General features: G+C 38.2%; 56 protein-coding genes, 3 pseudogenes and 1 other annotated feature (1 of these 60 running past the window's edge). Of the genes and pseudogenes, 21 read left to right on the forward strand and 38 right to left on the reverse strand.

The window, feature by feature from the left end; all coding sequences use genetic code 11:
• The first annotated feature begins 378 nt into the window (after positions 1-378).
• The gene (locus tag NSS70_RS16750; protein WP_063386249.1) at positions 379-741 is read left to right on the forward strand and encodes a YgzB family protein; all 363 of its coding nucleotides are present in this window, start codon (positions 379-381) and stop codon (positions 739-741) included.
• Between the two features lie 24 nt (positions 742-765).
• Here the strand turns inward: NSS70_RS16750 and perR are convergent, their stop codons facing one another.
• From perR to NSS70_RS16780, 6 genes are all read right to left on the reverse strand, one after another.
• Positions 766-1209 carry a peroxide-responsive transcriptional repressor PerR gene (gene perR, locus NSS70_RS16755; protein ID WP_186439264.1) on the reverse strand — a complete coding sequence of 148 codons (444 nt, stop codon included), beginning with the start codon at positions 1207-1209 and terminating at the stop codon, positions 766-768.
• A gap of 245 nt (positions 1210-1454) precedes the next feature.
• Positions 1455-1925 (reverse strand): thioredoxin-dependent thiol peroxidase, encoded by a 471-nt coding sequence (gene bcp, locus NSS70_RS16760; RefSeq protein WP_063386251.1) that lies wholly within the window; start codon positions 1923-1925, stop codon positions 1455-1457.
• 61 nt (positions 1926-1986) lie between these two features.
• Positions 1987-2391 carry an ion channel gene (locus tag NSS70_RS16765; protein ID WP_063386252.1) on the reverse strand — a complete coding sequence of 135 codons (405 nt, stop codon included), beginning with the start codon at positions 2389-2391 and terminating at the stop codon, positions 1987-1989.
• 140 nt (positions 2392-2531) lie between these two features.
• Positions 2532-3317 carry an ABC transporter permease gene (locus tag NSS70_RS16770; protein ID WP_063386253.1) on the reverse strand — a complete coding sequence of 262 codons (786 nt, stop codon included), beginning with the start codon at positions 3315-3317 and terminating at the stop codon, positions 2532-2534.
• A gap of 4 nt (positions 3318-3321) precedes the next feature.
• Positions 3322-4113 (reverse strand): ABC transporter permease, encoded by a 792-nt coding sequence (locus NSS70_RS16775; protein ID WP_063386254.1) that lies wholly within the window; start codon positions 4111-4113, stop codon positions 3322-3324.
• Positions 4106-5140 (reverse strand): ABC transporter ATP-binding protein, encoded by a 1035-nt coding sequence (locus tag NSS70_RS16780; RefSeq protein ID WP_340881994.1) that lies wholly within the window; start codon positions 5138-5140, stop codon positions 4106-4108. Before NSS70_RS16780 ends, NSS70_RS16775 begins: the two co-directional genes overlap by 8 nt.
• Positions 5141-5302: 162 nt before the next feature.
• Between NSS70_RS16780 and NSS70_RS16785 the strand changes: the two genes are divergently transcribed.
• The gene (locus NSS70_RS16785) at positions 5303-6604 is read left to right on the forward strand and encodes a glutamate-1-semialdehyde 2,1-aminomutase (protein ID WP_339212024.1); all 1302 of its coding nucleotides are present in this window, start codon (positions 5303-5305) and stop codon (positions 6602-6604) included.
• Positions 6605-6946: 342 nt separating this feature from the next.
• A complete protein-coding gene (locus NSS70_RS16790; RefSeq protein WP_066247279.1) occupies positions 6947-8020 on the forward strand; it encodes an FUSC family protein in 1074 nt (357 codons plus the stop codon).
• Positions 8021-8710: 690 nt separating this feature from the next.
• On the opposite strand, the gene NSS70_RS16795 is transcribed toward NSS70_RS16790, so the two are convergent.
• The 4 genes from NSS70_RS16795 to NSS70_RS16810 form a co-directional block, all read right to left on the reverse strand.
• Complete coding sequence (locus NSS70_RS16795; RefSeq protein ID WP_340881996.1) at positions 8711-11431, reverse strand: tetratricopeptide repeat protein; 2721 nt, start codon at positions 11429-11431, stop codon at positions 8711-8713.
• Between the two features lie 179 nt (positions 11432-11610).
• On the reverse strand, positions 11611-13359 hold the full coding sequence (locus NSS70_RS16800) for an ABC transporter ATP-binding protein (RefSeq protein ID WP_340734167.1): 1749 nt from the start codon (positions 13357-13359) through the stop codon (positions 11611-11613).
• Between the two features lie 65 nt (positions 13360-13424).
• The gene (ntdP, locus tag NSS70_RS16805) at positions 13425-13952 is read right to left on the reverse strand and encodes a nucleoside tri-diphosphate phosphatase (protein WP_340881998.1); all 528 of its coding nucleotides are present in this window, start codon (positions 13950-13952) and stop codon (positions 13425-13427) included.
• Positions 13953-14056: 104 nt separating this feature from the next.
• Positions 14057-14329 carry a YgaB family protein gene (locus NSS70_RS16810; protein ID WP_232515610.1) on the reverse strand — a complete coding sequence of 91 codons (273 nt, stop codon included), beginning with the start codon at positions 14327-14329 and terminating at the stop codon, positions 14057-14059.
• A gap of 214 nt (positions 14330-14543) precedes the next feature.
• On the opposite strand from NSS70_RS16810, the gene NSS70_RS16815 reads away from it, so the two are divergent.
• Positions 14544-15359, forward strand: coding sequence for an undecaprenyl-diphosphate phosphatase (locus NSS70_RS16815; RefSeq protein ID WP_340882000.1), 816 nt, complete (start codon positions 14544-14546; stop codon positions 15357-15359).
• 75 nt (positions 15360-15434) lie between these two features.
• Here the strand turns inward: NSS70_RS16815 and NSS70_RS16820 are convergent.
• Both NSS70_RS16820 and fabL read right to left on the reverse strand, forming a co-directional pair.
• Positions 15435-15578: pseudogene (locus tag NSS70_RS16820) on the reverse strand (gamma-type small acid-soluble spore protein); the annotation flags it as partial.
• Positions 15579-15662: 84 nt separating this feature from the next.
• Complete coding sequence (gene fabL, locus NSS70_RS16825; RefSeq protein ID WP_063386261.1) at positions 15663-16412, reverse strand: enoyl-[acyl-carrier-protein] reductase FabL; 750 nt, start codon at positions 16410-16412, stop codon at positions 15663-15665.
• Positions 16413-16515: 103 nt separating this feature from the next.
• On the opposite strand from fabL, the gene NSS70_RS16830 reads away from it, so the two are divergent.
• Positions 16516-16683, forward strand: coding sequence for a cytosolic protein (locus NSS70_RS16830; protein WP_340734438.1), 168 nt, complete (start codon positions 16516-16518; stop codon positions 16681-16683).
• A gap of 75 nt (positions 16684-16758) precedes the next feature.
• Here NSS70_RS16830 and mutY read toward each other — a convergent pair whose 3' ends face one another.
• The gene (gene mutY / locus NSS70_RS16835) at positions 16759-17865 is read right to left on the reverse strand and encodes an A/G-specific adenine glycosylase (RefSeq protein WP_339197288.1); all 1107 of its coding nucleotides are present in this window, start codon (positions 17863-17865) and stop codon (positions 16759-16761) included.
• A 179-nt stretch (positions 17866-18044) separates the two neighbouring features.
• On the opposite strand from mutY, the gene NSS70_RS16840 reads away from it, so the two are divergent.
• The 3 genes from NSS70_RS16840 (at position 18045) to NSS70_RS16850 (ending at position 19470) form a co-directional block, all read left to right on the forward strand.
• Positions 18045-19025: a metal-dependent hydrolase gene (locus tag NSS70_RS16840; RefSeq protein WP_327848068.1), complete on the forward strand. Its 981-nt coding sequence runs from the start codon at positions 18045-18047 to the stop codon at positions 19023-19025.
• A 102-nt stretch (positions 19026-19127) separates the two neighbouring features.
• Positions 19128-19286, forward strand: a complete 159-nt coding sequence (locus NSS70_RS16845; RefSeq protein ID WP_063386264.1) for a small, acid-soluble spore protein K — start codon at positions 19128-19130, stop codon at positions 19284-19286.
• A 28-nt stretch (positions 19287-19314) separates the two neighbouring features.
• Positions 19315-19470, forward strand: coding sequence for a YpzG family protein (locus NSS70_RS16850; protein ID WP_082829369.1), 156 nt, complete (start codon positions 19315-19317; stop codon positions 19468-19470).
• Between the two features lie 386 nt (positions 19471-19856).
• Here the strand turns inward: NSS70_RS16850 and NSS70_RS16855 are convergent, their stop codons facing one another.
• The gene (locus tag NSS70_RS16855; protein ID WP_063386265.1) at positions 19857-20189 is read right to left on the reverse strand and encodes a YfhH family protein; all 333 of its coding nucleotides are present in this window, start codon (positions 20187-20189) and stop codon (positions 19857-19859) included.
• A 3-nt stretch (positions 20190-20192) separates the two neighbouring features.
• On the reverse strand, positions 20193-21008 hold the full coding sequence (recX, locus tag NSS70_RS16860) for a recombination regulator RecX (RefSeq protein WP_063386266.1): 816 nt from the start codon (positions 21006-21008) through the stop codon (positions 20193-20195).
• A gap of 594 nt (positions 21009-21602) precedes the next feature.
• On the opposite strand from recX, the gene NSS70_RS16865 reads away from it, so the two are divergent.
• A complete protein-coding gene (locus NSS70_RS16865) occupies positions 21603-22154 on the forward strand; it encodes a GNAT family N-acetyltransferase (RefSeq protein ID WP_063386267.1) in 552 nt (183 codons plus the stop codon).
• 60 nt (positions 22155-22214) lie between these two features.
• Here the strand turns inward: NSS70_RS16865 and NSS70_RS16870 are convergent, their stop codons facing one another.
• The 5 genes from NSS70_RS16870 to NSS70_RS16890 all read right to left on the reverse strand — a co-directional run bounded on the left by NSS70_RS16870 (position 22215) and on the right by NSS70_RS16890 (position 27590).
• Positions 22215-23462 carry a glutamate-5-semialdehyde dehydrogenase gene (locus NSS70_RS16870; protein ID WP_063386268.1) on the reverse strand — a complete coding sequence of 416 codons (1248 nt, stop codon included), beginning with the start codon at positions 23460-23462 and terminating at the stop codon, positions 22215-22217.
• On the reverse strand, positions 23459-24586 hold the full coding sequence (proB, locus tag NSS70_RS16875) for a glutamate 5-kinase (protein ID WP_063386269.1): 1128 nt from the start codon (positions 24584-24586) through the stop codon (positions 23459-23461). Before proB ends, NSS70_RS16870 begins: the two co-directional genes overlap by 4 nt.
• Before the next feature lie 57 nt (positions 24587-24643).
• Positions 24644-24859 (reverse strand) — a binding site (T-box leader).
• A 58-nt stretch (positions 24860-24917) separates the two neighbouring features.
• Positions 24918-25409 (reverse strand): DoxX family protein, encoded by a 492-nt coding sequence (locus tag NSS70_RS16880; protein WP_066247308.1) that lies wholly within the window; start codon positions 25407-25409, stop codon positions 24918-24920.
• A gap of 497 nt (positions 25410-25906) precedes the next feature.
• Complete coding sequence (locus NSS70_RS16885; RefSeq protein WP_412674482.1) at positions 25907-26599, reverse strand: TerC family protein; 693 nt, start codon at positions 26597-26599, stop codon at positions 25907-25909.
• A 124-nt stretch (positions 26600-26723) separates the two neighbouring features.
• Complete coding sequence (locus tag NSS70_RS16890; RefSeq protein ID WP_340882003.1) at positions 26724-27590, reverse strand: LysR family transcriptional regulator; 867 nt, start codon at positions 27588-27590, stop codon at positions 26724-26726.
• Positions 27591-27736: 146 nt separating this feature from the next.
• Between NSS70_RS16890 and NSS70_RS16895 the strand changes: the two genes are divergently transcribed.
• Positions 27737-29500: a thiamine pyrophosphate-requiring protein gene (locus tag NSS70_RS16895; protein ID WP_063386272.1), complete on the forward strand. Its 1764-nt coding sequence runs from the start codon at positions 27737-27739 to the stop codon at positions 29498-29500.
• A gap of 285 nt (positions 29501-29785) precedes the next feature.
• Positions 29786-31258: an MFS transporter gene (locus tag NSS70_RS16900; RefSeq protein ID WP_232515608.1), complete on the forward strand. Its 1473-nt coding sequence runs from the start codon at positions 29786-29788 to the stop codon at positions 31256-31258.
• A 188-nt stretch (positions 31259-31446) separates the two neighbouring features.
• Here NSS70_RS16900 and NSS70_RS16905 read toward each other — a convergent pair whose 3' ends face one another.
• The 5 genes from NSS70_RS16905 to NSS70_RS16925 form a co-directional block, all read right to left on the reverse strand.
• Entirely contained in the window at positions 31447-32688 is a 1242-nt protein-coding gene (locus NSS70_RS16905; RefSeq protein ID WP_082829371.1) for a S1C family serine protease, read from the reverse strand.
• 357 nt (positions 32689-33045) lie between these two features.
• Positions 33046-33450, reverse strand: a complete 405-nt coding sequence (locus NSS70_RS16910) for a cytosolic protein (protein WP_311066459.1) — start codon at positions 33448-33450, stop codon at positions 33046-33048.
• Between the two features lie 187 nt (positions 33451-33637).
• Positions 33638-34753, reverse strand: coding sequence for an IS4 family transposase (locus NSS70_RS16915; RefSeq protein ID WP_003352762.1), 1116 nt, complete (start codon positions 34751-34753; stop codon positions 33638-33640).
• Between the two features lie 123 nt (positions 34754-34876).
• Positions 34877-35806 carry a glutaminase A gene (glsA, locus tag NSS70_RS16920; protein ID WP_340882010.1) on the reverse strand — a complete coding sequence of 310 codons (930 nt, stop codon included), beginning with the start codon at positions 35804-35806 and terminating at the stop codon, positions 34877-34879.
• A 105-nt stretch (positions 35807-35911) separates the two neighbouring features.
• Positions 35912-37084 (reverse strand): MFS transporter, encoded by a 1173-nt coding sequence (locus NSS70_RS16925; RefSeq protein WP_339197300.1) that lies wholly within the window; start codon positions 37082-37084, stop codon positions 35912-35914.
• Between the two features lie 142 nt (positions 37085-37226).
• Between NSS70_RS16925 and NSS70_RS16930 the strand changes: the two genes are divergently transcribed.
• Positions 37227-38135: a LysR family transcriptional regulator gene (locus tag NSS70_RS16930; protein ID WP_144598212.1), complete on the forward strand. Its 909-nt coding sequence runs from the start codon at positions 37227-37229 to the stop codon at positions 38133-38135.
• 299 nt (positions 38136-38434) lie between these two features.
• On the opposite strand, the gene NSS70_RS16935 is transcribed toward NSS70_RS16930, so the two are convergent.
• The 6 genes and pseudogenes from NSS70_RS16935 to NSS70_RS16960 form a co-directional block, all read right to left on the reverse strand.
• Positions 38435-39514 carry a Gfo/Idh/MocA family protein gene (locus NSS70_RS16935; protein ID WP_094244544.1) on the reverse strand — a complete coding sequence of 360 codons (1080 nt, stop codon included), beginning with the start codon at positions 39512-39514 and terminating at the stop codon, positions 38435-38437.
• A 20-nt stretch (positions 39515-39534) separates the two neighbouring features.
• A complete protein-coding gene (locus tag NSS70_RS16940; RefSeq protein ID WP_094244543.1) occupies positions 39535-40032 on the reverse strand; it encodes a GNAT family N-acetyltransferase in 498 nt (165 codons plus the stop codon).
• Between the two features lie 98 nt (positions 40033-40130).
• Positions 40131-41360: a 5-aminolevulinate synthase gene (gene hemA, locus NSS70_RS16945; RefSeq protein WP_144598213.1), complete on the reverse strand. Its 1230-nt coding sequence runs from the start codon at positions 41358-41360 to the stop codon at positions 40131-40133.
• A gap of 103 nt (positions 41361-41463) precedes the next feature.
• Positions 41464-42417 (reverse strand): annotated as a pseudogene (serA, locus tag NSS70_RS16950) (phosphoglycerate dehydrogenase); the annotation flags it as partial.
• 340 nt (positions 42418-42757) lie between these two features.
• Entirely contained in the window at positions 42758-43732 is a 975-nt protein-coding gene (locus tag NSS70_RS16955; RefSeq protein ID WP_311066461.1) for a bile acid:sodium symporter family protein, read from the reverse strand.
• A gap of 215 nt (positions 43733-43947) precedes the next feature.
• Positions 43948-44271, reverse strand: a complete 324-nt coding sequence (locus tag NSS70_RS16960; RefSeq protein WP_063386279.1) for an antibiotic biosynthesis monooxygenase family protein — start codon at positions 44269-44271, stop codon at positions 43948-43950.
• 150 nt (positions 44272-44421) lie between these two features.
• Here NSS70_RS16960 and NSS70_RS16965 point away from each other — a divergent pair, with 150 nt between their 5' ends.
• From NSS70_RS16965 to NSS70_RS16990, 6 genes are all read left to right on the forward strand, one after another.
• On the forward strand, positions 44422-45624 hold the full coding sequence (locus NSS70_RS16965; protein WP_445290588.1) for a trans-sulfuration enzyme family protein: 1203 nt from the start codon (positions 44422-44424) through the stop codon (positions 45622-45624).
• 716 nt (positions 45625-46340) lie between these two features.
• Complete coding sequence (locus NSS70_RS16970) at positions 46341-46556, forward strand: hypothetical protein (RefSeq protein ID WP_063386281.1); 216 nt, start codon at positions 46341-46343, stop codon at positions 46554-46556.
• A 5-nt stretch (positions 46557-46561) separates the two neighbouring features.
• Positions 46562-46765, forward strand: coding sequence for a hypothetical protein (locus NSS70_RS16975; protein ID WP_063386282.1), 204 nt, complete (start codon positions 46562-46564; stop codon positions 46763-46765).
• Between the two features lie 405 nt (positions 46766-47170).
• Complete coding sequence (locus tag NSS70_RS16980) at positions 47171-47806, forward strand: FMN-dependent NADH-azoreductase (protein ID WP_063386284.1); 636 nt, start codon at positions 47171-47173, stop codon at positions 47804-47806.
• A 146-nt stretch (positions 47807-47952) separates the two neighbouring features.
• The gene (locus NSS70_RS16985; protein ID WP_339197304.1) at positions 47953-48147 is read left to right on the forward strand and encodes a helix-turn-helix domain-containing protein; all 195 of its coding nucleotides are present in this window, start codon (positions 47953-47955) and stop codon (positions 48145-48147) included.
• A gap of 102 nt (positions 48148-48249) precedes the next feature.
• Positions 48250-48651 carry a helix-turn-helix domain-containing protein gene (locus tag NSS70_RS16990; RefSeq protein WP_340734174.1) on the forward strand — a complete coding sequence of 134 codons (402 nt, stop codon included), beginning with the start codon at positions 48250-48252 and terminating at the stop codon, positions 48649-48651.
• Between the two features lie 660 nt (positions 48652-49311).
• On the opposite strand, the gene NSS70_RS17000 is transcribed toward NSS70_RS16990, so the two are convergent.
• A complete protein-coding gene (locus NSS70_RS17000; protein WP_339193293.1) occupies positions 49312-50070 on the reverse strand; it encodes a MerR family transcriptional regulator in 759 nt (252 codons plus the stop codon).
• 254 nt (positions 50071-50324) lie between these two features.
• On the opposite strand from NSS70_RS17000, the gene NSS70_RS17005 reads away from it, so the two are divergent.
• The 3 genes from NSS70_RS17005 to NSS70_RS17015 all read left to right on the forward strand — a co-directional run bounded on the left by NSS70_RS17005 (position 50325) and on the right by NSS70_RS17015 (position 51528).
• Positions 50325-50762, forward strand: coding sequence for a hypothetical protein (locus tag NSS70_RS17005; RefSeq protein WP_340882013.1), 438 nt, complete (start codon positions 50325-50327; stop codon positions 50760-50762).
• A 40-nt stretch (positions 50763-50802) separates the two neighbouring features.
• Positions 50803-50952 (forward strand): hypothetical protein, encoded by a 150-nt coding sequence (locus NSS70_RS17010; RefSeq protein WP_339197316.1) that lies wholly within the window; start codon positions 50803-50805, stop codon positions 50950-50952.
• A gap of 87 nt (positions 50953-51039) precedes the next feature.
• Complete coding sequence (locus NSS70_RS17015) at positions 51040-51528, forward strand: DUF1648 domain-containing protein (RefSeq protein ID WP_063388359.1); 489 nt, start codon at positions 51040-51042, stop codon at positions 51526-51528.
• Between the two features lie 40 nt (positions 51529-51568).
• On the opposite strand, the gene NSS70_RS20910 is transcribed toward NSS70_RS17015, so the two are convergent.
• The 6 genes and pseudogenes from NSS70_RS20910 to NSS70_RS17040 all read right to left on the reverse strand — a co-directional run.
• Entirely contained in the window at positions 51569-51655 is an 87-nt protein-coding gene (locus NSS70_RS20910; RefSeq protein WP_445290602.1) for a DinB family protein, read from the reverse strand.
• Between the two features lie 289 nt (positions 51656-51944).
• Positions 51945-52334 carry a DUF3237 family protein gene (locus NSS70_RS17020; protein WP_340882016.1) on the reverse strand — a complete coding sequence of 130 codons (390 nt, stop codon included), beginning with the start codon at positions 52332-52334 and terminating at the stop codon, positions 51945-51947.
• Between the two features lie 108 nt (positions 52335-52442).
• Entirely contained in the window at positions 52443-53798 is a 1356-nt protein-coding gene (locus NSS70_RS17025) for an MFS transporter (protein WP_063388360.1), read from the reverse strand.
• 458 nt (positions 53799-54256) lie between these two features.
• Complete coding sequence (locus NSS70_RS17030; RefSeq protein ID WP_340882018.1) at positions 54257-55972, reverse strand: M48 family metallopeptidase; 1716 nt, start codon at positions 55970-55972, stop codon at positions 54257-54259.
• Between the two features lie 535 nt (positions 55973-56507).
• Positions 56508-56833, reverse strand: a pseudogene (locus tag NSS70_RS17035) (YnfA family protein).
• Between the two features lie 14 nt (positions 56834-56847).
• On the reverse strand, positions 56848-57671 hold the 3' portion of the coding sequence (locus tag NSS70_RS17040) for a DUF1835 domain-containing protein (protein WP_340882021.1). The gene runs 7 nt beyond the window's last position; only the last 824 of its 831 coding nucleotides appear in the window; its start codon lies beyond the right edge, outside the window — the gene reads right to left on this strand; its stop codon occupies positions 56848-56850.

Here is a 57671-nt window from a genome sequence, read left to right on the forward strand (position 1 = left end):
AATTCTCCGGCTACTGCCTAAAAAATTTGTTGCTATATTGAGTGCTGCCTTTTCATTAAGTAATCCATAATATTTTATAATCAAAGGTTTATCGGAGGTTTGTATAAACAACAGCAGCAAAGCAAAGGCCAAATAATCGGATTGCAGAGAAGCAGCATTCTTTTTCTATTAAATAATACAGCTAATGTATCTGGATGGCGAGTCCTTTCTTTAAGTGTATATAGATTCGCTGCAAATCATTTATTCATCCGCTGTCTGAATAAAACACATTAAACAAAAGCTTCTATAAATAAAAAAAGAAATACTGTTAGCAATTGGCCGTTCTGTGACGAAAAAAAAGTGAAAATATGCTATAGTAGTGTTCAGGAGGTTTGTACAATGGCTAAAAAATATACAAGCAAAATAAATAAAATCCGCACTTTTGCCTTAAGTTTAGTATTTGTTGGTTTTATCATTATGTACATAGGCATCTTTTTCAGAGAACATGTATGGGTCATGACCATTTTCATGCTGCTTGGTTTATTATCCATCATCGGAAGTACTGTCGTCTATTTCTGGATCGGGATGCTATCGACGAGAGCTGTTCAAGTTGTATGTCCTTCATGCGGGAAAGTGACAAAAATGCTCGGTCGTGTGGATATGTGCATGTATTGCAGAGAGCCTTTGACTCTTGATAAAGAGCTTGAAGGCAAAGAATTCGACGAAAAGTACAATCGTAAATCAAGGAAAAGAGAAAGCTGATAGTTTGTTTTCCTACCAGCTTTCTCAGTGCATATTTTTTTCTTTTTGCTGACATGCAGGGCATTTCCCGTATATTTCCATTCGGTGGTGGCTAACTTTAAAGTTCGTTACATGCTCTGCAAGATCCTCCACCTCGTCTAAACCTGGATAATGGAAATCAACGATTTTTCCGCATTCCTCGCAAATGACATGATAATGCTCCGTTGTCACAAAATCGAATCGACTAGATGCATCGCCATACGTTAATTCTTTTACCAGTCCAACTTCACGAAATACCCGAAGGTTGTTATAAACAGTTGCAACACTCATGTTTGGAAACTTACCTTCTAACGCTTTATATATATCATCAGCAGTTGGATGATTCATTGAATTAACTAAATACTCCAAAATCGCATGACGCTGCGGAGTGATGCGGACTCCCGTTTGTTTTAAAATTTCAAGAGCTTCCTTTAACGTATTGTCTGACATCGCCATGCACCTCATTTCTTGAAAACATTCTTATTTTGTATCATTATTACTTTATAATATTTATAATTAGTGTACATTGATTATAAGACTTTTGTCAATGGGAGCGTTTAATTTAGTAGAACATTTTATCTATCCATTGAAAAAATGCACCAATTTAAGAAAAAGATTTTCGCTTTTGCACGGGAAAAAGCGGGCACAAATGCCCGCCTTGACAACATAGGGTGAACAGAGCAAATCATTTGCTGTCATTCTTCTCTATTTTGAATAAATGTGAGAGCTTCTTCAACATGTCCTTTCACTTTTACTTTTCGCCATTCTTTCACTAATATTCCTTGTTTGTCTATAATAAAAGTAGATCGTTCGATTCCCATGTATTCTTTTCCAAAGTTTTTCTTTAATTTCCATACTCCGTATTGTTCCGCAACTTTATGATCTTCATCAACGAGAAGCAAAAAAGGGAGCCCGTGCTTCTCTTTAAATTTTTGATGTCGTTCCTGCGGATCAGGGCTTACTCCTAAAATGACGGCATCAAGCTCTTGAAAGCTTTCATATTTATCGCGAAAATCGCACGCTTCCGTTGTGCATCCCGGAGTCATATCTTTCGGGTAAAAATACAGCACTACATATTTTCCTTTAAAATCAGAAAGTTTTACTTTTTCTCCAGTGTCAGCAGTCAGCTCAAAATCTGGTGCAGGCTTTCCCACTTCAGCTGCCATATCTAATCCCTCCAGTTGTTCATTTTATCTTCAGCGTACCGAATTTCGCTTCATGTTACAACTATTGTTTCTTCTCAATATCAATCATTGTTTTGGCAACAACAACCGTAGGCAATATGTAGCCAATCATCGCCTGTACAATTGCAATCCACCTTCCAATGCCGAAAGGAGTGATATCCCCATAGCCTACAGAAAACAGCGTAACTGCACTAAAGTATAAGCAGGTGGTTAAATTTTCTAAATACGTCCCATAAAGAGGCCGCCCAGATTCAGCTAAAATCGGAAAGCCGTATTGAGTTAAAATTAAATAAATCACACCAAATCCTAACAAAAAAGAGGCATATACTAAAGCAATTAAATATACAGTTTCAAACGTAAGGAACGTACCTCTTTTCACAGCAGAAAACATCGTTCGAATGCTCATAACCAAACAGAACATTATCCCTGTTCCTACGACAATCGCCATAATTTCCCCCGAAAATTATTGTTTGTACATGTTATTCAGCCTTATTGAATTTTATCACTAGCTAAAGGAAACTTGTTCGTCAACCAAACTGATGTCAACAGCCTCTTTGAATTTTATCGCTTAACGAAAGGAAACTATGATCAGCTTCCTGCCCCTCGATATCGCTTCACTCCAATATTCCAAATAATAACCGACAAAATAAAAAACAGAAGGCCTATCACAGGAGTTAAAAAAGCGTAAATATACCAATCCGTTTTTCGTAAAAAATAGGAAGCCGGATAAACTCCCACAAAGGCAAACGGCAAAATCCACGTTAAAATAAAACGTATCACATCGTTGTAAATATTTACTGGATAGCGGCCGTAGTTTCCAATGTTATACATCATTGGCATAATCGATGTTTTTGCATCCGACCAAAACCCAATCGATGCAAGCGCAACAAAAATACTGCCGCAGACAAGGGTGCCGCCAAATACAAATAGAATAAAAATAAAAATGTCATACCAATGAAAAGTAAGATTCAGCCGGGCTGCTGCATACCCCATGACAACAAGCCCTGTAATAACGCCAAAAAGCGATTCAAGCTCCATTCTCTCCAATATCACCTGAAACAAACTGTGGATCGGTCTCGTTAAAATGCGATCCATTTCACCGTTTACAATATATCGTTCATTAAAATCCCAAATGTTAAAAAAGGTGCTGAATAAAGCATAAGGAACTAAGAAAAAGCCATAAATGAAAATAATTTCATCTCTTTGCCAGCCGCCAAGCGATTCTGTATGTCCAAATACGACGAGAATGAAAACTAAATTTACTGCCTGAAACAATAGATCAGACAATATCTCTACAATCATATCCGCTCTGTATTCCATCCTTGTTTTTAAATATTGAGCGATATATTGAAAAAACATTGACACATAAAACATCTTTTCACCCCCCTTGAATAATCATTTTTCTTTTCGCAACCGCCCACATAGCACAAATTGGAATGATCAATAAAATGGACCAAAACAATTGAAAAAGAATAGCGTCTGTAATTTCAGCTTCTTGGAATCCTTTTGTAAAGATCATGCTTGGAATATAACTGATTGCTTGAAAAGGCAAATATTCCATTATTTCTTGAGCCCAAACTGGGTAGAAGCTAATGGGGAGCAGCAGTCCGGAAAACAAGTCAATGATGACGCGTTTCGCTCTCATTAGTCCGTCGTTGTTAAATAAGAAAAAAGCTGAGATTCCTGTCAATAAATTAATTTCTGTATTAATAACAAAACTAAAAAATATGGAAATGGCAAAAAAAGACCACGCCTGCCAATCAAGCGGCAATTCGAGCGGAAAAATAAAGCTTACAATCACCATTCCAGGCATGGAAAAAAAGAAAAGGCGAAAAACGCCTTCTCCAAACGCCTGCATCGTTTTCATGCCAAGATAATTGTAGGGACGAATCAGCTCCACTGCCACTTTTCCTTCTCTAATTTCCATTGCGATTTCCCTGTCGATGTTGTTAAAATAAAATGCTCTTGCCATCCATGAAATTGCCACGTATGTCACCATTTGCGCTGCATCTAAACCTTGAATGCTTTCTTTTCCCCCATAAATGGCTGTCCATAAAAAGTAGTAAGCACCGATATTAATGCTGTATATGAGAATTCCAGAATAATAGTTTGTCCTGTAAGCGAGCATCATTAAAAAACGGATGCGGATCATTTCCAAATATTTAGACATTCATGATCACCTTTTCTAAGTTACTGTTCGCATCACCTTTTTCATAAATGTTGCGTATAATCTCCTCCGTTGATATTTCTTTAATGCTTAGATCCACGATAGTTTGAGCCTTCATGACGCGGCTAATGATTTCCGGCATTTCCTCATGATTCGCAATTTGCGCGATCCAAACATTGCTTTTATCTCCCTTCATCCATTGCACGTGAAAACCACTCGTTAATTGCAATAAAAGGGATTCATCAACAGAAGAGGCAAATTGAAATTCAATTTGCTTCCCTTTTCCCCAATTCCCGCGCAAATGGTCCAAAGAGCCGTCATATATAATCTTTCCTTCATCAAGCATTATGACGCGTTCACACAATGCTTCTATATCCGCAATATCATGTGTCGTCAGCAAAATCGTTGTTTTGTATTTTGCATTTATCTCTTTCAAAAATTCACGAATTTTCAGCTTGACTAAAACGTCCAAGCCGATCGTCGGCTCATCCAAAAATAAAAGAGGAGGATTATGAATTAATGCTGCGGCAAGCTCGCATCTCATCCGCTGCCCTAATGACAGCTTTCGCACCGGCTTATCTAACAAAGGGCCGATATCCAGCGTTTTAATGACATGATCCATATGTTCGTTATAATCTTGATCGGTCACTTTATATACCTTTTTTAAAAGCCTGAATGACTCTTGAACAGCAATATCCCACCAAAGCTGTGAACGCTGTCCGAATACAACACCGATTGTCCGGACAAACTTTTCCCGTTCCTTATGAGGATTCATATTGTTCACCAGGACCTTCCCTGATGTCGGTGTTAAAATCCCTGTTAGCATTTTGATCGTTGTCGATTTTCCTGCGCCGTTTTCACCTATATAACCCACCATTTCTCCCTGTTTCACTGTAAAGGAAATATCATTAACAGCTCTGTTAATTTTATAGTTTCTAGTGAATAAATCACGAAAAGCCCCCTTTAATCCAGAGCGGCTTGAATAGCTCTTAAATTCTTTGCGCAAATTCTCTACTTCAATGACATTCATAGCTGTAACCTCCATCGATCAATCACAAACATTAGTTTACTCGAATTATTTGAAATTAACAATTTGCATGCACCTTTTTTCTTTTTTATGAAAAGTGCTAGAATAAACGAGGATGCTTGAATATTTTTGGCTGTACAGTTAAGTAAAAAAGAAGGTGAAACAATGAATTTTACAAAATCAGAACAGCTGCATAAAGAAGCGCTCGAACATATTGTAGGAGGGGTAAATAGCCCGTCCCGTTCTTATAAAGCTGTCGGCGGAGGAGCGCCTGTTGTAATGGAGCGGGCGCAGGGCGCCTATTTTTGGGATGTTGATGGCAACAAATATATCGATTACTTAGCAGCATATGGCCCGATCATCACCGGCCATGCACACCCTCATATTACAAAAGCAATCAAGCACGCTGCCGAGACAGGCGTCCTATATGGAACACCGACGCCTCATGAAATCAAATTTGCAAAAATGTTAAAAGAAGCTATCCCTTCTCTAGAAAAGGTCCGCTTCGTCAATTCTGGAACAGAAGCAGTAATGACAACAATTCGAGTTGCCCGTGCATACACAGGAAGGGATAAAATCATTAAATTTGCCGGGTGCTACCATGGACATTCCGATTTGGTGCTTGTCGCAGCAGGATCAGGTCCATCTACCCTTGGAACGCCTGATTCCGCAGGGGTACCAAAAAGCATTGCTCAAGAAGTTATCACTGTACCTTTTAATGATGTGGAGTCGTTTGAACAAGCTATTCATAGATGGGGAAATGAAGTTGCAGCCGTTTTAGTTGAACCAATTGTCGGAAACTTTGGTATTGTGGAACCTAAGGAAGGATTTTTAGAAACAGTCAAACAGCTTACTCACAAAGCAGGCGCGCTGCTTATTTTTGACGAAGTTATTACAGCGTTTCGATTTATGTACGGCGGTGCCCAAAATCTGCTTCATGTAGAGCCTGATTTAACCGCACTTGGAAAAATTATCGGCGGAGGCCTTCCGATTGGAGCTTACGGCGGCCGTAAAGAAATTATGGAGCAGGTGGCGCCATTAGGACCGGCTTATCAGGCAGGGACGATGGCAGGAAACCCTGCATCGATCTTAGCAGGAATTGCTTGTTTGGAAGTGCTGAGCGAAGAAGGAGTTTATGACTATCTTGATAAGCTCGGCATGATGCTTGAAGAAGGCATTTTAAACGCTGGAAGATCATATAATATACCGATCACCATCAACCGTTTAAAAGGTGCATTAACAGTATATTTTACACGCGAAAAGGTGACGAATTATGAGCAAGCCGAAAAAACAGACGGAGAAATGTTTGCTAAATTTTTCAAACTGATGCTTCATCAAGGCATTAATTTGGCGCCGTCTAAATATGAGGCCTGGTTTATTACAATCGCTCATACAGAAGAGGACATTAAAAAAACCATTTCGGCAGTCGAACAATCGTTTAAACAGCTTTCACATGACAAAAAATGAGTCTTACTAAAGCGCCTACTACTGCACAAGCAGGCAAAATGAAAAAGTAAATCTTTAAGCAGCCTGAGCCCGATATTTATGGACTCAGGTTGTTTATTTCTTTTGGAAACGATGGAGGTGATGTAAAACTGCCGCCTCTTCAGTTGTACGAAAAAAGTGCAAAAGTTCGCTCGATCACAACGTAACTATTTGGTCTGTCTATATTAAAGGATCATATCATATTACAAGAGTGTTAATTTTTTCCTTTCTCTTAAAATAACCTTGAATATTCGTGTTAAACAATGTATAGTCTGAATAGCTTACAACCTTTTTGATGAAAGGAAGGAAAAATTTTTATTCAACATGAAACTTGGAGCCCGTATCTTAAAAACAGGTATTGCAATTACACTGGCATTAATGCTGGCAGAGATGCTTCATTTTCCATCTCCAGCATTTGCAGGGATTGCAGCTATCTTTGCGATACAGCCGTCAATATATAGATCATATTTAACCGTCATTGAACAAGTTCAGGCAAATATAATCGGCGCTGTTGTCGCAGTTTTATTCGGGATTTCTTTCGGAACAAACCCGTTTATTATTGGTCTTACAGCAGTGATTACCATTGCTATTTGTTTAAAATTAAAGATTGAAAACACAATCGCAATTGCTTTAGTAACGGTTATTGCGATACTTGAAACAACAGGTGACGATTTTGTACAGTTTGCTACCATACGGTTTTTAACGATTTTACTTGGGGTTTTATCAGCTTTTTTTGTTAATTTGATATTTATGCCGCCAAAATACGAAACAAAGCTTTACCATAAAATCACCGAAATTTCCCATGAGATTATGAAATGGATTCGGATCAATATTCGAAATAAATCTGAGTTTGCCCCTCTTAAAGAGGAAATAGACAAAATCAAAGATCAGCTGATAAAACTTGATCATTTATTTTTGCTTTACAAAGAAGAGCGAACTTATTCTAAAGCGAAGGTATTGCCAAAATCAAGAAAACTTGTCCTGTATAGACAGATGATTATCACAACGAACAGGGCATTTTACACATTGCGCCAAATTCATTGCTTGGAAAACGAACTTCGGCAAATACCTAGAAAGCTCCATGAAATGCTTATATCAGAGCTTGACTTTTTATTAATTTTGCATGAGCAGGCGCTGTTAAAAATAACAAAAAAAATTAAAAACAATCACGATGAAGACCTGCTTCCTTATGACAAATTTAATCGAAAAGAATTCATTCAAGCGTTTTTGAAATTTGAAAAAGAAGCGGAAGATTCCGATTCGTTTTACCAAATACTATCTTTAGTCTCCGCCATCGTTGATTATCACGATCAATTGGAGCATTTAGATACATTGATTAACAGCTTTCAACATTTCCATAAAAAAGAAAATAAAATTCATGTGGAGGATGAAGAGTAAACAAGTTCATCTCCGTATATTACAGCCTTCAGAAGGCGATGAAAAAAGCAAAAAATTGTAAAAGACTACAGAATTTCATTCATGAATTCTGTAGTCTTTCATCTTTTTTAAGACAATCATTTCATTTATTTGAGAAGCTGAAAGACCTCTCTTCTCTCAGAAAAGTATCGGGAGCTTTTCTGCCTTGGAAATAAATCTTATTTCATTTTTATCCGCTGCAAATGATAACTGGAATTTCATGGACGCAGCTTTGCAGATAAAGGCTGCGTTTTAATTTGTCTTCAAGATCATCCAACTGCTCCCCGCCGAAATGCTGTTTCCAAACCGCTTCATCTTGTTAAATTGAAATCGTCTTATATCATCCAAGCGCAGGCAAGTTTTATATCATTTGGAACAGCTGTATTTTCTCAGCTTTCCAACTCAAAGCTTTGTTGGATGTTATCACAAGGAGGCTCCTTTAGAATCACGGTCAGCTTTTTGAGCTCAAAGCTCTCAGACAGTCTCGACCTGCGTTTCACTTCTACTAATAAAATAAATAGGAGCTGTCTAATAAGTCGTTTTTTCGGCTTATTGACGCCCCCTTTAATGTTTTAGAAACGTTGATATATCGATGTTTATGATTTTTTTGTTTTTCAATGGGGATTTGACTTTATGGACAGCCCCTAATCTAAAAATGTGCTAAGCATTGCTTTAATCTCCGCTAGAAAACTTATTTATATTCGTTTCGACCACTTTATTGTTTAAGGAATGGTATTCATTCAATATTTCACATTGTCTTAAGTTTAATTCAAAAACTGTCAGCGGATCATAATAAATCTCTGGGTTTGTTTTCAAGCTGTCCAATTGTTGTTGATCTGTCCGAATTTGCTGCTCTCCTTCTTGCACAATTTGTTCAAGGTTGTGAACAGGTTCACGGAAAAACATTTTCACATCTCGTTCAATTCCTTTTTCAAATAAGTCGAATTGAGCAAAAAATTTTCGGATCATCGATTGAATCGCATCATCGAATGTTTCAGTTTCAATGTATTTTTTGTATTGCTGTGCGATAAACAGCTTGTTTTTCCCAATGGACGAAAACAGCTTTCCTGCTCCTTTTAATATAACTTGTGCAGGCTTAAAGCGGTTCATAATATTTTCTTCTTCGATGTTCACCACTGTTGTCAGACGATCAATATCCCGCCGCCAATCATCCACTACTTTGAAATCAGACATAAGCTTCACACGGTCATGACCGTACAATGAATTAAACGATTCACACATTTCATCTAAATAGACTTGGCATTGTTTTAGCTCGCTTTCAGCAAATGAAACCCATTCTCCCATTTTTTGCGACATTTTTGGAAGCAGCGTTTCAGCAAAATGCGCCTTCACCTGATCGTTCATTTTTTTGTTCAATTCTATGTGTAAATGGCTGAAATCGCTGTTTTCCGTTATGAATTTCGATGCAGATCGCAAAATAGTCCTTAACTCATCATGAAGATCCTTTTTTATTTCTTCCAAAGTGGAGCGGAGTGACTGCCTCAATTCCTTAGCTTTTTCATTTTCCATATCGCCAAGGCTATGTATTAATCCTTTTAATCGAGACACGATTTCTTTATTTTTTTCGATGTTTTCTTCTAAATGCTGCTCTAATTCCATCCGTTTGCTATAAGCATATTTAATAGCTTTTTTCAAGAAAAACAACAGCTTCTCCGTTTTGTTATCTTGATGAAACGGAAAACGTGAATGAATAAATTCAGCGAAGGACTGTTTCCGCTTCTCTCCTTCATTTCTTGAAGGGAATGGGAAAAATTCAGCTTCCGGGAAAAAGTCAAGTATTTGTTCTTTAAAATGATTATGAAGCATGCCGCTATCTTCAAGCAAAAAGTAAATTGGAAGCTCCTTTTTTAAAGCAATCGATGCCAGGCTTTCTACCATTTTCTCAACTGAAGCAGGTTGATGCTCTGGATGGACATATACCAACCCATCAGCCAGTTGTATATATTCCTTTAGCTCCTCTTGATCAACATGCTCTATGTCAGGTACTTCTATTAAACTTAGCTTATGATCGTTTAACAAATCATTAGGCGCACATACCGCAACAATTGTTCCATCTTCACGAACTGCCGCATCTTCTTCAGCGAATACATCTGTTATGCTTTCATTATTTATTTGCTTTATGTCTGTCCGGTCTTCATGGCAGTAAATAGTAATTTTTGATGAAGGAATGCTTGGAAGAGAATGGCCAAGCAGCGATCGGGCAAAACCGCTTTCTCCAACAATGAGCAAATAATGTTCGTTCTGTTCAAAAATCTTTTTTAATATCCAATGATATTTCTGCCCAAGATTTACTTGATTTATTTCCGCCCAATCGACCAGCTTCGCAAATAGCCGTTTTTTGGCTTCATGACCATCAGCACGATCATGACTACCTGATGCCAAAACGTTCTCCGCTTCTTCAATCACTTTCTCATCTAAGCTTGAACGGTAAATTTCACTCCATGCAACGACAGCTGCTGCAGCGGTCGATAGTTGTTTTCCTGTCGATAGTTTCAGCCAATTGGCTAAAATGTCCGGCATAATATCTTGAAGCTCTTTTAGTAAATATGATCCGCCAAGAAGCTTATTATAGGATTCTTCATAAAAGCGCGATATTTCATCCCAATGCTGAAATTCGTCCACTTTCACATTGAAAATTAGATTGTTTATCGTCTTTAACCATGGAATAAAATATTTTTGATCGTGTTTATAGCATCGCCACAGCGAAACAGCAAGCTTCTCGAATTGCTCTACGTCGGTTCTGTATAAAACCGTTAATGCTTTAAAGAAATAATCCGGCTCTTTTTCTTTGACAAAACCTTGTTCAACATAATTGATCAAACGCTGAAACCATTCCGCTTTTTCAGTCCGAATTAATTCTTCAACCGTAAGATGGACAGCTTTGTCCCAATCTTCCTGTTCTTCATAAAATTGAATAGCGATGGTGGATGCTTGACCATGGTCAGGGTTGATCGATACCGCATCACGAATCGCCTCATACGCCTTTTCTTTTTCTCCTTGAAGTCGGTGAAGCGAAAACAGCTTTAGCGATGCTTCTGCTTTAAGAACTTTTGAATCCGTTTCAATGGAACGGTACATTTCTTCCGCAGATGAAAATAATCCTAATTCAAAATATGCATCTCCGATATTTTTTCTCGCCCATGGCGCCAGCTCATTCTCTATATTTTCCCATTTAAAAATTGCCGCTTCATAATCTTTGTGGTGGAAATACACTTCTCCTTGAGCATAGCGTACATAAGACAGATCATATGCGACCTTTTTTTGTTCTTCTTGAAAAAGCTCCCCAAGCAGTTGGATCGGATGTTTCGTTTCATTTTCTTTTAATAATGTTTGATAAAAGTTTTTTTCAATTAACTGCTTTTCCGCCGCCATGACAACCTCCGTTCTTATACGAATTTAGTCTTTTCTTTTATTCTACCAAAATCGTTTTTTTCAAAAGGGATTGAATCAAAAATTTATGAAAAACTTGACTGGCAAAAGTCTTGCTAAAATTAAAGTATATTATGGATTTCAAAGCAAATGACTAATTACCCATTTTGCTGCGGTATTTTTTACCATTCACCCAATTGCTGAATTTGAAATAGTTTATAGTAATGTCCGCGCTTTTTCATCAGTTCTTCATGAGTTCCGGTTTCAACAATTTTCCCGTTTTCAATTAGTACAATTTTATCTGCATGAGTAATTGTAGACAGACGATGGGCAACAATTAAGGTCGTACGGTTTTTTGCCAGTTTATCAAGGGCTTCTTGGATAAATTGTTCACTTTCTAAATCCAAAGCAGACGTAGCTTCATCCAAAATGAAAATCGGCGGATTTTTTAAAAATACTCGGGCAATTGCAATTCGCTGTTTTTGACCGCCGGATAACTTCACGCCTCTTTCGCCCACTTTCGTATCATAGCCATCAGGCAAACTCATAATAAACTCGTGAGCGTTAGCTGCTTTGGCCGCTTTTATGACCTCTTCATCCGTTGCATTTGGTTTGCCAATTAAAATATTCGTTTTTATCGATTCACTGAATAAAAAAGGATCCTGCAAAACTATGCCGATCTGGTCCCTGACGCTTTGCACTTTATAATCTCTAACGTCAATGCCGTCCAACAAAATTTTTCCTTCCGTTACATCCCAAAACCTCGGAACAAGACTCACAAGGGTGGATTTTCCCCCTCCGCTCATCCCGACAAAAGCGACCGTCTCCCCTTTTTGAATCGTTAAATGAATATCCTTTAGTACAAATTCTTCGTTGTCATGATAGCGAAAGGATACTTTGTCAAAAATAATTTCCCCCGAAAGTTTGTCTGCTGCTATTGCATCCTGTTTATCAACAATATCGTAAGGTTCGTCAAGAAACTCAAATACTCTGTCCATTGAAGCGAAAGCCTGTGTTAAAGTAGTTGATGAATTGATCAAACGGCGAAGAGGATTGTACAACCGATCAATATAGGCTGTAAAGGCAACCATCGTCCCGATCGTTAAATTCCCTTGTATCACTTCATAAGCCCCGTAAAAAATGACGAAAAGAGGCGCTAGGTCAGTAACGGTGTTAACAACAGCAAACGTTTTTGCGTTCCATTTTGTATGATCAATCGCCCTTTCAAGAAAATTGCGATTTTCACGATCAAATTCTTTTTGTTCATGCTCTTCATTCGCAAAGCTTTGAATGACAGCCATTCCGCTGACCCTCTCATGCAAATGCCCCTGCACCTCTGCCAGCGCCTGCGACCTAACTCTTGTCAAATGACGAAGCCTGCCGTAAAAATATTTAACTGACAATCCGTATATAGGAAGCAACATAATCGATACAATGGTCAACGTGACATCCATCGTAAACATAATCCCAATGGCAAATATAATAGTAAAAAGGTCAAGCCATAGATTCATAAGGCCCGTAATAACAAACGTCTTTGTTTGTTCAACATCATTAATCACCCGCGAAATAATTTCTCCCGCACGATTGTTTGAATAATATCTTAAGCTCAGCCGCTGAAGATGAGTAAACAGTTGATCGCGAATATCATATAAAATTTTGCTTCCCGTCCATTGCGCAAAATATTGCCGATAATACTCGATCGGCGGCCGTATGACGAGGAATATAAACAACATGATGCCCATTAAAAAAAGAAGCATCTCTATCTTTACGTCATTTGATAATGATCCGTTTAAAATATTGTCGACGATATATTTCAATACGAGCGGAATTAACAAAGGAATGCCAAACTTTATAATCCCGATGAAAATCGTTAAAAAAATTTGTTTTTTATATGGTTTTACAAATTGAAAATAGCGTTTAATCGAACCCAACCATTTCTCTCCTTTCAGATCAATGCAAAGCGAAAAGTCTGTTGATATTCCAACAGACTTTTCCATCATAAATATGTTAAATATCTTTCATACCACTGATCGATAAATTCAGGGGAAAACGGACCTTTTCTACCGCGTATCCAATAAATTAATTTGTTCACATTATTCTTTAATATACGGTCAATGACATGCGGATATTTCATTGATTTCTTATGCCGTTCATATTCATCTTCATCTAACAGTGTATATGTCATATCCGGGAACACTTTAATATCCAAATCATAATCAATATACTTTAATGCCTCATTATCCCAAACAAAAGGAGAACTGATGTTGCAATAATAATAAATGCCGTCACCACGAATCATTCCAATTACATTAAACCAATGACGTGCATGAAAATAACAAATCGCCGGCTCCCTTGTAATCCAAGTTCTTCCGTCAGCTTCGGTAACCGTTGTTCGATCGTTGCCGCCAATAATACAGTTTTGCGATCCTTTTAAAACGGTCGTTTCCTCCCAAACACGATGAATGCATCCATTATGTTTATAACTGTGTATTTGAATGATATCTCCTTCCTTTGGCAGCGCCATTTTGTTCCCTACTTTCTAATGAACAGTTCACTTCAAATCCGAAAAAATCATTTTTCTTTATTATAACGTTTGATATTCAAAAAGAAAATAAAAGAGCCATGCCGCTAAAATGGCTGACTCGAGTCATACATTTCGATTTGGTACATTTTAATAACTTCTTCCGTTTGCTTTTCAAACGTTTTTTGAATGTCTATCAACTCATTTTTCATTTTTTCAATTTCTTTTTGCACAGAACGCAATTTCTTATCATCATTTTGTCTCAAAAATTCCAATTCCATTTGTTGATAATGCTCTATTTTAGATTGAAGCGATACAAGCTTATCCATCGTTTCAAGCTGTTCGCCAACTAGCAGATCAAAGCGGTTATATGTATTCAAATGAATCCCTCCCTAATAAAATATTTATGGATACATATTCTAACTATTTCACTTGATTCCTTTGACAAGTTATGTAGACAATTAAGAAGTTTTGTCGTATGAACGCTTAGGTCAAAATTATTATTGACTCTCCATTCATTCATTATGTACAATCTGACAAGATTGAATCATTACAAACTTTGATTTTTTAAGAGAGAAAGGAAGTTACTATATCGTGTGGGAAATCATCACAGCTGTCATTTTAGGCATTGTTGAAGGGTTAACGGAATTTGCCCCTGTTTCTTCTACTGGACATATGATTCTTGTTGATGACATTCTTCTAAAATCTAAAGAAATATATTCAGAGCCTGTCGCCAACTCTTTTAAAGTCGTCATTCAGCTTGGATCAATACTAGCAGCGGTGATCGTATTTAAAGATCGCTTTTTCGATTTATTACAGATTAAGAAAATGCAGCATCAAAACGGTCAAAGATTAACGCTTGGCCTTGTCATCACAGGACTTCTTCCTGCTGCCGTCTTAGGTTTTTTATTTGAAGACTATATTGATACGTACTTGTTTTCCGCTCATAGAGTATTAGTCGGCCTTGTGTTAGGGGCATTATTAATGATTGCAGCAGACCTATTTGGTCCAAGAAAACCGAAAGCAGAAACGGTTGATCAAATTACATACAAACAAGCGCTAACCATCGGCCTCATCCAATGCATTTCCCTTTGGCCTGGTTTTTCGCGTTCCGGTTCAACGATTTCCGGCGGGGTTTTAGCCGGTTTAAGCCATCGTGCAGCTTCCGATTTTACGTTTATTATGGCTGTGCCGATAATGGCGGGGGCGAGCGGTCTTTCTCTTATTAAAAACTGGGAGCATTTCACAATCGACGTCCTGCCGTTTTTTATCGCCGGATTCATCAGTGCGTTTATTTTCGCGCTTTTGGCCATAAGATTCTTTTTGCAGCTGATCAACCGCATTAAACTTACACCATTTGCTATTTATCGGATCATTTTGGCGATCATCATCTATGTTTTTTTCCTTTAATAAAAGAAAGCGGAGAGCTGAAACGTTCTCCGCTTTTTGCCTGGCTCTTTTAAAAGAAACATTCAAAATTAATAGTTAAGAATTTTGTTGTTTATTTTGTTCAGATTGTTGATTTTGTTGTCTTACTTGTTGTGCATCTGTTTCAGCAGCAAATTCTGTTCCAAATCCTTGAGCTGATTGTTGGTTTTGCTTTCTCACTTGTTGAGCATTTGTTTTGTTTTGCTGTTGTTTTGCCATCATTTTTCACCTCCACGTCATATATCATGTCCAGGAGGGAAAAAACTTATCCAAAAAAATTTGCAGTTACAGCAATAAGGAAATGCCTCCATCTACGATCAAAGTTTGTCCTCTTATCATGAAAGCTTTTTCAGAGAGCAAAAATTCAACTGCATTTACGATATCCTCTTTTTCAATCATTCTTCCAGCCGGAGTCTTTTCTTTTGCTTCGTTTAAAATTTCCTCCCTGTTCGGAAAATGTGTCAATGCATCCGTATCGACAGCTGCGCCGGAAACCGCATTTACTACAATATTTTTCGGTGCTAATTCAACTGCTAAATATCTAGTTAAAGCTTCAAGAGCTGCTTTAGAAACCCCTACTGTCGTGTAATTTTTTAAATAGCGAATAGACCCTAAAGAGCTGATGCTCACGATGTGTCCGCCGCCGTGTTTTTCCATCAATTTTGCTGCTTCCTGCGCACAAAAAAGAAGTGCTTTTGCATTAATATCCATCGTCCAATCCCAATGGGATTCTTCAATTTCCATTAGAGGGCGTAAAACTCCAGATGCTGCATTGTTTACTAAAATATCAAGCCGTCCAAACGTTTTGTCAATTTCTGCAAACATTTCCTTTATTTTTTCAGGTTTTCCGACATTTGCCTTCACCACAAGCGTTTTCACACCAAGACGTTCAATTTCTTCCGCGGTTTCGATCGCCTTCGATTTGCTGCGAGCATAATTAATGACGATGTGATACCCTTTTTCAGCAAGCCTCAAGGCAATAGCTTTGCCGATTCCTCTTGAAGATCCTGTGACAAGCGCTACTTTTTCATTCATATTTTACATCTCCTTATGTATTGAATAGTTATTTCTATCGTAACAAAGAATAGATATAGAAAAACATATAAAAAGGAGTTTTTGTAAATTGCCTATACGTGATATGACAGAGCTCTCCATGATCTCGAAGCAAGCTTGGAGCAGTGAAGAGCTTCAGCATTATCACCGCGCCTTTCAACAAATTATGCCTTACCTGAATATAGAAGGTCATACTATTCACCGTGAAATTATAGAAGAAATTGAAGCGCGCGGCGGTATTAACAAATACTGATTAAACCAATTTTTAGAGGCATAATGGATGCAATCGGTACATGCCGATTGCATTTTCATTCACTTCCCAATGGAATTACGGCTCCACTTGTATGCCAGCTTTTTCCTTATAAAGAGCAAATATTTTTTGATGAGGTACAGGAAAAGCATATCGATCAATATCCTTGATGAAAACTTTTTCAAGCTCTTTCATTGATTCATCGCTACAAACTTTGCCGAAATAAACATTAATATTCCATGTCAAATGGGAAAAAACATGCTGAATCGTTCCTTTTAGCTCGCTTAATTCCGCTTCAACACCGTATTCTTCCCGCAAAAAATTTTCTAGATATATCCTTTTAGGAATTCTGTTTGTGCGAACTTCGCAATTTGGAAATTCCCACAAATTCGCAAGCAGTCCTGTGTCAGGTCTTTTATGAATATATAAATCGTTGTTTTGCACTAAAACCGCGCAAGCAATCGAAACTTGCTTTGTTGATTTGCTTCGTGTTTTTACTGGCAGCTTTTCCTGTAATCCTTCTGAAAAGGCAAGACAATGCTCCTGTACAGGACAAAGCAAACAGGACGGAGAAGTCGGCGTACAAACCATTGCTCCCAATTCCATTAATGCTTGATTAAAATCGGAAGGACGTTTTTTTGAAATAAGATTTGCAGCCGCTTCTTCAAATATTCTTCTTGTTTTTGGCTTTGCTATATCTTCTTCAATCAGTAAAATTCTTGACAGCACTCTCATCACATTGCCGTCAACAGCAGGCTCAGGCTTGTTATAAGCAATGCTTAATATTGCTCCTTTTGTATAAGGCCCAATTCCTTTTAATTTTCCAAGCTGCTTCGGGTCATCCGGAAGTTTTCCTCCGTATTTTGCTGCCACCTCTTTCACTGCACTGTGCAAATTTCGGGCGCGCGAATAATAGCCTAGGCCTTCCCATGCCTTTAAAACCTCTTCTTCATCCGCATTTGCCAGCGCCTCAACATTCGGGAATTTTTTAATAAAATTGTTAAAGTACGGTATAACCGTTTCCACCCGTGTTTGCTGAAGCATTATTTCAGATACCCATACTTTGTATGGATCTTGGTCCTTTCTCCAGGGCAAATCTCTTTTTTCCCGTATATACCAGCCGATCAGGTCCTCCTGAAATGTTTTAATATCGAAATTCTCAATTTTTTGCAGTGATTGACCCATTTTTCAATATTTCCTCCATTATGCACTTCAAAATATGTTACACTAAAAAGAACTTATGAATTTATCGTACATTATTTTTTTTTGGCATGAAAGAAAAAATGAATTTATGTTTTTTGCGTTCAATGGAAAAAATTCAAATATCATCATAACGATTGTTTTTTCAGCTAAGGAGGATGGCTTTGGATACAGGTACACATTTCGTCATGGGAATCGCATTGGGAGGCTTAGCAACTTTGGATCCGGCTGTCGGCGGTTCCTTTCTGACAAGCGAGGCAGTTCTTGTTGGCACGATTATCGGTTCACAAGCACCAGATCTTGATACGGTTCTTAAATTTAAAAATAATGCAGCTTATTTAAAAAATCATCGCGGAATAACTCATTCAATTCCCGCAGTTTTATTATGGTCGCTGTTAATCACTGGAGCAATTCATTTTCTAATGCCAAGCAGCAGCCTCATCCATGTATGGATTTGGACGTTATTAGCTGTTGTTCTTCATGTTGTTGTCGACATTTTCAACGGCTACGGCACTCAAGCTCTCAGACCTTTTTCTGAAAAGTGGATTGCGCTGGGCACAATTAATACGTTTGATTCGTTTATCTTCATCGCTCATATTGTCGGCATTGGCATTTGGCTTTCCGGCGCCCATGGGGGCTATACCTTTTTAATTATTTATTGCATAATCGCTTTATATTATGTCGTTAGACTTCTAATGCAAAGATCGATTAAGAAAAAAATCTTAAACAGATGGAAAAATGTTGAAAACGTCATATTTAACCCAACAATGAAATTCCGCAAGTGGCAGCTCGTCATTGTGACAAAAGAACATTATTACGTTGCATATTCAAATTTTACCGAAATTCAAATCGTCGACCAGTTTGAGCGCAAAGAGCTGCCGAATCACCCTGCAATGGAAGCCGCAAAAAAAGACCGGAATATTTCAGCATTTTTGCATTTTTCCCCTGTTTTCCATTGGCAAATAAAAGAGCAGCTTGATTATACCGAAATCCGTTTGATTGACTTGCGTTATTTCAGCAAAGGTCATTATCCCTTTGTAGCAGTTGCACAGCTCGATAAAGACCTCAACATTGTTCGTTCGTACACAGGTTGGATTTTCAGTAAAAAAAGAATGAAGAAAAAACTTAAACCGCTAATTGATTGATTATGACATTTCCTTAATTTTCTTTTATATTGGCTTCTAATAAGCAAATACTATTTATGCGCGTCCAATAGCGCAAATTTTTTTCTCCTTGGAGGATCTGCGATGCGCAATAAAGCAAAAGGATTTCCGAAGCATGAAAAATTTGACGGTGAGCCACGTGCTAAAGCGGAATTCGCGTCACGTCGTGCGAACGGAACCATTAACACACACCCTCAAGAGAGGATGAAAGCTTCAGGAGAACGGGATAAAAATTTTTCATAACCATTGACCTTTCAAGAGGTGTTTACTAATGGACACTAACCGATCATCCTTATCAAAAAAGCAGAAAAACGAATTTTTAGGAGCTTGGGGAAAACCGAAACATTCATTCCGTCAAGTAAACGGGGAAACCCAGCAAACCCAAAGCTTAATCATTTTGGAAAACGAAATGCGAAAACGTTCATAAATAAATAATACGAGATCATGCCATTATTTGGCATGATCTTGTTTATACAGACCTTTTTTAATTTTTAAAAATAATCGCCTAGATTCAAAACTCAACTATGATTTCCTCGATTAAATTTAATAAAGAAAATATTTAGCTTCAACATTGCTTGAGTAAACAAATTTCCATTATTCGCCTTATTTTTTGATACTATTTGTTAACAAAAGATTTCAAGCTAAAAACGAAATCCGTATCCTTTCAAGGTCAATTGAGAGAGTATTCAGTTTGATAACCATAATGCAAAGTTAGGCGCGAGGAAGCATAGCCACGAACAGGAAGAAAAAAAACGATTGAAAGAAATCAGCGGCCACTCTTTTCCCCAACTTCCTTCATTTTTCGTTCTCAACTTATTTCTCATTTATATTACTTTTTTTAATCAACATCGATATCGGCAGTGCTTCCTCCTTTAAAGGCGATGATAACCGATACCCCCAAGCGAAGACTCCTTTTAAATATTCAACTTTGAAATATTCACCAGGAGCTCCATCGATTTCATACGTCTCACCTGGCGGAAAATCGTCAGGATTCAGCATATATGCTTTTGCCATAGCAATTTTCCTTTCCAGGACAGCATATTCGTTGATCATTCCGTGCTGTTCCGCTTTGCGCGCTTTTTCTTTTAATCGGGCAATTTCATTTTTTAGCTCGTATTCCGTCATTTCACTGTACCGTTTTTCCATTTCCTATTCCTCGCTTTTCTCTAAGTGTTTTTGCAAATATTGCTGAATAAGTTCTTGCGAAAAACCTTTTCGATATAAAAATTGCGCAAGCTTTTGACGATATGTGTACATATCTAGATGGGAATACTTTTTTTTCCCTTTTTCGCCTTGTATTAATAATGCTTCCCATTCTTGGTCATGACGTTCATGTAAAGGCAGCATCTCTAAAACAGCTTGAATCACTTCGGATGAAAAACCTTTCCTAAACATTGCCTGCTCTATTTTTTGCTTTAGCTGCGACATAGATATGTTCGCTTTTTTTCCCAATTGCTTTTCAGCTAATTTATACGCTGCTTCTATTTGTCTTTCTTTCGTGAAAAGATCAAGAGCTGCTTCTATCAAATCGCTCTCAATCCCTTTTTGTCCCAGTTCTGCTTTTATTATGCCGGGCCCTTTCAAAGTGGTTTTCATTTGCGTTCTTACAAAGGCTTCCGCAAACTCCTTGTCATTTACATAATTTTTTAATTGAAGCTCAACCATTACACGTTCAATAACACTCTCATCTATACCTTGACTTACAAGATAGTCACGGACCTCTTTTTCCGATCTCATTCGATAGCCAAGAAAAGTTAAAGCTTTGTTGAATGCTGCTTTTATTTGATCCTCGTGCAAAATCGCATCTATATCCAGCTCATCAAGCTCCATCCCTTTTCTTAGCCCGTGCTTAATTAAAACATCTTCCCCGACGCTAAAAGCAAATATTTCACCGTTTCCTCTATCGACGTAAATATTAAAACGATTTTTCTTTTTAGGTTGAACTTCTATTTTTACAATAAACATGTACAGACACCTCATATTTATAGTACCATAGAAAAAATAAATAAATGGAAGTTTTAAGCATGAAAGTGTATGAATACTGTAACAATAGATTTTTCAGCTTGTAAGGAACATTTTGCTGACTTTTCTAGCCGTTGATGCTATAAAACTATGAAGTAAAATTCAACCGTTCTTATTATGATTTCTAAATATTTTGCTGGCAGCAGGCAAATCTGCTTCAGTCAGGAAATGCGGTCCTCACTGTTATTGCATCAAAGCAATAGGAAAAAAATATCGTCAAAGAAAATAATGTAATTTTGCCCTATTCACTGCTTATAGAAACTCTTAAAGTAGTAAGAAAAAAGTAAAATTTTCTTAATAATCTTTTTACAAAATTTTTGTTTTCTTTTCCATAGAAATCAAGTATGATACTAGAAGAAATGCTGACAATTAAATTTACTTGTTTTTAAGGGAAGGCAAATGGTGCGCCACCGGTCTTTGACCGGTTCTAGTGGGTTCGATTCCCACCCCGAAATTTTTACTTGATAAATAAAAATTTCGAGGGTGGGATCCGTTAGATTTCGTGGTAACCGCCCTCGTTGATAGAGGAGGATGAGCATGTTAAAAAAACGTGATCTAGCGGATTGTCAAGAGTTGTTCGAACTTATGGTTCATCCAGAGGTCTTCCCTTATGTTCGTCATAAAGCAACGTCGATTGAAGAATACATGTTTATAACAAAACAGTTGATTGAAGCAGAGGAACGAGGGGAATTAATTTCCCGCACCATTTTGGATGAATGGGGCTCTCCTATTGGAACAATCAGCTTGTATGATATTTTTGATCAAACTGGATTTCTCGGAACTTGGCTCGGCAAGCCATACCATGGTAAAGGATATAATCAGCTTGCTAAGGACGCTTTTTTTCAAGAGATTTTTTATGAATTTGGAATTCAAACTATCTTTATGAAAATACGGAAAGACAATGAACGTTCCATGAAAGCCGCGCAGAAGCTTCCATATGTCTCCCTTGCCGATGAATCTCGTCAGCTTCCCCATATTGAAAACAAAAACTTATACAACATCTTTGAAATTTCAAAGGATATGTACACACTGTATACAAAACGAAACGGTTTCATGACAGACGAAGAAAGCAGATTGAAGGAAGCATAAAAAATTGGAAGAAGACATCCGAACGAATCAAGATGTCTGCTTCCATTTTTTTATCATTTCTTATTCTCTAATCTGTCCGCTTCCTTTAATAATATATTTTGTAGAAGTCAGTGCAGGGAGTCCCATCGGTCCTCTGGCATGGAGCTTTTGCGTGCTGATCCCGATTTCTGCGCCAAACCCAAATTCAAATCCGTCTGTAAAGCGCGTCGATGCGTTGTGGTAAAGAGCTGCGGAATCAACTAATTTGAAAAACTTTTCTACATTTGCGGCATTTTCTGTGATAATTGCCTCAGAATGGTTTGTTCCGTAACGATTAATATGCTCGATTGCTTCATCTACATTCGAAACAAGTTTCACTGCCATTGTATAATCTAAATATTCCGTTTCCCAATCTTCTTCTGTCGCTAATTTCAAATGCGGGAATTCATTGTACAATGCTTGATCGACTCGCAACTCCACATTTTTCTCCTCGAGCTTTTCAATGAGCTCGCGAATATACTCCTTATTCCAATTTTCATGGATGAGAAGAGTTTCGGCTGCATTGCAGACGGAAGGTCTTTGTGTTTTTGCGTTTACAGTTATATCAATCGCCATCTTTTTGTCTGCTGATTCATCAATAAACACATGACAATTGCCTGCGCCCGTTTCTAACACAGGGACAGATGAATTTTCAACAACTGTTTTAATCAGATTTTTCCCTCCGCGAGGAATTAGCACATCTAAATAATCATTTAATTTGAACATTTCCGCTGCCGTTTCCCTGCTGGTATCTTCCAGAAGCTGTACACTGTCGGCAGGAAAATTCGCTTTTTCTAACGCCTCTCGTATCACCTTTACGATCGCCATATTTGAATGCAATGCGGATGAGCTGCCGCGAAGAAGAACAGCGTTCCCTGTTTTTAAGCAAAGGCTTGAGGCATCAATTGTCACATTTGGTCTGGCTTCGTAAATCATCCCAACAACTCCGAGCGGCACCCGAACTTTTTCGATTTGTAAACCGTTCGGACGAGTCCAGCTTTCCAGCACTTCCCCAACTGGATCTTGCAAATAAATCAATTGTCTTAACGATTCAATCATTCCGTTAATTCGTTCTTCGTTTAAAAGAAGACGGTCAATTAGAGCGTCGGATAAACCATTCGCTTTCCCGTTTTCAATGTCTTTTTCATTTTCTTTTAAAATATAAGGCGTTTCTTTTTGCAATTGTTCAGCGATGATTGATAATGCGTTGTTTTTTTCTTCAGTAGTCTTTGCAACCAGTTTGGCAGCAGCTTCTTTTGCCAGCTTCCCTTTTGTCAACACTTCACTCATATCATCATCTCCTTACTCGTTATCGCTACAAATTGATCACGGTGAACCACTTCAGGATGTATGCGCTTTGTCATTTCCATCGCTTTTTGACTCGGCATGCCCATAATTTCTTTTAATTCTTCAGATGAATAATTGACTATGCCTTTTCCGATCAGCTTTTGTTCCTTGTTTAAAATTTGCACCACGTCTCCGGATTGAAAGTTGCCGCTGACACGCTTAACGCCAGCAGGAAGGAGCGATTTCCCTTCCTTCAAAATAGCCGCTACTGCTCCATCATCGACTTCCACATCACCAGATATGATCGAATGAAGAGCAATCCATGCTTTTGAATTACGAACAGCACTTAAATCGTTTTTGCCAATATATGTTCCGTCACCGTTCCCATTTAAAATTTCTATTAATTTCTCTTTTCCTTGACCTTTCCCGATAAATACGGATACACCGAGGGCAAGTGCCGTTTTTGCCGCCATGAGCTTTGATTTCATGCCGCCTGTTCCAACTTTCGAACCGGATGTTGCCTCTGTTTGTTCAATTAATTCATCTGTTACTTCCGGCAAAAAATCAAATCGTTTCGCATTCGGATTTTTGGTAGGATCTTCTTCATATAAACCGTTAATATCCGTCAAAATAATAAGAAAATCGGCATGCAATAATCCGCTCACAAGAGCTGACAGCATATCGTTGTCTCCAAACGTCAATTCCTCAATCGAAACCGAATCATTTTCATTGATGATCGGGAGCACTTGCCGCTTTAGAAGCTCCGATAAGGTGGCGTATGCGTTTTGATATTGCTCTTTATGCTGAAAATTGCTCCTTGTCATCAAAAGCTGGGCACATACAATGCCGTATTTTTTAAATGCTTCTGTATAAGCCTGGATAAGCAGCCCTTGGCCCACTGCCGCAGCCGCCTGTTTTCCTCTAATTGTCACAGGCCTGGAAGGATATCCAAGATCTCCATACCCTGCAGATACCGCTCCTGACGAAATTAAAATTACTTCATACCCTGCTTCCTTCAATTTAGCAATCGCTTCAACATGCTCGTGCAGCTTTTCTTTGCTGAGTCCCCCGTTGTCATCTGTTAAAGAACTGCTTCCTATTTTTACGACCACTCGCTTTTTCCTCACTAAAAAACACCTCTTCATTGCTTGACAGTCATAAAAAAGACTCATATCATCCTTTCGAAAAAGGACGAATATGAGTCTATATCCGCGGTACCACCTTTTTTAGCACTAGTTTAGTGCTCCCTTTAGCCTGTAACGAAGGATACGGTCAGGTTATGAGCCTGACAGCTCCAGGGGTAGGTTCAATAGCTTATCAGCGATGAAACCTTTCAGCCATAGGGTTTCACTCTCTTTTTCGCCTAAAGTCTATTTACTGGCCCCTTTCAACGCCGAAAATATACTTTTTTTAAAATTATGTTTCAAAAATTTTTAAAAGTCAAGATGATTGCTGCATTTAAACATTTGCTTGTTGATTGAATTTTTTGTTTGTAAATTTATCTCTCAAATACGGCAGGATAAACCGATCAGCTCCCCAATAATACGCAGCTGCGCCTACTGCCATTAAAATGATTGCTTCAGTGTACATAATCGGATTCGTGCTTGTTGTTCCAGCTAACATAAAATTCAAGTTCATAAACGCACCAGCAATTAATGCAGGAGTTGTAAACAATCCCAAAATCAGTCCGATGCCAACTAACACTTCTCCAATTGGAATAATAAAATTAAAAAGTTCTACATTCGGAAGAGCAAAGTTTTCAAGGAACGCTGCATACCATCCTTGAACGGCCGGATGTTCTCCGGTTGCTTTAGCAATCGCCCCTTTTAAAAATCCTGTCGCATCAAATCCACCCAGCTTTTCGACTCCCGCGACAAACCATTGATAACCGAGCCAAATTCTAAGAGCCGCCCAGACAACCGCCATTTTTGGACCTTTCAGCCATTCCATCTTCAACCATCTCCTTTGTTTGTTTTTTCACTTTTATTTTTCGAAGAAGTTTGTGAAATATTTCACTAACCTCTTCAATTTCAATATATAATTTTCTGAATTTAACTTCAATATATTTGTGAAATATTTCACAAATTGTTAACAATTACTATAGTTATCCACATTCATAGTAGGATTTTATGAAAAAATCCAGCTTCTTAAGCTCCAACAGTTACATAATATCCACAAAAACAGTATGGATAATGTGTATAAGTTGTGAATTATCTGAAATATCTGTGGATAAAATAAAAAAGCACTCACCTTCTCTGGACGATGAATGCTTATACACAAAGAACGATCTCTCGAATTTACATGCAAATTAGAGCTGTTGCAAAAGAAACCGTCATTTTACAGAAGTGTGCATATTTTCAGATAACAAAAATTTTAGACATAACTAAATCTATTAAAACGTGGAATTTCTTTTCATAAAAAACAGGCGCCGTTTCAACAGCCGCCTGCTAAGCACTATGCTGCAATTTATTTTCTTTCTCTGCACGCTTATTTTTCTCATAACCGATCGCTAACACAATCAATGTCATAATTCCGATAAGTAAATATTCGATCCACAAGTTTTGGATGTGAAACCATTGTTCAATATGTTTATCCTTAAAGATCATCTCACCGGCGGTCCAAGCTAAAATTCCAGATCCAACATATACAATCCATTGAAATTTGTTCATTAATTTTACGATCGCTTTTGATCCAAAAATCATAATTGGAATACTGATCAAAACTCCAACCGCAATCATGCCGATATGGCCGTGTGCCGCACCTGCTACTGCAACCACATTATCCAAACTCATGACGGCATCTGCAAGAATGATCGTTTGAATAGCTTTAAGCAGACTGCTTTGAGATTGGACATGCACAGCTTCTCCGTCATCTACCAAAACTTTATAAGCAATCCAAAGCAGCAAAAATCCGCCGACAATGTTGACAAATGGGATTTTCAACAGGACAACAATAACGGATGCAAACAAAATCCGTAATGCGACCGCACCTCCAGTCCCCCAGAATATAGCTCTGTTTTGCTGTTCTTTCGGCAGATTTCTCGTTGCCATTGCAATTACAACTGCGTTATCGCCGGATAAAATAATATCGATTGCAATAATTTTTAATAAGGCAATGATGGCGTCAGATGAAATAGATATACCAACTGAAAATAAATCCAATTGTTATTCGCTCCTCTATTAAAAAATGTATACGTATAGATTCTATCCCTACCTTCCTTTGAAAGCAAATCCAATATTTTACCTATTTAAAAATTAAAATGAGTCATCTCCTTGTCAGCTGCTGGATAAATGTTCGAATGGCAGTGGAAGAAAGAAGACCTTTTCGATAAATAATTGCAACCTCTTTACGCGGAAGTTCGTCTGCAATTTTCAAAAGCTTGACAGAAAACTCCGGGCTGTTTTCAACATAAAGCTTTGGCAGGATCGTAATTCCGTTATGTAAAAGCGTCATCTTTAACAACGAATACGTATCCGACAATTCCACAATTGGGTTTAACTTAATGCCTTCTTTATTACAAAATGAATCGATCGTCTGTCTAAGAACATATTGCTCGGGCAATAAAAAGATCGGGTACGATTGAAGCTCTTCCAAATATATTAAATTTTTTTCAGCTAAAGGATGATCAAGGGATACAATGGCAAAAAACTCTAATGAAAACCATTTAATAACCTCTACTTGCGGATGATGAACTGGTAAATAGACAATCCCTATATCGAGCTCAGACTTGACTATTTTTTCTAACGTTTCTTCCGTTTTTAGATCGTAAACAGAGAGTCTTATATTTGGAAACTGTGAGTGAAACGTAAGCAAGGAAGAATAAAGATGATGATTGCCAACACATCCGATTTTTAAATGGCCGCGATTCAATCCTTTTAATTCATGTATTTTAATTTTTGCTTGATCAATTTCAGAAAAAATTTTTTTCACATGTTCAAGTAAAATCTCTCCGCTTTCCGTTAATTCAATTTTTTTCCCCATTCTTCGAAAAAGAACTGTATCAAGACTGTTTTCAAGAAGGCGAATTTGCTGGCTTAATGTTGGTTGCGTAATCCCCAGCTTTTCTGCAGCTTTCGTAAAATGCAGCTCTTGACTCAATATTGCAAAATATTGCAAAAGACGGAACTCCATTTTATAGCTCCTTTCTATAGATATTTTCTATTATTATGATAGTTATTATAGTATTGTACTATCTTTTCTTTTCAAGTACAATTCTGATTACGGAATTATCTGACTAGTATTAATTATCTAAATTATGTTGAAAGGGTGTGTGTTGTTTGACCAGCCGATATACGACAAGCAAGGCACTTTTAGAAGCGTTACAAGAAGCTGATGTTTCCTTTATTTTTTCAAATCTAGGAAGCGATCACCCTGCCATTATTGAAGCCCTTGCCGAAGCTGAAAAAGAGGGAATTGATTTTCCGAAAATCATTACTTGTCCACATGAAATGGTTGCCTTAAGCGCTGCACATGGATATGCTCAAGTAAGCGGGAAACCTCAAGCTGTTTTAGTGCATGTTGAATGCGGCACGCAAAACCTTGGCGCTGCCATTCACAATGCTTGGAAAGGTCGGGTGCCTGTCCTCATTTTTGCCGGAACTTCTCCATATACTCAAGAAGGGGAGCTTCGGGGAAGCAGGAACGAATTTATTCACTGGATTCAGGATGTTCCCGATCAGCCCGGAATTGTAAGGGGTTACATGAAGTATACTCATGAGATTCGCACCGGGAAAAATGTAAAACAAATTGTCCATCGTGCACTGCAAATTGCTCAAAGCAGCCCGAAAGGACCCGTATATTTGACGAGCGCTAGAGAAGTTTTGGAGGAGGAAGTAGAAAAAGTAGAAATTCATCCTGAGCAATGGAGACCAATTGCAGCGCGTGCACTGGCACCGCAAGAAATAGATCCTTTAGTGAAAGATTTACTGGCAGCAAATAATCCGCTCATTGTCACGTCATATATTGGCAAAAACAAACAAGCGGTGAAAGAACTCGTTCAATTTTGTGAAAAACTTGCGATACCTGTTTTAGAGTCAGTGCCAAACTATATGAACTTTCCATCTGATCATCCGCTTCATTGCGGATATCAGTGGAATACTTCAACACAAAACGATTTAATCGAAAAAGCAGATTTTATAATGGTCATTGACAGTGATGTTCCTTGGATTCCAGTGAATAATAAACCATCGCCAAATTGTACGATTTACTATATTGATGAAGATCCGCTGAAGGAAGGGATGACATTATGGTATATCCCATCAAAACGTTTTTTCGCAGCTGATGCCGAAACGGCCTTGCGGCAGTTGAACGAAGTGATTAAAAACGCTGACATTGACAGCTTGCAAGTAAATGAAAGGAGAAAACAAATAGAAAAATATCATAAAGCTCAGCGTGAAGAATGGAAAAAAGCTGAACAATTTTTTGACGACATTATCACGCCTGAGTATTTAACTGCCTGCATACGGGAAGTGTGCGATGAAAACACGATTATTGTCAATGAAGGCATTTCAAATTTCCAAACATTATATACCCATTTGCAAATGACCAAACCAGGTTCTATTTTTGGCAGCGGCGGAGGCGGACTTGGATGGAACGGCGGAGCAGCGATAGGAGCAAAACTGGCAGACCCGTCTAAAACAGTGATCAGCCTTACTGGAGATGGATCTTATCTGTTTAGCGTCCCTTCGAGCGTTCATTGGATATCGCAAAAATATGACGCGCCATTTTTAACCGTAATTTATAATAATCGCGGTTGGAAATCTCCGAAACTGTCAACCTTAGCTGTTCATCCGAATGGTATCGCAAATGAAACGAATCAATTTTTCGTAGATTTCACTCCTCATGCTGATCTTTCGAAAATTGCAGAAGCTGCAGGTGGCGCCTATGCAAGAAAAGTAGAAAACCCTCATGAGCTGAAAGAGGCTCTGAATGAAGCAATAAAAACTGTCAAGTCTGGCCGTTCCGCTGTTTTAGATGTATATTTGCCCGCTATTAGTCAAGAAAACCAAATGAGAGAGGAAAAAAACCATTCCACAGTTTAAAAAGCGGGAGCAAAAAGCATTTAAAATTTGAATTCATTTGGAATAGTTGAAAGTACAAAAATTTTAAAGCTGCGGAGAAAGTTCAAAAACAAGATGGAATCATCAAGAATGTAGGCTAAAAAAGTTTTATATTCCTTTCATCGCACATCGTCCGAAATATAGAAAACCAGCAGCCAATGATCTTATATTCAACCAGCAGCATTTTCTATTTCTTTTTGCCCTTTTATGTAAGCGCTATCTAAAGGTTATGTTAAATTTTAAATCTAGATAGGAGTGAAAATGATAATGAAAAAATGGGAAAGGTACCATACAATATGGGGAATGCTGTTCCTAGGATGGGTTGTTTCTTATATCGACAGAACTGCGACAGGCCCAATTGTTACTTGGATGATAGAACATAAAATATCATTTTTTTCAGATGTCCCGAATCCTCATGAATTTGGGGGCTTAATAGGCAGTTTGTTTTTTGCCGGATTTATGTTAAACCAATTTCCTGGAGGAAACTTGGGAGATAAATTTGGATACCGCCCTATTATTATATTAAGTATTTTGTGGGCAGCCGTCGCCACTTTTTTCACAGGCTTATCAGGCGGACTCGTCATGTTTGTTTTATTCCGTGTATTACTTGGATTAGGTGAAGGAATCCTTTATTCAAATGACAGATCCTATATTGCTTTCAACACTCCTCCGGAAAAAATGGGCTTAGGAATGGGAGTTGTTATTACTGGCCTGTCTATCGGCTTAACGTTGGCAACAATCGGTACACCTCTTCTTCTGGAAGCTTTTGTTCCTCTAATGGGAAATGAGGCTTGGAGAGTTCCTTTTCTATTCATGGGATTCATTACTTTAATCGTTGCTGTTCTTATGTTTAAATTTATGAAGCCTGATAAAAAATTGATACAATCAGCAGATCCAAATTCACCTGGTGTGAAGGAATTTTACGGAAAATCGTTATATCACTTAAGTATTTATTCACTTGTGTTTTTGGTTATCATCATGGCGATATACTTCACATCAACAAAATTAGGGCTCTCATCGATTGTCATAGCTTTTATTTTGGCTAGTTTAGCCCCCATATTGATCATATATCTTTATGTAACAAAAAAATCAGAAGTGCACCCTTTGATTATGAATAAAAACCTGTTTTTCCTTTATCTATCTTTCCTGCCGATTTTATGGCATTTATGGTTGTATGGATTCTGGTCTACGGCAATTGTCCAAGAATTTGGCGGCGGAGCACTAGTTGCCGCAGCAGCAGTAGCTTCATTTAACGCAGTAGCAGGGGTTATCGGGTTCCCGCTTGGCGGAAAAATTTCTGACCTGTTAGCTGATAGACCGAACGGCCGCAGAAATGTATTAGCGCTTTTAACTTTTCTTTTAGCTGTTTCAATATTTGTTTTTGCTTGGTATATTCAAACGGAAAATAGCAGCCCGATTATTACATCAATCATTTTATTTATATCAGGATTATTCTTTTTTGCATTGCAGCCGGTTTCACATGCATTAAATGCAGAATTGGCGCCGGAAGGCAAACAAGGCGGGGCATTTGGCATGCTGAATCTGATAGCAGAAATTGGCGCCGTATTGTCGCCAGTCGTATCAGGATATTTAAGAGACAGCACAGGCAGCTGGGGAGCTCCGCTAATATTGGACGGAGTTTTAATTAGTATTAGTTGTTTATTTGTTTTAGCAATCTCAAGCAAAGCTGTACAATCTGCTCAACCAAAAAATATCTCGTCTAGCGAAGCAAATATGTAAACAAGTTATGTATAGCGATGAAATTTTTCTAAGCAAATGATGCTGTTGTTAATTGGCGAGTATCATTCATTTATCAGAGATAGATCATTTTCACATTGATGAAAAAGATTTCCATTGAAAAAAGGGCTTTGCAAAAAGTTAATTGAACTGACTTTTTGCGGGCCCTTTCTTTTTAATACTATTCCCGATCAGGTTTGCGATAAGTCTTGACTTGAAAGGGTAACTGTGACGGTCTTTTCTTTTCCGTCCCGATATAATTTGACTTTGACTGAGTCTCCTGATTTCTTTTCACTGTACAAATATTTTCTTAACTCACTCGTGTTGTGAATGCTTTGCCCATCCAATGCGACGATCACATCCTTTTCCTGCAATCCGGCCTGATCGGCGGGAGAATTTGCCTGAACTCTTCCAACTACCGCACCTTCTTTAACGTCAGATGGCAAATTGAGTGTGTCTCTAAGGAAATACTCAGGAAGCTCGCTTACATTTAATAATGCAACTCCAAGAAACGGACGGTCAATTTTTCCTTTTTCCATTAATTGATTGATCGCTTTCACAACATCATTGCTTGGAATAGCAAATCCGAGCCCTTCCACACCTTCCTGGCTGATTTTCATACTGCTGACGCCGATGACTTTCCCATCCATGTTAATTAAAGGGCCTCCGCTGTTTCCTGGATTGATCGCTGCATCAGTTTGAATGACATCAAGCGCCCAGTCTCCTTCAGAAGTTGTAATCGTCACTGTGCGATTGACTCCGCTGATAATCCCTTCTGTTACAGTTCTAGAAAGATCGCTGCCAAGCGGATTCCCGATTGCAATGACCTGATCGCCGACTCGTATATTATCGGAATCACCAAACTCAGCTACTGTGTTAACACTATTGTTATTAATTTTTATGACGGCCAAGTCTGTCAATGAGTCAGCACCGACTACCTCTGCTTTTTCCTTATCGCCATTGGAAAGCGTTACCTCCAATGAAGAAGCCCCTTCAATAACATGGTTATTTGTAACAATAAAAACATCATTGCCGGACTTTTTAAAGATAATTCCTGTTCCGCTTCCGCTTTCCACTTCTTCGCTGGAAGAATCTTGGCGCGATCCAAACCAATCTGTCCTTTGCTGCTGCAAATTAGAAATGCCGACAATCGCTGGTGAAAGTTTTTCAGCTATTTCTGCAATATCGCCTTGATTGGAAATCTTCGCAACATTAACAGATGCTTCCTGATCGTTTGTATTTTGACTGACCGCTGCATGCTCTGTTTCATTTGAAGCTTTGTTATGATCTTGGAATGGCAAGTAGGTCAACGCACCGTATACAACAGCTCCGCCCAAAACACCGCTGATTAAAGAAGAAAGAACCGGCTTCAACAAACTGTTCTTTTTTCTTTCCACACGATTGTTTTGATCTATTTCATCATAATATCCCATAGCAAAAGCCCTCCTCTTCTTCATCGTTTGTCTTATTGACATACTAGGCAAAAAATATGACGAAACGATGAACAAAAGGTAAAAAAACATTGAAATATAAAAAAGATCGGACGCCGCTCGATATTATGCGCCTCTTACCTTTTCGCCAAATCCATAGTTCAAAAGCACTTTTCAAAAATCGTTTCTCCTGCCAAGCCCTAACGAAACGGTGAACATCAATCCGGATCGCCCGCGGTACTTTCATTTATTACAAAAAATGCAATTCTGAAACACATAGATGTTGTTGATTGAAAATAAGCCCTTCTGAAAAATTGGCATTTGAATTCGTATGCATGCCCCGGATTTCATTCAACGTATTCAAACTTCAACTGTTTTCCCTTCTTCAGCAACATGGAAAAGAAGATGAGCAAGATGCTGAATGGGGCCGTATATTTCCTCTTCCTCCTGCTCCGCCATCACTTCATCACCGAATTCTAAGTCATTTAGATAAAGAGCTATAAATTCATAAAAGTCTTTTAGTTCAAACCGGTAGCATTCGCTCGGATCTTCCTCGTCCTCCTCGTAGCGAAGGGAAAGATAAGACATATTGCCATCGCTGTCCCCAGCGTCAAAAAAGACGAAAAAACCAATGTTTGTATCGAGATCAAACAAATGTCTTGTCCCTCCTTCTGTCACCCTTTCAAAATCATCCGGGCTCAGCTTTTGCACTTTCATTTCTTCCATATCATCTTCAAGGTGAAATTTAACAGTGAATTCAAGCATCGTATGTCTCCTCCTCAAATATTAGAAAATACTTAATGAATCATTAGCATTGTATAAATATAGTTAGAATTTTCTGTTAATTAATTTTTGTGAATTTGTGCCAAAAAGACAAAACCTAAAGAAAGGTGGCACTGCCCATTTGGTAAATATATACAGTTAAACCAGAGCGACAACGACAAAAGGGAGATTATGGACTGGCTCGCCCATCAAATTTTCGCAACCAAACATAAGCTGGTTTCCACAGAGCTCTCTTTAACCAACGAGTAATTCGAAGTAGGGATTTCTTACTTTTCATCTCCAATTGAATGAGAACATGTAAGCAATACGTGATAAGGGCTAAGAAAATTTGATTTTGAATAGCTGTTTCACTCATTCCATAAAAGTGCTTAATTTCCACGTGTTGCTTGAGCCATTTGAAAAAGAGCTCAATAGCCCAGCGAGATCGGTAAATATCACTTATCTCTTCTGGTTTTAAATCAAATCGGTTGGTGATGAAACGAAGTAAGTTCCCTTTTGTGTCCATAACTTCTAGTAGACGAAAGACATTTTCAGTACGATTTTGTGTGGTACCAATGTAGACCATTTTATCGGATAGAACGTGACAATCATCAGGAAGTGAAAATGTATAGACTTCACGAATGACTGCGTTTTTCTTCAGTCTTGAAACGAAGAAATAGCCATCATCTGTCATCCGATCAAAACGTTCATAGTCCACATAACCGCGGTCAAACACATACATGGCTTCTTGATCATCCACTAGGACTTCGAGTTGATTTCGGTCATGTTCTTTTGCTGTCGTAATCACTGCTTTTTCAGGATAGACGGTGTCTTTATCCATGAAAACGAGCCGTAAGTGTAGCTTTACACCAGCTTTTGTTTTACGGAATTTTGCCCATTTATAATGGGTCAAATTCAACGGGAGTGTACTTGAATCAATGATTTTCAGTGGCATATTCTTTCCGTTTTTATAATGGTACCGTTGAATTTTCCAAACAAGATCCAAGAACAAATTTGCAAGAATTAGTGGGTGGATCTGATTGTTTTTTCGGGATAGCTGAGAGGCACTTATCGATTCAAATCCGAGTGCTTTTTGAAGATCTTCGTCTACAAGTGCATCACTCATTTCCTCTAAGCTCTTAAATTCGAGCAGCTGGGCTACCAATAAAAGTTTAATATAGGCTTCTGTTGTCAGCTTTTTTGTGTAATAGTCCTGTTTCAATTCTTTGACTTGTTCGCTAAGTTTTTGAATATTTATGGGTGAAACCCATTTACCAAATGATGAAATTAGTGTATTCTTGTCCATAATGGTTATCCTTTACGATTGGATTTGGACAGGAACCACCTGTACTTCCATTGTAAAGGATTTTTTTGTTTCGAAATCAATAAAAAATTGAACATTCTTAGTATTTTGAATCATCAGATTTAATTACTGCAATGCTAGTGTTAATGAATATGTTTTAGATAAAAATTCAAGCAGTTTGATGCCGGTCAGACTATTGCCTTTGTCATCCAATGCTGGACCGAATATGCCGATGCCGCATCTTTTTGGAACAGATGCGAGTATGCCTCCTGAGACGCCGCTTTTTGCCGGAATCCCGATTTTAATCGCAAATTCTCCCGAAGCATTATACATGCCGCAGGTGACCATAAACGTTTTGCAAATACGCGCTACATCAAGTGGCATGATTTCCTCTTCTGTAAACGGATCGCGCCCATCCATCGCAAAAACGAGGCCGATGCGCGCCAAATCGATGCATGTCATTTCAATGGCGCATTGCTTCGTGTAAAGCTCCATCAGATCTTCGACATCTTCGTTTATAATATTATGCTGTCGAAGAAAATAACATAAGGAGCGGTTTAAAAACGCGGTTTCAAATTCGGATTGAGCGACTTCTTGCGAATAAGAAATGGTTGGATTTCCTGTTAGCTTGCGGACAAAACGAATGAGTCTCTGCAGCCGTTCTTTCACCGTTCTTCCCGAAATCATATGCGTTACGGCAAGTGCACCGGCATTGATCATCGGATTCAGCGGCTTTGTAGGCTGTGTTTCCTCAAGCTTAGCAATGGAATGAAACGGATCGCCCGTCGGCTCCATCCCGACTTTTTGGAATACCTCCTTTTCACCGTGATCCATAATGACAAGAGCTAAAGCGATAATTTTTGAAATGCTTTGAAGCGTCACTTTTACCGTTACATCCCCCGCGTCAATGATTCTCCCATCAGGCATATATATAGCAATAGATAAATCATTTGGATTTGCTTTGCCAAGAGCCGGTATGTAACTGGCAACTTTCCCCTGATGCCCATACTTTTTCGCTTCTTGGACAAAGCGGATCAATTCTTCTTTTTCGTACATTCAGCCATCACCATTATTTAGTATGGCTCGCTGTATAAAATTTTATAAACAACCCCTTTGATATTTGACAAATGAGTATGATATGTTTATTCAATCTGGAGATAGTCATTGTTGCATAGATTGTTTTCTCTCACTTCCATGCTTTCTTTTGCTTGATAAAATCCCCCATTGTCCCAGTAATGTCACTAATGCAAGGCCGCCGGCGGCAAACGGAAGTTGGGAAGGAGCCAATCCAGCCAGCATCACTATCCCTCCAAGAAGAGAACCTATTGCACTGCCCAAATAATTTGCGGAACTGTTCAAAGCAACGGCCGCTGCACCTTGATTAGGCTGTATGCGAAGCAATTCATGCTGCTGCGGGGCTTGCGATGCCCAGCCCATCGCCCCCCATAGAATGAAAGGCAGAAATGACAGGATCGGAAATGAAAGGGCGAATGGCACACTGAACATGGACAAAGCCATTATGGCCAAAATTACTGCCATGAGCAAACCCGGTTTGCCTGTCCGGTCAATCAAAGCGCCGATGGAAAAACTGCCAACTACGCCGCCAATTCCCCATGCCCAAAGATATGGCGTGTTGTTGGAAATGTCCGCCAAGTTATTCAAAATAACAGCAATATATGTGTAAAGACCCAAGCTGGCAACACTGGTCATAAAAGTGATGCCAACAATTGCTGCAACCCGTCTATTTGTCATCATTGCGACGCGCTGGCGGAGTGAAGGTGGAGCTGAAGCTGCAAAATGTGGAAACCAGATGGCAATTCCCATCATGGCAATTAAGCCTAGTGCAGTGATCACCCAAAGAGTTCCATTCCACTTCAGATGTTCCGCAATCACCAGTCCAAGAGGGACTCCTATGACTGTTCCAGTGCTCATGCCGCCAAGAGTCATGCCAAGTGCTCTGCCGCGTTTCTGTTCGGGCACTAGTGATGCTGCAGCTGCTGATGCTAGCGGAGAGTAAAGTCCGGCGCCGATGCCTGCAATTGCTCGTGCAATCAGCAACATGGAAAAATTTGAAGCTAGTGCACTTATCCCGTTGCCTATCGAGAATACTGCGAGCGCCAACAATAAAATATTGCGCATCGGTTTTCCAGCAAGCAGTGTTGCAAATACCGGAGCGGCCAGTGCATAACAAAGCGTAAAGACGCTCACGGCTTGCCCTGTTTGTGAAGGGGTTATATGAAAAGTTGCACCGATATCCGGAAGCAAACCAGCTATCACATAAGCATCAAACCCAAGAGCGAACATACCGATCGTCAAGAGAAAAACTTTTTGCATGATAACTTAGCCTCCATTTTTACGGAATTATCTTTACGGAAGATTTATCTATTTTTCACTTTACAAGACGGAATGTAATATGTCTAATATATATTTATAAAACTACTAATATCTTATAAATATTAATAAAGGAGGAGATTAATTGGAACTGCGCCACTTGAAATATTTCTTAACAGTTGCTGAAGATTTGCATTTTGGGAAAGCTGCAGCCCGTTTAAATATGGCACAGCCGCCTTTAAGCCTTCAAATCCGACAATTAGAAGAAGAAATAGGCGTGCCTCTTTTCCATCGAACGAAAAGAAAAGTAGAACTGACGAAAGAAGGCCAATTGTTTTTGGAAAAAGTTAATCAAATTTTCAAAGATCTGGAGGAAGCTGTCGAATCAGTAAAAAGGGTGAACCGTGGAGAGGTCGGAGAAATAGCGATAGGATTCATTTCCTCATCAGCCTATGATATTCTTCCAACAATTATAGAGCACTATCGTAAAGCATATCCTAATATTCATATAGATTTGCAACAATTGACAACTAGAGAGCAATTAAAAGCTTTGCATGAGGGCGCAATTGATATAGGAATCCTTTGCCAACCCGCCAACATAAAAAATGACGGAATTCATTTCGAGGTTATTCGGCAAGAACGAATGATGATTGCTCTGCCAGAGGATCATCGGCTAGCTTCCGGCACTTCCCCGATTCATCTTGAAGAATTGGCGGGCGATTCATTTATTTTGACGGGAAGGAAGGCAAATCAAAGCCACTATGATACTGTGATAAACAGTTGCTATCAAGCGGGATTCCATCCTAAAGTAGTTCAAGAAACACAAGAATTGCCTACAGTCCTATCCCTTGTTTCATCAGGAATGGGCGTAGCGATTGTACCATCCTCTATCCAGCATGTATTAAAAAATAAAGTTGTCTATCGCGACATTTACAACAACCCAATTACTACTTCAACTGCCTTTGCGTGGAAAAGTGGAAATTTGTCTCCAACTGTTCATGCATTTCTTAACTTAATGAGAAAATCTGTCATTCCGTTTTTTCACCAAGTTTAATAGAAATAATCTCATGAAATGATACTGGCAATTAAAATTCTCTATCAAATCCTTAATTAAACAAGGAGAATAATTGAAATAACCGCAATAAAAAAAGAAGCAGGAGTACAATGAAAATAATCATTTCCCTCTCTGCCAAAGTAAATTTCAATGCATTTTAGCAGCCGATTTGATGATTGGGGAAAGAACTCTTGTATCTGTCTCCTCTTTTTTTGTCTTTAACATCATTTTGCCGTTAAAAAATTGGTTCAAAAAACCGATAAATTTACAATTATTATCAATTGAAATTTTGCATTCATTTAGCCTAGACGCTCCCAATCATTTTCATCGTTGTAAATTTCCCGTTGTGAACCAACAACATAATTTATCGGTCCAATTGTCTGAGCATCACGTTCTATTGTATTTAATAATTTTTGGAGCTTCAAAGCTGTTTGAAGGCTAGCAAACGGTTGTGAAGGAGCTGCTCCGTTTACTACATACCCGCCAACATCATTAACCAATCTTACCAATTTGCGTATTGTTTTTAGTTCAGGCTTCGAGTCATCAATATTCGTTTTCATGTCCATTATGACCTGTTCTCCGAAAGGAGTTCTTTCCCATATACGAAGATGGTCAACATCCCATACAGGTGTATCAAACACCATATTGGCAAAGATTAGACGGTTTTGTGGAGAAGCGAATACAAGATCGACTTCTCTCTTTCGGACAATATTTACGAAGCTGCTATACCCGGTTATTGCCGCTTTTCCTAAACATGCAGTTACGGCTGCACTGTCAAGTACGTCAGAACCTGATACGGAGAAGTCTGATCGAGTGCCTTGAATAGACTTTAACTCCAGATCAGTATTGGATGCACAAATCCATTGGATAAGATCTAGCGGATGGATTATTTCGCTGATCACACCTACAGTTGGCCTATAATCATTCATTCTGTTCTTTCCCCAGTAAAAATTGGCCCGAATAAGCTGCAAATTATGCTCTTCAACAAACTTTTTCAAGACGATGGTTGCATCAGAGTAACGTTCTATAAGGTTAAGACAGAATCCAGATACACTTTTAAGTTTCGCTTCCAGCAGCTCTAAATCATCGTTCGTATTCGCCAAGGGCTTCTCGCAAATAACAAAGCCTTTGTATCCTTCCAACTTTTTAATTATATCCATGTGGAACTCATCATTTACACTAATTACAATAATGTGAGGCTCAAATTGTTCAATAGCAGCATCCACCTCTTTAAAGTATTGAATATCCCTGCGTTTAGGATTTCTATTAACATATGCAAAATTGATTTTTCTAGCTCCAACAATATCTTTATTCATATTGGAAAAAGCTTTAAGAAATCTTGTCCCTGCATATCCCAAACCACAAATTAAGACGTTCATCAGTTGCCTCCCTTTAACATTTAAATTTCTTTTATTAAAAGCTCTTCGCCTGAATCAATAAATCCGAGCTTTTTATATAAATTTTTTGCAATCGGTGTTGTTTGTAAGATAACTTTTTCAACATTATTGGCCTGAAACCAGTCCAAAATATAGTTCATTAAACATTCTGCAAACCCTCTACGGCGCCGTTCAGGGTGAACAACAACCGATTGCACCCACCCAACAAGTCCGTTTAAACATCCTTTCATCGGCGCACGTTCATCAATGATTCCTATAGCACAGGCCGATATTTCGGTTTCGCCATCATAGTGGGCTACAGCAATTACCATTTTTTCATTTGCAGGTATATTGTGAATAAGCCATTTCCGATAGCTTTTCTGCCATGCCATTTGTTCTTCGGGTGATTTCGAAACATAGTGGCCTGCCCCTTCATTGAGCAACAGCTTCCTTAAATCAATCAGCATGTCAACATCATTGATGGTTGCCTTTCTAGCAACAATTTTTAAATTATGATCCATGAATAAATATCCTCTCCTATTCTGTTGTATACGTTAAGGGTGGCAAAAAACTATGGACTACTCTTATCTCAGAATTGTAATAGGTTATCTCTAACCAATTATGCGAACACATCGGCCGATTGTGCAAATGGAATATTAAAGTGGCAAAAAACTTCATTTAATGCATCGGTTAGCTGCAACATCTGCTCTTCAGTGTGGTTCGGTGTAACATTGACTCGAAACCGTTCTGTACCAACAGGAACTGTCGGCGGGTTAATAGGCTGCAGATAGATTTTATGTTTTTCAAGCATTCTTTGAGCAGCTGCCTTACATTTTTTTGCATCCCTAATCATTACAGGAAGAATGTGTGTTACACTCGATGGCATTACCGGTATACCTGCCTGAACGAGCATCTTTCTTAGCTGATTAGTCTTTCTATGCAGTTCATTTCTCTCTTTATCAGAAGATTTCAAATACCCGATGCTTGTATAGCATGCAGCAACAATTGCCGGCGGCAGGGAGGTAGTAAAAATAAAGCCGGATGCAAAGGAGCGGACAGCATCAATCAGCAATTCCGATGCAGTAATATACCCGCCTATCACTCCTATCGCCTTCGCCATTGTTCCTTGTATAATGTCAATGAGATTGGCAACTCCAAGCTCTGCAGCTATTCCTGCTCCTCGAGGACCGTACATACCGATAGCATGAACTTCATCGAGAAATGTTAGTGCGTTATATTTTTTAGCAAGATTCACAATTTCCTTAATCGGTGCGATATCGCCGTCCATCGAATATATTGACTCGAATACGATGATTTTGGCTCGATTATGCGGCTGGGAAGCTAGTAATTCCTCCAAATGTTCGACATCATTATGCCTAAATATGGCGCGGTCAGCTTTTGCACTTCGTATCCCATTGATAATGGAGGCATGATTAAGCTCGTCGGAAAACACTATGCAATTAGGGAACAGACGCAATAAGCATTGTAATGTTGCATCATTTGAACTGTATCCGGTCGGAAAAACGAGTGCTGCCTCTTTACCGTGCCAGTCAGCCAATGATGATTCAAGCAAAGTGTATTGGTAGTGTGTGCCGCCTATGTTCCGCGATCCGCCTGAACCGGCTCCATTTAACCGGATTGCTTCTTGCATCGCTTCAATTACTAAAGGATGCTGGGACATTCCCAGATAATCATTGCTGCACCAAACAACAACAGGCTGCTCATCTTCCTTGCCATTCAACTTCGCCAAAGGATACTGGCCGCATATGCGGTTAATCGTAATAAATTCACGGTATTGCCCTCTTTCCTTCAACGAATTTAGCTTGTCGCTGAGAATTTCTGTATACATAACTCTATCATCCTCCAATAAATATAAATTCCATTCAAGAAGGAATTGTAATTTTTGTTTTTCAGCCGCACTCTTAATGTAAAATCAATTGTTTGTTAATATTCTCCTCCTGTGCAACGGGCGGAAAATTGACAGAAAACCTAACAGGCATGCCTTTTATAAATCGCAAAACTTCCTCGGCAATTTGTGCAGCGACCTTAAACTGCGCTTCTTTTGTCGAGGCTCCTATATGCGGCGTCGCAATTACTGACGGATGATCAGCCAATTTTGAATGAATAGGCGGTTCGACTTCAAAAACATCAAGCGCTGCACCTGCGACATGGCCATTTTCTAGAGCTTCTAAAAGAGCTTCTTCTTCAATAATTCCGCCTCTTGCACAATTGATAATCCTTACCCCTTTTCTTGTTTTTGCCAATGTATCTTTATTTAACAATCCTCTCGTTTTTTCGTTCAGGGGTGCATGAACTGTAATTATGTCCGCACTTGAAAGAACTTCATCAAAAGAAAGCATTTCGACACCGAAATTATTTGCTCTCTCTGGAGTTAGGATTGGATCAAATACATGCACTTTCATTCCAAAGGCTTTAGCCCGCTTGGCAACTTCAATACCAATGCGCCCAAAACCGATAATGCCTAAGATCTTCCCGTAAAGTTCAGATCCAACAAATGCTGACCGATTCCACTCTTTTGCTTTAACTGAAATATTCGCTTGCGGAATGTGCCTCATCAAAGAAGAAATCATCGCAAGTGTATGCTCGGCTACCGAAATGGTATTTCCATTGGGAGCATTAATGACAATTACTCCTTGCTTTGTTGCCTCATCAATATCAATGTTATCTACACCGACTCCGACTCTTCCGATAATTTTTAAAGAGGTCATCTTTCCTAAAAGCTCTTTCGTTACTTTTGTGCTGCTCCTCACCAAAAGAGCATCAAAAAGATTTAGTTCATCTTCTGCTTCCGATACACTTTTTTGGACAACTTCAACCGCTTCTGATTCTATCAACGGTTTCAGTCCTTCATTGTTCACTTTGTCAGAGACTAGTAGCCGAAACATTGTTTAAATACCTCCTGTAATTTATTTTTAGGATCTATTAGCGCACGCTTACAAAGCAATTCTATATTTGCTTTTATTTTCCTTGTAAAAAAAAGTTAATTTTTTTGTTAATTTATAGTTAAAATTGTGAATATTACTAAAATACTATTAAAAAATGCTGATTCATGTAACGTCATTATTGATGCTCCTTACCAGTTCTGCGTCCAATTGGCGAATAAAATAATTAACACATCAATGCCTGAAATTGCCCTTAAAAAACCCCTTCAATATAGGCAGAAATGCCTTAATTGAAGGGGATGCTCACATAACGTTTTATTAATGCTTTTTTGCATAAAAGCGTTCATTTTGCATTTGCCGCATACTTTTTTTCAGTAAGCGCATGGTGATAAACTTTTTCAAGCATGCGTCCATAAAAAGAAGCTAAAACCTGCTGAAAAAGCATGCCTAAGACAACCGGTACCGCCACTTGCGGCGGAAAATAAGTGATCGCAAGCACTGCACCGGCGCTAATATTCCTCATTCCGCCCGTAAACGTTAAAGTGATGATATCATCCTGTTGAAATTTTAATAGACGCCCGGCCATCCATGAAAAAAAGTAGCCGCTTGTAGCAATCAAAAAAACGAAAAAACCAATCAAAATTAATTTTTTATTCGGGTTCGCCAAATAAGGAGCTACTATCGCGCTGTTGATGATCACTACAAGCGATAAGGCTATTTTCGAAAACGGACTTAAAACGGCTGCAATACGCTGTTTCAATTCTTTTTTCGTCCACTCATTTACAAGCATTCCTAAAATGGAAGGCAGGATAATCATGAAAAATAAGCCAGACATCATATTCCATACGTCGATTTCTACCGTTCTCTCCACCAATACTAATAAACTGGCAGGAACGACAAAAGGAGAAATAAACGTATCTATTAATATAACAGCAAGAGCTAAAGCCAAATTTCCTTTATGGATTGATACCCAAATAAAGCTTGTAACACCAGTTGGAATGATCACGGCCAAAACTAAACCAATGATTGTGAAGCTGTCTTCTTGAAAAGCAAGATGGCCGACAGCAAACGCCCAAAGCGGGATGAAAAGATGAAGCAGCAAAAGAACGACGAAAATCGGCAGCGGATGCAAAAGAGCCTGCTTAAACGCATGAAAACTAAGATTTAAACTGCCCGCAAACGTAATAAAAGCAAAAATCCACGGAACAAGCTGAGAAAAATCGTCAAATATAGTTGAAAATACAATCCCGATCACAACACTTGACGGGGTTAAAAAAGGAAGCATCTTTTCCATTATGCTGTTTATGTTTTTTAACATTTTTCTCTCTCTCCAGTGTTAAGCTAAAATGAAAAGTTGCGCAATCCTAATGTTCACAAATAGTGAACAATCTTTACTTCATTATATAATATGCAATTTTTTCTCACCAATCCAGCGCTATGTCAAAACATTTTGCGAAGTTACTATGAACCTAGTCTCATGCTTTTCCCTTGGTTTTTTAGGGAAGCGGCCATTCTTCTGGGCTATAGTATCTATCAAATATGGAAAACCCTTTCCTCTTCTACTTTGCAAATTCTGATTGTATAACGTTTATACCATTCCTTCCTGCCTTTATCCTGCGCCGCTTTATGCAAAGCATTTTCTTTCCAGCGTTTGATATCATCCAATGATTCCCAATATGAAACTGTAATTCCGTACCCATTCTCATTTCTTGCACTCTCTGCTCCTAAAAAACCGGGCTGTTTGGACACCAATTGATCCATTTCCTTTGCCATTTCCTCATAACCATTGTCCCCTTCTGTTCTTTCCGATGTGAAAATCACGGCGTAATACTCGTTTAAACGTTTTGTATAATTCATTTTTCAAGCACCCTTTCTTATCAAAACGAAAAGTTTCATACTGTTTTATCATATAATGAACAAAAATGAATTCTCAAACTAGTTTTATTTTTTTTAATAATAGATATATAATATCTATAAAATTACTTTGATTTAAGGGAGAAATAAATAATGAAAAGAAATGAACAAGAACAACGGAATCCTCAAGCACTCAGAGATGAAACAATTGTCATCCATGGCGACGATTCTATAACGGACGAAAAAGGAGTCAATCCTGCTATTTACTATTCCGCAACATTCCAGGCACATAGTGCAAGCGAATTTTCTGAAATTGCTGGAACACCTCGTCATCCGCGATATTACACACGTTACGGAAACCCAGTGCATGAACGGGTTCAAAAAATTGTAGCAGATCTTGAAGGAACTGAAACAGCCTTAGTAACCGGCTCTGGTATGGGAGCGATAGCGACAACTATTTTATCGCTTGTAGCAGCAGGCGATCATGTGATTGCCCAAAAAAATCATTATATGAGCACAACGAAAATTATGGATGAGCTGCTGCCGAAATTTGGTGTTGACGTGACGTTCGTTGACCAATCCGACACTTCTGCGTTTGAAAAGGCAATTCGTCCGAATACAAAACTTATTATGATTGAGACGCCTGCCAATCCTACATTGGTATTGACAGATTTAGCTGCAGTGTGTGATCTTGCCCGCCAACATGGAATTATCGTTGTCGCAGATAATACGTTTGCTTCCCCTATCAATCAGCGTCCACATGACTTTGGGGTTGATGTTGTTGTCCATAGTGCAACAAAATACATGGGCGGCCATCATGATTTGACAGCTGGCGTAATTTGCACAAACGAGGAATTAGCTGAACGTATTTGGAATACGCATATTTCCATCGGTTCAGTGCTTTCGCCAATGGATGGTTGGCTATTGCTGAGAGGCTTGCGCACGCTTCCTATGCGGATCGAACGGATTAACGCGAACGCTTTGGCGTTAGCCGAATTTCTTGAGAATCAGCCTCAAGTTGAACGGGTATATTATCCGGGGCTGCCAAGCCATCCGCAGCACGAGCTTGCTAAGCGGCAAATGAAAGGCTTTGGTGCCGTTATTGCCTTTTCCATTAAGGGCGGTTATGCTGAAACACAGCGCTTTGTTTCCGCATTAAAGCTTCCTCCTAACGCTGTAAGCCTTGGCGGAGTCGAGTCTCTCGTTGTACATACAGCAGCGATGTGGGAAGGAACAATGAACGAAGAACAAATGCAGCTCGCAGGAATCCCGGCAAACTTCGTGCGCTTCTCTGTCGGCATAGAACATATCGAAGATTTAAAAGAAGATGTCAGACAAGCTCTGCAAAAAATTTAATGAAGGAATGTGCGGACAATGGCGGGGGCTGTCTAATAAGCCGTTTTATCGGCTTATTGACGCCCCCTTTCATCTTTTTGAAAGTTTATGATTTTTTGTTTTCAATGGAGATTTGACTTTCTGTACAGCCTCAATTAAAAATGCATTTCATTTTAGGAGCTAGTGCTTGCAGAAAAATCTTGATTTTATTAAACATACATCTTGCAATTTGAAACACTCGAAATCTATCATTTCTAAATATCACTATTGAACACACTACCTGAACAAGCTTTGGCAGCTTATGATAAAAAATAACTGCTTCATCAGTTCTATTTAATGGGATGTAAATTTTGCCGTATTAATAGTAAATAAGATTAGTTTCTCCCCATCCTTGGAGCAGATGAGTTATGTCAACACAGCACTCCGCCTCGCTTCTTAAAGTTAAGCTGATTTGTTTTACATACGCACTCCAAGACAGCATGTGTTGTCAATAAATCATCGATATAGAGGCCCGCTTGACAGCTATTTTTTATTTAAAATGATTTTAACTTCCCCACTTGCACGCTTCTCGAAAAAAACAGCATTCCCTTCTCCATGTGATTTCAATCTCTGCCATTCCATTCTAAAGAAAGATGCCCAAAAAAATGAATCGTTCCAAAATTTTCTTCTTCATATCAGAACATATATTCGCATATAATAAAAATAGAACAAACGTTCTTTTTTGTGAGGTGAAAATCATGAACGGTTTGCTGCTGAATGCCAAAAAGTACGGTTTTGCTTTAAAGATGATCTACATGACCGATCAAGGGGTAATAACAGAAAGATTGATTACAGTAAAAGACTTTAACGATAAATACATTCGCGCTTACTGCCACTTTCGAAAAACTTTCCGAACGTTTAAACGATCCAACATTCTTTCAATTGGTCCCATAAAAAAACGAAAAATAGGGTGAAACGAATGGGTAGATATCACATTATGCTAACATATTTTAAAGGTCGGCAAAGAGTTGTACAGGTCATGGATTTCAGCGGTGCGCAAATGATTACTTTTACAATGGATGAGCTGGAAAATGACGAGATGCCCGTTGAACTAAAGAAATATATTAAAACAATCGAAAAAGAAATAAATGAAGGACGATGGGATTATTGGAAAAGAATTTAGAAACGGGCATTTACTCCGCCTTTCCGTAAAGAAAATGCTGCCTTATCATTTGAGGAGAAAATGGCAATAGCTAAGCTTCACATTACAGGGAATAATAAATTATATTCCAAACAAATGGATGAAAAACGGTTTTCACGGCGAAAGCGTTCAAAATCAAAAATAACTGATCAAGGCTCATTCGCAGATCAGCCATGTTTATTGACCGATAAGACGTGAAAAACAAATTAGACAGCTGAAAACAAATTATTTGACTAAATTTGGATAAATTTTTTTGCAAACAAATCATTTGAAATCTAAAACAAATTCCTATAAAATTATCTCGAAATAAATATTTTCAAAATAAAAATTTATAAATTTTATTTTTTCACTAAAAACTAAAATTGCACCAAGAGAGGAAGGTTTACGTTGACAAAAGTATTGTACATTACAGCACATCCACTTGATGACACCCAATCTTACAGTTTGGCAGCAGGAAAGGCTTTTATCGAAACCTATAAAGAAGCGAATCCTGACCATGAAGTAATTCACCTTGATTTATATAAAGAATATATTCCCCAAATCGATGCTGATGTATTAAATGGCTGGGGGAAACTGAGATCCGGAAAAAGCTTAGATGAGCTTACTTCCGAGGAAAAAGCGAAAGTTGGACGTCTTTCAGAGCTTTGTGAACAATTTATTGAAGCGGATAAATACGTTTTTGTTACACCTTTATGGAATTTTTCATTTCCGCCCGTCTTGAAAGCATATATTGATGCAGTTGCAGTTGCAGGCAAAACGTTTAAATACACTGAACAAGGATCTGTTGGGTTATTGACTGATAAAAAAGCCCTGCATATTCAAGCGCGTGGAGGCATTTATTCAGAAGGTCCAGCAGCTCAAATGGAAATGGGTCACCGCTATTTGGCTGTTGTGATGCAATTTTTCGGTGTTCCTTCATTTGAAGGCTTGTTTGTAGAAGGACATGCTGCTCAACCTGAAAAAGCAGAGGAAATTAAACAAAACGCAATTGCGAGAGCAAAAGATTTAGCGCATACGTTTTAAGTAAAAAATAAAGAGGCTGATCTTTCATGATATGCTCCCCTTAAGGTAGACAGATTAAAATATAAAAAATCTGTTTTACCTTAGGGGGAGTTTTTCTATGTATAAGCAATATACTACAGAGTTCAAACTTGAAGTTTTACTTGCATATGAAAACCGAGAATGTACTATATCAAGAGCTTTGTAAAAGGCATCAAATTACTAAATATTCTTTAAGGCAATGGATAAATGAATTTGAGGAATTTGGAATAGAGGGTCTAGAACGTTCAAATTCTTGGAAAGGTTTTAAGGAAGCAGCTGAAGCAGCTGTAAAAGATTATTTATCTGGTGAGTTCTCACAGTAAGAGATTGTCAGGACATATGGTATTAGTAGATCGGTACTTCAACGATGGATGAAGAAGTATAATAGCCATAGAGATTTAACGTCGAAAGGAAAGACAAGCTCTATGACTAAAGGAAGAAAAACGACTTGCAATGAACGGATACAAATTGTGCTTGATTGTTTAGGAAACGGAAAAGATTATAAAAAAACAGCAGAGACTTATGAAGTTTCTTATCAACAAGTATATCAATGGGTGAAGAAGTATGAAAATGGTAAAGAAGAAGCGCTGAAAGACAAACGAGGAAGAAAAAAAGAAGAAGCAAAGTTATCTCCAGAAGAAAAAATGAAACTGGAGATGAAAAAGTTAGAAAGAGAAAATGAACGCTTACGTGCGGAGAATCTTTTTAAGAAAGTTAGAGGAAATCGAAAGGAGGCGAAAGTAAACCAAATCCGTTTTGAAGACAAGTATATCGCAATCCGGGAACTTCACGAGAAAGAAAACCCTAAGCATAATCTTATTATGTGAAATCGCCGGTATTTCACGGGCTGCTTACTATAAGTGGTTAAAACGTTCGCCTTCCTCCCGAGAACTTCAGAATGAAGAAATCGTAAAAGAGATGAAAGTTCTCCATGAGAAAGTTGACTGTTTTCTGCAAGAAAAAAATACAGAGTGTTGCAGTATATCTTTTTCAAAATTTTGAATAAATATACAGATATGTGATCTATCCATCAAGGGCTTGACATGGATCCTCTGTAGCCATGATTCTTTAGCCAAGCGCCAGATTCAACAGTTTTGGCAAAACCAAAAAGGTTATCATGGCTCCTCCTCCATGTAAAGCCCCATTGCAAATCACTGCATAAGGATTTTGCAATTCTCTGCACTTTTATTTTGCAAAAAACAAGTTGACGGCATCTATGGTTACCGTCGGATGACGTTGAATATAAATCGAAAGCTTGGTCAGAACTTCAATCATAAAGACTGATGAAAGTTGCCGGTATACAATCTGTTATTCGAAAAAAGAAGAAATCTTATAAGCGATCTACTCCTCAACATGTTGCAGAAAATATATTGAATCGTGAATTCACAGCGGAAAAGCCAAATGAAAAATGGGTAGTTGATGTCACAGAATTAAAATATGGTTCATCAAAGAAAGCATTCCAAAGACCGAATTGTAAAAAATTCTTTTCAATTCATGGTATAAATTCGAACTGCATCTCTTAAAAATTCCGCTGCTCCAAGATGTTTTTTATCATAATACGCTTTAAATCTTTCATCTGCTACATACATCTCTGTTACTCCTCTATGAGCTTCCTTCGTATAATGATCCCAAAAATAGCAGAGCCATTGACGATGCAAATCAGCTGCCTTCTGTGCCAGCTCGCTCGCTGGATCTCCAGTTACAAATGCTTTATTCAGTGTATTCAAGACCTCTTCCTCAAGCTGTTTCAGCTGTTCGAACTGCTCTTTTGTCATGTTTTTCAGTTTTTGATTAGATCGATCGACGACTTCGCCTCCATATTTTTCTCTAACTTCATGCCCATATTTTCTTTCATTTTCTTCAATTAATTTTTGTTTAAAAGCTTCAAATTTCTCTTTATCGCTCATCGTGATCCTTCCTTCCTTTGCCGCTATTGTTTTCTCCACATTTGCGATTAATGAATCTAGCTGCCTGCGTTTTGCAAGAAGCTTTTCGCGGTGTTCCTTTAAAGCTTTCATGCTGTCGAAGGATGGTGAATTGATGATTTTTTTAATTGTATCTAAATCAACTCCAAGCTCTCGATAAAAAAGAATTTGCTGCAGTTTATCAACCTCTTTTTCCCCATATATGCGATATCCGGATGAATTGATTTTCGCTGGCATAAGAAGCCCAATTTCATTGTAATATCGCAATGTCCTTGTTGTAACTCCGGTCAATTCTGCTAATTGTTTTACCGTATATTCCATCCTTTCACCTCCTGACAAGATCATCATAAACCTTTACGCAACGTCAATGTACAGAGAAAAATTAATGTTATAATAAACATAATATTGAGAAAATAAAATAAGGCTGTGATCACTTAGTGTTTTTACAAAAAAATATCCTCAATGCTATTTCTTATGTTAAACCCAAATTCACCGGCGCCGGATTCTCGCTGTTTATTTTTTTTACTGTTTTTTTCATTGCAGCTGATTTTGACTTGTATGGAGTTTCAAAAGATTTGAATAACCCTTATCTTTGGAGCATTTTTTACGGATACGGAATAATTTGTTCTATTTTTATTGACCTGCTAGCTGTGAAAATTCCTAAAATCACTGGAACCATTAAAATTGCCTTTTACGTTTTGGCAGGATATCTCATTTTTTTGCCTTTCGGATGGATGATGGTGATTGTTGGCGGAACAGTCGGAGCTCTTTGTTCATTAGTTTTTTATTTTGGAACATACATGGCGCGAAAAAACGTATTTTTTAAATATATTTTTGCAATCTGTGCTCCGTTTATTTTGTGTATTATTTTAAACACGGATTTTACTGTAAAAAAAGATTGGCGCGAATGGAAAAGGAATTCAAGCTATATCGCACTTTTCGACTATTTCCACGGAGAACACGCCATTCCGATTTATGCGGAAAAAGGTCAAACGATTACGTTTTTCCGTTAAAATTCAAAACAATAACGGAGGCGGACATGGTTTTCATGTATTGAACAAAGACGGTGACGTTGTCGCCATGAAAGAAGTCGACGAAAGCACATATCAAATCAAAGCGGCAGAAAAAAGCATCTACCATATCATCGTCACAGGCGACAAGCTGAAAGGAAGCTTTACAGTTACTTGGGATGTAAATGAATAATAGAATCCTGCAGCTGCGATTAAATGAAACAAAACAAACGGTGAATACGTATGAAAACATCGATAATGGAAAACGGAGGTTTTCTCTGTGGAGAAAAAAAAGAAAATTGAAAATGTTCTTTTGACACTTTCAATTATTGGGCTTTCAGCAATGTTCATTTACGTCATTTTCATTTGGGAGCATTTGCCGGATACTATACCACGGCATTTCAATTTCAAAGGCGAACCGGATGGATTCGGCGGAAAAGGCTTCATTCTTGTTCTGCCTTTTACAGGACTAGGAATATTTATCTTGACAACATTATTGTCCCGCATTCCCGACGCATTTTATTATCAGTACAATGCTACAAAAGAACAAAAAAAGCTTCTTTATAATCAAGGAAGGATTTACATCCGTTTATTGCAAGCAGAAATAGTTTATTTCTTTTTATTCGGGGTCTGGCGAACTGCTCAAGTTGCACTCGGAAAAGCAGATGGTCTTGGAGTCTATCCGCTTTATATTTTCTTAATTGTCATACTAGGGACATCGATTTATTTTGCTTTCCGCACAAACAAAGTCCTGAAAGAAACGAGGTGACTCTGTTGATAATCATCTGGTTCCTTTCATCAACCGCGCATCACATAACGTGGAAGATCCGTATTTCCCGTACATAGACGAAAAGCTGCCCTTTATGGTGGATTTCATGAGCCATCGCAGTTTGCAATCATTGCAATCCAGACATTTTCGAATCAAAAATTTTGGAAAGATCGACTTGGCGCTATAGATCCTCATTCGTCACGGATTCTAGCAGGCTTTTTGTTCTTTCAGTATACATTTCTGCTAGTTTTTTTAAGTCTTTTTCCATCTCTTTCAATTTTTCGCCAAATACATCCAGATTTCCGGTTTTCACTGTTTTTGCAAATCGATAAAAGGCCGATAACATATGAATTAAAGAATTTGATAAAATGCTACTTGTACTTCGGACGGTTTTCTAATTCCTTCTCCTACAAATATCATCTTGTTAAGGAAATCATACTTTTTATACCTACTTCAAAAACGGGAGATGTTTTAAAATAATACGAGTCTTGTGGAACTTCCTCGCCGCAAATCAACTTATTCATAATTTCTTTCGGTCCGTGCCTATATCCTTTATTAACTACATAAATAGGCACTCCGTCGTCTGTTTCAATTGTATAATGGGCTAACAGTTCCGTCAGCCCATCTTTTCGTATTAATTGGTAATCGGCTCCTCCGGAAAGTACTCTTCCCTTTATGTTAGGGCCTTCAAATCTTCCACCAATAATCGGAATAACCCTCCTTATCCCTAATCCAACATCACCAATAATAATCGGCTCTTCTACCTTTATGCTGGCAGTTAACAGATGCTCTATTTTTATTGGCATTTTTCTTTCCCCTTCCAAAGTTGAGCGACTTTATTTTTTACAAATCGCTTTACCGCTAAGAATAATTTCAAATCCCGAAGAAAATATCTCCTCGGGACTTTACAAAAATTATTTTTCAACGGCTACATCTTCATTTATTAACTCAGATTGTTTTTTCTCTTTATAATAGACTGAATGCTGCTCTTGAATGAACAATACTGCTAAACCGCCAAGCACTGCTGCACTGGCAATAGCTGCAAAATTATATTGCGGCTGTAAATTTAATGAAAGTAAAATCCCGACAAATGTAGGGGCAACTATTCCGCCTAAACGGCCAAATGCCATTGTACTTCCTACAGCTGTTGAACGCATATTAGTAGGATAATATTGAGAAACGAATGCGTTCGCCATATTTTGAACCCCGACGGATGCTGCACCAATAACAGAAATCAGGGCAAAAGCGATGAATGTACTGTTGGCAAAACCGATTAAAGATAGTGCAATGGCTCCACAGAAAAACAATGGAACAAGCACTTTTTTAAAGCCTAGCCGGTCAACTATAGGGCCGAAAACAACTGTTCCGACAATCGCTCCAATTTGCATGACAGCAGTAAATGCAAGGCTTGAGCTTAAATCATAGCCAACTTCCATCATAAGGCGCGGCAGCCATGTATTCATGGAATAAATTAATACAAATGCGCTAAAGCAGGAAATCCAGAACATAACGGTGCTGAATGCACGTTTTTCCTCAAACAAACTGACAATAGGCGATCCCGCTTCTTTCACTTTTTCCTTTTTTTCAAATTCCCCATCGCTGCTAATTCCCGGCTCAATTTTGGCAAGAATTTTTTTAGCTTCTTCTTCCTTTCCTTTTTCCAAAAGAAAGTCGATGGATTCTGGAACACTTTTCAACAAGAAAGGAATGAACAATAAGGGAATTCCGCCTACCCAATATACTGACTCCCATCCAACTGTAGGAAGGAGCTGCCTGCTTGTAAGCGCTGCCAGAATAGCTCCTGCAGAATAACCGCAAAAAATGAATGAAACAATTGCTGTGCGAACCCGTCGCGGTGAATATTCAGTTGCTATTGCAACGACATTAGGCATAACTCCGCCCAGACCAACACCTGCAATGACACGAAAGATCGTAAATAAGACAGGATTTGCTGCAAAACCTGCGAGCAGCGTGAAAAAGCTAAACAAGAACGTAGTCAACAAAATAATATTTTTTCGCCCTATTTTATCCGATAACAATCCAAACAAAACAGCACCGATTGCTGTTCCGACAACTGTATAGCTGCCAATAGCCCCGGCAGTGACATCCGAAATTCCCCATTCCTTAATAAGCAGCGGGACAGAAGCACCGTAAATGACAACATCAAATCCGTCAAACATAATAACGATAAATAACCAGAAAATCAGCCAAATATGGAATGAATGAATGCGGCTGTTGTCAATTACGTTCATTGGGTTAATTCGTTTCATATTACAAACCTCCTGCATCAAGAATTTTTTTTGTATTTTACTTTTTAAGTAAGCGCTTGCAATTTATACGAAACACCTCTCTTTTACTTAATATTTTGAATTATCTTTAAGTTGATTGTAGCATCTCATTATCATAATTGTTATCTACTTATTGTAGAAAAAAACACATTCATTTTCCTAAATTATGTGGTCAAATCTGCAGAAAAGAAGATTGACAAATACTCTTCTATTTCTCACTCTGACTGCTAGCGACCAAATTGGTTTTCGTCTTTCATTACGATTTTCCCGGCATTTGAAAAGGTAAAGACAAAAAGATTATGATCAACGGATACCCATAAAATACAAAAAGCCGGCACTCAAAATGCCGACTCAATATGAAAATTCGTCACATTTTCTCGTATGGGGGTTATGTTTCTATCGTTTAATTTTTAATAAGCATTTCAAACGATAAAAATGATTCACATGCTTTCCATTTTATTCTTTTTATCAGGAAGCGATTCGTAAAAACGCTCTTTCCACCACTTTCGTATTTTTTTCATGTTCCATTCCGTTCCAGTTTCCTTTAAAGATTGAATACGCCAATACATTGGCGGGTGGATCATAAATTGAAATTCTAGAACTCTGAAAAACCATGAATCCCGCTCAATCGATGAATTTTTTTCTTCATTACTTAAATTGTAGCGTTCTGCTTTGTATGTCAACTCATCTTGTTTTACAGCTAAAGCAGTTAAACCGTCTGCCATTTGATCATTTCCGTTGTCAAGCCATATAGCCCCTAAATGATCTGCCCGCACTTCCATCCATTGCAAAAGAAGAGACTGGATAAGAGGAAAGAATAAAATAAGAACAAAAACAATGTAAAAAAGAAGAGACTCATTTCTTAGTATAAGAGAATGGTATAACCAATAAATAAATAAAACAATTACTAAAAGCGCAAGTATACGTATAATTTGACCGATCATGACATCCCGTTTTTTTACATGCACAGCTTCATGAGCAAAAACCGCTTCGATTGCTTCCAACGGAAGCTTTAACGTTTCCGACGTTAATACGATCATTGATCGACCGATGTTTGCCCCAGTTGCAAAACCGTTTAATTCATTCGCCTCTGTTTGAAAAACTTTCACATCAGAAATTCCAGCCCGACTTAGCACTTTGTCTGCAACAGCTAAAACATTTGGATCATCTATCTCTTTCACGTCTAATGCAATTTTTAATAATCGATCAGAAATGTAAAGATTAAATATCCACAAAACAATGACCGCAATCGTGATCGCCCAAATAGGAACCTTTAGCAGTGATAAGATAACAGTCAATGTCGTGTAGGCGCCGACTCCTTTGACGGAAATGGCAAAGTACATTTTGCCGAGAAGTCTTTTTATATTTTTTTTATGATAAAATGGAAGCACTTCAACTTGTGCAATTTCCGACGGTAGTTCCTTTTCTTCCCGGCTTTCAATGGTCGTAAGCCAAGAAGTGTTTTTAGCATTAAAATAGACAGTTTCGCCTGAAAATACTAACTTTAATGTATTTCCCATACTTGTCGTGAAATCTTCATTTGTTGAAAACATCGTAAATAATGGGAATAATTTAAGTACATCAACATTTGACTCGAGCTTTGCTTCCGAAAGTTCTGAAAGCGGATATCGTTTCGCTGTGATGTTCGATAATATGTAAATACAATTTGTTTCTTTACTGAAATACACTTCAAGGTTTCGATAAAGAACAGCTTTTTTTAACAATTGACAAATCATTACAACATTCGTATATAACAAAATAAGAGACCAAACAGAATCGTATGAATTGAAAACAAAATATAAGACAGATAGACCAATGAATGTCATCGCAAATGCCGCATCAACCCAAACCCGACTCGAATGTTTATTGAGTTCAATCTTTTCAATTTCCACTCTGTTTGCTTCATTTTTTATTTTTTCGTAACCCGATTCATGGGAAAACGTGATTAAACACATAAGAAAAGAGTATCCAAAGCTAGACATCGCTCTAATTGTAAAACCTAATTCATATGCTATAAATAAATAGACTGCAAGAACAGATAACAGTACGATTTCTATCACCAATAACGGAAAAAAGGATATCCGCTTTTTCAACCAAACATGCAAAAAACCAGCTAACACTCCTCCAAGCATAATCAATACCAACGCCCAGATCATGAGCACACCCCGTTTTTTTTATATTCCTTACATATGTATTAACGTTTTTTTCCTATAAAAGTTTCTAAAAAATTGAATTCCTCGCTTCACCAATTCAACAGCAGGGGCTTCCTAAGATCGCGAGCAATCTTTTTATATACTAAAAAAAATGCAATCGCTTGACATTAAGGAGATTTTCGTCCATTTTTTAAAGACTCGTTGGATTGGCCGGGAATGAGAGCGATCTGTTATTCAAATAAAACAAAAAAATCATTTTGATTGCACCTTCCTGCCACGCTTGTTGCCATTATTCAGAGCCTGTAATATCTCTGAAGTGTAACGGCAAGCTGAAGCCTTTATTAAAAAATCGCACATTATCGGCATCACCGGAAAAAAGTCATTCAGCATAACGCTAAAACTGTCAATTAATTAGGATGCCATACTCCCTATACGGAATTTGTCTTGCTCATGCTCGATATGTTCCGAGAAAGCTTACTCACTCGCACATTATTTAATTGCAGCTATTCTATTAAAAATCCCTATCAGAATGGACAGTCTAATGTCTTGGACCCCAAAGCATGATGGAAACTCCAATTAAACAAATGCCTGCTCCGATCCAATCGTAAATATCAGGAGTTTTTTTATCGACCCACCATCCCCACAAAACAGAAAGAATAATAAACACGCCGCCATAAGCGGCATATACTCTACCGAATGTAGGAAAGTTTTGCAAAGTAGGGATCAGCCCATATAGAACAAGATCATACTACCAATAACTCCGTACAAGTAGTGTTTTCCTTCACGTATCCATAGCCAGACTAAGTACCCTCCGCCAATTTCAGCTAAACCAGCAAGAATAAATAAAATAATGGCGTAAATCATATTTCACCACTTTCCTATCGCAATTTAACACTATAGAAGGCCATAGCTTCCAGACTGCCTTCCATTTCAAAAGCTCTCTTTTCAATCAGCTTTCTTAGCCGATATTCCAAGAATTCATCTCCTACATATTGGTCTAGATGCCCCAGTACTTCACCGATTAATCTAGCTGATTTCATAAAATCCTTCGTCTTCATTTCATTATGCAGCTTTTTCGCTCTGTTTATTATGAAAAGATCATAATAATCTTCCGAAACGCTGTGTATCGTTCCGTTTTGCCAAATTCGCAATACTTCGCGAGTATTTGCAAGAGCGAGCCATTCCTTTTCAAAATTCTCTCTTTCATGCTGGGAAAGAGGCGGTTCATTTTTACTTTGTTCATATATGAATCGGAGCTTTTCAGGAGGAATTTCACCTGTATCCAAAACAGTATATTTTTCTTTTTGTTTCTTAAAAAGCTCGCCATATACCTTTGTCGTGTTGATGAGGAAGATGTCATTATTTTTATTCTTCAATAGATATAAAACAAATCGCAATCCGGTCTGTTCATGAGCGTTGTCAGAAATCCATATCATAATAGGTGGTCCTTCTGGAATCGCTGTTATTTCATTGACTGTTTTTTGAAAATTTTGTTCATACTCATGAAACTCATTGTATGCATCCGTCAAATTATTTTTTATCCAATGAAATCTCGCTTCTTTTCCAATGTCTTCATGCAGTCTCCAGATCGGACCTACCGAGAATGTTTCCCAAAAAGAAATGACGCGCTCTTTTTTCTCCACATCTAAATCCCTTAAGACCATTTTTAAACTCCCCGAAGGTGAAGCGCCAAGCAGAATAT

It is taken from the genome of Aeribacillus sp. FSL K6-2848, assembly GCF_038004325.1.
Lineage (GTDB): Bacteria > Bacillota > Bacilli > Bacillales > Aeribacillaceae > Aeribacillus > Aeribacillus composti.

Coding starts and splice junctions, on each gene's coding strand:
- NSS70_RS16865 (WP_063386267.1), top strand. CDS start 21,603: ATGTTAAAAAAACGTGATCTAGCGGATTGTCAAGAGTTGTTCGAACTT.
- recX (WP_063386266.1), bottom strand. CDS start 21,008: ATGTTTATTGTAAAAATAGAAGTTCAACCTAAAAAGAAAAATCGTTTT.
- NSS70_RS16960 (WP_063386279.1), bottom strand. CDS start 44,271: ATGAATTATACAAAACGTTTAAACGAGTATTACGCCGTGATTTTCACA.
- NSS70_RS16890 (WP_340882003.1), bottom strand. CDS start 27,590: ATGGAGTTCCGTCTTTTGCAATATTTTGCAATATTGAGTCAAGAGCTG.
- hemA (WP_144598213.1), bottom strand. CDS start 41,360: ATGTATACAGAAATTCTCAGCGACAAGCTAAATTCGTTGAAGGAAAGA.
- NSS70_RS16845 (WP_063386264.1), top strand. CDS start 19,128: ATGCGCAATAAAGCAAAAGGATTTCCGAAGCATGAAAAATTTGACGGT.
- NSS70_RS16770 (WP_063386253.1), bottom strand. CDS start 3,317: ATGTTTTATGTGTCAATGTTTTTTCAATATATCGCTCAATATTTAAAA.
- NSS70_RS16765 (WP_063386252.1), bottom strand. CDS start 2,391: ATGGCGATTGTCGTAGGAACAGGGATAATGTTCTGTTTGGTTATGAGC.
- NSS70_RS17030 (WP_340882018.1), bottom strand. CDS start 55,972: ATGATCTGGGCGTTGGTATTGATTATGCTTGGAGGAGTGTTAGCTGGT.
- NSS70_RS16795 (WP_340881996.1), bottom strand. CDS start 11,431: ATGGCGGCGGAAAAGCAGTTAATTGAAAAAAACTTTTATCAAACATTA.
- NSS70_RS16935 (WP_094244544.1), bottom strand. CDS start 39,514: ATGAACGTCTTAATTTGTGGTTTGGGATATGCAGGGACAAGATTTCTT.
- NSS70_RS17025 (WP_063388360.1), bottom strand. CDS start 53,798: ATGAAACGAATTAACCCAATGAACGTAATTGACAACAGCCGCATTCAT.
- NSS70_RS16975 (WP_063386282.1), top strand. CDS start 46,562: ATGGGTAGATATCACATTATGCTAACATATTTTAAAGGTCGGCAAAGA.
- NSS70_RS16990 (WP_340734174.1), top strand. CDS start 48,250: ATGACTAAAGGAAGAAAAACGACTTGCAATGAACGGATACAAATTGTG.
- bcp (WP_063386251.1), bottom strand. CDS start 1,925: ATGGCAGCTGAAGTGGGAAAGCCTGCACCAGATTTTGAGCTGACTGCT.
- NSS70_RS16985 (WP_339197304.1), top strand. CDS start 47,953: ATGAAAACCGAGAATGTACTATATCAAGAGCTTTGTAAAAGGCATCAA.
- NSS70_RS16925 (WP_339197300.1), bottom strand. CDS start 37,084: ATGCAAAAAGTTTTTCTCTTGACGATCGGTATGTTCGCTCTTGGGTTT.
- NSS70_RS16900 (WP_232515608.1), top strand. CDS start 29,786: ATGAAAAAATGGGAAAGGTACCATACAATATGGGGAATGCTGTTCCTA.
- NSS70_RS16910 (WP_311066459.1), bottom strand. CDS start 33,450: ATGCTTGAATTCACTGTTAAATTTCACCTTGAAGATGATATGGAAGAA.
- NSS70_RS16785 (WP_339212024.1), top strand. CDS start 5,303: ATGAATTTTACAAAATCAGAACAGCTGCATAAAGAAGCGCTCGAACAT.
- NSS70_RS16870 (WP_063386268.1), bottom strand. CDS start 23,462: ATGAGTGAAGTGTTGACAAAAGGGAAGCTGGCAAAAGAAGCTGCTGCC.
- perR (WP_186439264.1), bottom strand. CDS start 1,209: ATGTCAGACAATACGTTAAAGGAAGCTCTTGAAATTTTAAAACAAACG.
- NSS70_RS16830 (WP_340734438.1), top strand. CDS start 16,516: ATGACAGAGCTCTCCATGATCTCGAAGCAAGCTTGGAGCAGTGAAGAG.
- NSS70_RS16905 (WP_082829371.1), bottom strand. CDS start 32,688: ATGGGATATTATGATGAAATAGATCAAAACAATCGTGTGGAAAGAAAA.
- NSS70_RS17000 (WP_339193293.1), bottom strand. CDS start 50,070: ATGGAATATACGGTAAAACAATTAGCAGAATTGACCGGAGTTACAACA.
- glsA (WP_340882010.1), bottom strand. CDS start 35,806: ATGTACGAAAAAGAAGAATTGATCCGCTTTGTCCAAGAAGCGAAAAAG.
- NSS70_RS16775 (WP_063386254.1), bottom strand. CDS start 4,113: ATGTCTAAATATTTGGAAATGATCCGCATCCGTTTTTTAATGATGCTC.
- NSS70_RS16965 (WP_445290588.1), top strand. CDS start 44,422: ATGAAAAGAAATGAACAAGAACAACGGAATCCTCAAGCACTCAGAGAT.
- NSS70_RS17020 (WP_340882016.1), bottom strand. CDS start 52,334: ATGCCAATAAAAATAGAGCATCTGTTAACTGCCAGCATAAAGGTAGAA.
- NSS70_RS16790 (WP_066247279.1), top strand. CDS start 6,947: ATGAAACTTGGAGCCCGTATCTTAAAAACAGGTATTGCAATTACACTG.
- NSS70_RS16855 (WP_063386265.1), bottom strand. CDS start 20,189: ATGGAAAAACGGTACAGTGAAATGACGGAATACGAGCTAAAAAATGAA.
- NSS70_RS16940 (WP_094244543.1), bottom strand. CDS start 40,032: ATGGATCATAATTTAAAAATTGTTGCTAGAAAGGCAACCATCAATGAT.
- NSS70_RS16750 (WP_063386249.1), top strand. CDS start 379: ATGGCTAAAAAATATACAAGCAAAATAAATAAAATCCGCACTTTTGCC.
- NSS70_RS16850 (WP_082829369.1), top strand. CDS start 19,315: ATGGACACTAACCGATCATCCTTATCAAAAAAGCAGAAAAACGAATTT.
- ntdP (WP_340881998.1), bottom strand. CDS start 13,952: ATGGCGCTGCCAAAGGAAGGAGATATCATTCAAATACACAGTTATAAA.
- NSS70_RS16955 (WP_311066461.1), bottom strand. CDS start 43,732: ATGTTAAAAAACATAAACAGCATAATGGAAAAGATGCTTCCTTTTTTA.
- NSS70_RS16970 (WP_063386281.1), top strand. CDS start 46,341: ATGAACGGTTTGCTGCTGAATGCCAAAAAGTACGGTTTTGCTTTAAAG.
- mutY (WP_339197288.1), bottom strand. CDS start 17,865: ATGGGTCAATCACTGCAAAAAATTGAGAATTTCGATATTAAAACATTT.
- fabL (WP_063386261.1), bottom strand. CDS start 16,412: ATGAATGAAAAAGTAGCGCTTGTCACAGGATCTTCAAGAGGAATCGGC.
- NSS70_RS16915 (WP_003352762.1), bottom strand. CDS start 34,753: ATGGACAAGAATACACTAATTTCATCATTTGGTAAATGGGTTTCACCC.
- NSS70_RS16780 (WP_340881994.1), bottom strand. CDS start 5,140: ATGAATGTCATTGAAGTAGAGAATTTGCGCAAAGAATTTAAGAGCTAT.
- NSS70_RS16880 (WP_066247308.1), bottom strand. CDS start 25,409: ATGGAATGGCTGAAAGGTCCAAAAATGGCGGTTGTCTGGGCGGCTCTT.